The sequence below is a fragment of the Algoriphagus sp. AGSA1 genome, assembly GCF_021390545.1.
Lineage (GTDB): Bacteria > Bacteroidota > Bacteroidia > Cytophagales > Cyclobacteriaceae > Algoriphagus.
Window position 1 is genome coordinate 173015 of sequence record NZ_JAJUWR010000004.1, and the last position, 57671, is coordinate 230685.

General features: G+C 42.8%; 41 protein-coding genes and 1 tRNA gene (1 of these 42 cut by a window edge). 25 read left to right on the top strand and 17 right to left on the bottom strand.

Annotated elements, in window-relative coordinates; translation table 11 throughout:
- Window positions 1-57 precede the first annotated feature (57 nt).
- The 3 genes from LZF95_RS03985 to LZF95_RS03995 all read right to left on the bottom strand — a co-directional run bounded on the left by LZF95_RS03985 (window position 58) and on the right by LZF95_RS03995 (window position 10571).
- A complete protein-coding gene (locus LZF95_RS03985; RefSeq protein ID WP_233753693.1) occupies window positions 58-714 on the bottom strand; it encodes a Crp/Fnr family transcriptional regulator in 657 nt (218 codons plus the stop codon).
- Window positions 715-1083: 369 nt separating this feature from the next.
- Entirely contained in the window at window positions 1084-5208 is a 4125-nt protein-coding gene (locus tag LZF95_RS03990; RefSeq protein ID WP_233753694.1) for a hypothetical protein, read from the bottom strand.
- A gap of 23 nt (window positions 5209-5231) precedes the next feature.
- A complete protein-coding gene (locus tag LZF95_RS03995) occupies window positions 5232-10571 on the bottom strand; it encodes a hypothetical protein (RefSeq protein WP_233753695.1) in 5340 nt (1779 codons plus the stop codon).
- 379 nt (window positions 10572-10950) lie between these two features.
- On the opposite strand from LZF95_RS03995, the gene LZF95_RS04000 reads away from it, so the two are divergent.
- The 7 genes from LZF95_RS04000 (at window position 10951) to LZF95_RS04030 (ending at window position 18097) form a co-directional block, all read left to right on the top strand.
- Window positions 10951-11178: a FeoA family protein gene (locus LZF95_RS04000; protein WP_233753696.1), complete on the top strand. Its 228-nt coding sequence runs from the start codon at window positions 10951-10953 to the stop codon at window positions 11176-11178.
- A 5-nt stretch (window positions 11179-11183) separates the two neighbouring features.
- Entirely contained in the window at window positions 11184-13313 is a 2130-nt protein-coding gene (gene feoB, locus LZF95_RS04005) for a ferrous iron transport protein B (protein ID WP_233753697.1), read from the top strand.
- A gap of 169 nt (window positions 13314-13482) precedes the next feature.
- Entirely contained in the window at window positions 13483-14964 is a 1482-nt protein-coding gene (locus LZF95_RS04010; protein ID WP_233753698.1) for a lipopolysaccharide biosynthesis protein, read from the top strand.
- A 559-nt stretch (window positions 14965-15523) separates the two neighbouring features.
- Window positions 15524-16444, top strand: coding sequence for a universal stress protein (locus LZF95_RS04015; protein WP_233753699.1), 921 nt, complete (start codon window positions 15524-15526; stop codon window positions 16442-16444).
- Window positions 16445-16707: 263 nt separating this feature from the next.
- The gene (locus tag LZF95_RS04020) at window positions 16708-17256 is read left to right on the top strand and encodes an RNA polymerase sigma factor (RefSeq protein WP_233753700.1); all 549 of its coding nucleotides are present in this window, start codon (window positions 16708-16710) and stop codon (window positions 17254-17256) included.
- 35 nt (window positions 17257-17291) lie between these two features.
- Window positions 17292-17651: a hypothetical protein gene (locus LZF95_RS04025; RefSeq protein ID WP_233753701.1), complete on the top strand. Its 360-nt coding sequence runs from the start codon at window positions 17292-17294 to the stop codon at window positions 17649-17651.
- A gap of 5 nt (window positions 17652-17656) precedes the next feature.
- Window positions 17657-18097, top strand: coding sequence for a hypothetical protein (locus tag LZF95_RS04030; RefSeq protein WP_233753702.1), 441 nt, complete (start codon window positions 17657-17659; stop codon window positions 18095-18097).
- A 147-nt stretch (window positions 18098-18244) separates the two neighbouring features.
- Here the strand turns inward: LZF95_RS04030 and mscL are convergent, their stop codons facing one another.
- The gene (mscL, locus tag LZF95_RS04035; RefSeq protein ID WP_233753703.1) at window positions 18245-18667 is read right to left on the bottom strand and encodes a large-conductance mechanosensitive channel protein MscL; all 423 of its coding nucleotides are present in this window, start codon (window positions 18665-18667) and stop codon (window positions 18245-18247) included.
- 184 nt (window positions 18668-18851) lie between these two features.
- On the opposite strand from mscL, the gene LZF95_RS04040 reads away from it, so the two are divergent.
- The 4 genes from LZF95_RS04040 (at window position 18852) to LZF95_RS04055 (ending at window position 23346) form a co-directional block, all read left to right on the top strand.
- Window positions 18852-20894 (top strand): S9 family peptidase, encoded by a 2043-nt coding sequence (locus LZF95_RS04040; RefSeq protein WP_233753704.1) that lies wholly within the window; start codon window positions 18852-18854, stop codon window positions 20892-20894.
- 92 nt (window positions 20895-20986) lie between these two features.
- The gene (locus LZF95_RS04045) at window positions 20987-21358 is read left to right on the top strand and encodes a methylglyoxal synthase (protein ID WP_233753705.1); all 372 of its coding nucleotides are present in this window, start codon (window positions 20987-20989) and stop codon (window positions 21356-21358) included.
- Between the two features lie 3 nt (window positions 21359-21361).
- Window positions 21362-22348 carry a 6-phosphofructokinase gene (pfkA, locus tag LZF95_RS04050; RefSeq protein ID WP_233753706.1) on the top strand — a complete coding sequence of 329 codons (987 nt, stop codon included), beginning with the start codon at window positions 21362-21364 and terminating at the stop codon, window positions 22346-22348.
- A gap of 98 nt (window positions 22349-22446) precedes the next feature.
- Entirely contained in the window at window positions 22447-23346 is a 900-nt protein-coding gene (locus LZF95_RS04055; protein ID WP_233753707.1) for a hypothetical protein, read from the top strand.
- A gap of 213 nt (window positions 23347-23559) precedes the next feature.
- Here the strand turns inward: LZF95_RS04055 and fbaA are convergent, their stop codons facing one another.
- The gene (gene fbaA / locus LZF95_RS04060; protein ID WP_233753708.1) at window positions 23560-24621 is read right to left on the bottom strand and encodes a class II fructose-bisphosphate aldolase; all 1062 of its coding nucleotides are present in this window, start codon (window positions 24619-24621) and stop codon (window positions 23560-23562) included.
- Between the two features lie 550 nt (window positions 24622-25171).
- Here fbaA and LZF95_RS04065 point away from each other — a divergent pair.
- The 4 genes from LZF95_RS04065 to LZF95_RS04080 all read left to right on the top strand — a co-directional run bounded on the left by LZF95_RS04065 (window position 25172) and on the right by LZF95_RS04080 (window position 31167).
- Complete coding sequence (locus tag LZF95_RS04065; RefSeq protein ID WP_368670760.1) at window positions 25172-26218, top strand: LacI family DNA-binding transcriptional regulator; 1047 nt, start codon at window positions 25172-25174, stop codon at window positions 26216-26218.
- 225 nt (window positions 26219-26443) lie between these two features.
- On the top strand, window positions 26444-28813 hold the full coding sequence (locus LZF95_RS04070; RefSeq protein WP_233753710.1) for a glycoside hydrolase family 31 protein: 2370 nt from the start codon (window positions 26444-26446) through the stop codon (window positions 28811-28813).
- A gap of 29 nt (window positions 28814-28842) precedes the next feature.
- Window positions 28843-30162, top strand: coding sequence for an MFS transporter (locus LZF95_RS04075; RefSeq protein ID WP_233753711.1), 1320 nt, complete (start codon window positions 28843-28845; stop codon window positions 30160-30162).
- Between the two features lie 132 nt (window positions 30163-30294).
- Complete coding sequence (locus tag LZF95_RS04080; RefSeq protein WP_233753712.1) at window positions 30295-31167, top strand: ABC transporter substrate-binding protein; 873 nt, start codon at window positions 30295-30297, stop codon at window positions 31165-31167.
- Here the strand turns inward: LZF95_RS04080 and LZF95_RS04085 are convergent.
- The 5 genes from LZF95_RS04085 to dnaG all read right to left on the bottom strand — a co-directional run bounded on the left by LZF95_RS04085 (window position 31153) and on the right by dnaG (window position 37940).
- Window positions 31153-33102, bottom strand: coding sequence for a tetratricopeptide repeat protein (locus tag LZF95_RS04085; protein WP_233753713.1), 1950 nt, complete (start codon window positions 33100-33102; stop codon window positions 31153-31155). The genes LZF95_RS04080 and LZF95_RS04085 overlap by 15 nt on opposite strands.
- A gap of 79 nt (window positions 33103-33181) precedes the next feature.
- Window positions 33182-33967, bottom strand: a complete 786-nt coding sequence (surE, locus tag LZF95_RS04090) for a 5'/3'-nucleotidase SurE (RefSeq protein ID WP_233753714.1) — start codon at window positions 33965-33967, stop codon at window positions 33182-33184.
- Window positions 33968-34627, bottom strand: a complete 660-nt coding sequence (locus tag LZF95_RS04095) for a hypothetical protein (RefSeq protein ID WP_233753715.1) — start codon at window positions 34625-34627, stop codon at window positions 33968-33970.
- A gap of 77 nt (window positions 34628-34704) precedes the next feature.
- Window positions 34705-35916, bottom strand: a complete 1212-nt coding sequence (locus tag LZF95_RS04100; protein ID WP_368670759.1) for a bifunctional 3,4-dihydroxy-2-butanone-4-phosphate synthase/GTP cyclohydrolase II — start codon at window positions 35914-35916, stop codon at window positions 34705-34707.
- 86 nt (window positions 35917-36002) lie between these two features.
- On the bottom strand, window positions 36003-37940 hold the full coding sequence (gene dnaG, locus LZF95_RS04105; protein WP_233753716.1) for a DNA primase: 1938 nt from the start codon (window positions 37938-37940) through the stop codon (window positions 36003-36005).
- Window positions 37941-38092: 152 nt separating this feature from the next.
- On the opposite strand from dnaG, the gene LZF95_RS04110 reads away from it, so the two are divergent.
- From LZF95_RS04110 to LZF95_RS04135, 6 genes are all read left to right on the top strand, one after another.
- The gene (locus LZF95_RS04110; protein WP_233753717.1) at window positions 38093-39187 is read left to right on the top strand and encodes an Mrp/NBP35 family ATP-binding protein; all 1095 of its coding nucleotides are present in this window, start codon (window positions 38093-38095) and stop codon (window positions 39185-39187) included.
- A 4-nt stretch (window positions 39188-39191) separates the two neighbouring features.
- The gene (locus LZF95_RS04115; protein ID WP_233753718.1) at window positions 39192-39440 is read left to right on the top strand and encodes a NifU family protein; all 249 of its coding nucleotides are present in this window, start codon (window positions 39192-39194) and stop codon (window positions 39438-39440) included.
- Between the two features lie 11 nt (window positions 39441-39451).
- A complete protein-coding gene (locus LZF95_RS04120; RefSeq protein ID WP_233753719.1) occupies window positions 39452-42523 on the top strand; it encodes a M43 family zinc metalloprotease in 3072 nt (1023 codons plus the stop codon).
- Window positions 42524-42787: 264 nt separating this feature from the next.
- Complete coding sequence (locus LZF95_RS04125; protein ID WP_233753720.1) at window positions 42788-43528, top strand: PASTA domain-containing protein; 741 nt, start codon at window positions 42788-42790, stop codon at window positions 43526-43528.
- Window positions 43529-43533: 5 nt separating this feature from the next.
- Complete coding sequence (locus tag LZF95_RS04130) at window positions 43534-45372, top strand: T9SS type A sorting domain-containing protein (RefSeq protein WP_233753721.1); 1839 nt, start codon at window positions 43534-43536, stop codon at window positions 45370-45372.
- Window positions 45373-45376: 4 nt separating this feature from the next.
- Window positions 45377-45673, top strand: a complete 297-nt coding sequence (locus tag LZF95_RS04135) for a rhodanese-like domain-containing protein (RefSeq protein WP_233753722.1) — start codon at window positions 45377-45379, stop codon at window positions 45671-45673.
- A gap of 207 nt (window positions 45674-45880) precedes the next feature.
- Here LZF95_RS04135 and LZF95_RS04140 read toward each other — a convergent pair whose 3' ends face one another.
- Both LZF95_RS04140 and LZF95_RS04145 read right to left on the bottom strand, forming a co-directional pair.
- Window positions 45881-46990: a site-2 protease family protein gene (locus tag LZF95_RS04140; RefSeq protein WP_233753723.1), complete on the bottom strand. Its 1110-nt coding sequence runs from the start codon at window positions 46988-46990 to the stop codon at window positions 45881-45883.
- Window positions 46983-47612: an HAD family phosphatase gene (locus LZF95_RS04145; RefSeq protein WP_233753724.1), complete on the bottom strand. Its 630-nt coding sequence runs from the start codon at window positions 47610-47612 to the stop codon at window positions 46983-46985. The genes LZF95_RS04140 and LZF95_RS04145 overlap by 8 nt, the downstream gene beginning before the upstream one ends.
- A gap of 103 nt (window positions 47613-47715) precedes the next feature.
- On the opposite strand from LZF95_RS04145, the gene LZF95_RS04150 reads away from it, so the two are divergent.
- Window positions 47716-47789, top strand: a tRNA-Ile gene (locus tag LZF95_RS04150).
- 375 nt (window positions 47790-48164) lie between these two features.
- Here LZF95_RS04150 and LZF95_RS04155 read toward each other — a convergent pair.
- Both LZF95_RS04155 and LZF95_RS04160 read right to left on the bottom strand, forming a co-directional pair.
- Window positions 48165-48995 carry an AraC family transcriptional regulator gene (locus LZF95_RS04155; protein ID WP_233753725.1) on the bottom strand — a complete coding sequence of 277 codons (831 nt, stop codon included), beginning with the start codon at window positions 48993-48995 and terminating at the stop codon, window positions 48165-48167.
- A gap of 119 nt (window positions 48996-49114) precedes the next feature.
- Entirely contained in the window at window positions 49115-50032 is a 918-nt protein-coding gene (locus LZF95_RS04160) for a PHB depolymerase family esterase (protein WP_233753726.1), read from the bottom strand.
- A gap of 300 nt (window positions 50033-50332) precedes the next feature.
- On the opposite strand from LZF95_RS04160, the gene LZF95_RS04165 reads away from it, so the two are divergent.
- Window positions 50333-50725: a hypothetical protein gene (locus LZF95_RS04165; protein ID WP_233753727.1), complete on the top strand. Its 393-nt coding sequence runs from the start codon at window positions 50333-50335 to the stop codon at window positions 50723-50725.
- Window positions 50726-50738: 13 nt separating this feature from the next.
- Here the strand turns inward: LZF95_RS04165 and LZF95_RS04170 are convergent, their stop codons facing one another.
- The 3 genes from LZF95_RS04170 to LZF95_RS04180 form a co-directional block, all read right to left on the bottom strand.
- Entirely contained in the window at window positions 50739-51503 is a 765-nt protein-coding gene (locus LZF95_RS04170) for a LytTR family DNA-binding domain-containing protein (RefSeq protein ID WP_233753728.1), read from the bottom strand.
- A 126-nt stretch (window positions 51504-51629) separates the two neighbouring features.
- Window positions 51630-52562 carry a sensor histidine kinase gene (locus tag LZF95_RS04175; RefSeq protein WP_233753729.1) on the bottom strand — a complete coding sequence of 311 codons (933 nt, stop codon included), beginning with the start codon at window positions 52560-52562 and terminating at the stop codon, window positions 51630-51632.
- A 531-nt stretch (window positions 52563-53093) separates the two neighbouring features.
- Complete coding sequence (locus tag LZF95_RS04180; RefSeq protein ID WP_233753730.1) at window positions 53094-55457, bottom strand: TonB-dependent receptor; 2364 nt, start codon at window positions 55455-55457, stop codon at window positions 53094-53096.
- A 259-nt stretch (window positions 55458-55716) separates the two neighbouring features.
- On the opposite strand from LZF95_RS04180, the gene LZF95_RS04185 reads away from it, so the two are divergent.
- Both LZF95_RS04185 and LZF95_RS04190 read left to right on the top strand, forming a co-directional pair.
- Window positions 55717-56757: a sensor histidine kinase gene (locus tag LZF95_RS04185; RefSeq protein WP_233753731.1), complete on the top strand. Its 1041-nt coding sequence runs from the start codon at window positions 55717-55719 to the stop codon at window positions 56755-56757.
- Between the two features lie 236 nt (window positions 56758-56993).
- A protein-coding gene (locus tag LZF95_RS04190) for a LytTR family DNA-binding domain-containing protein (protein WP_233753732.1) crosses the window boundary here: on the top strand, window positions 56994-57671 show its 5' portion. The gene runs 36 nt beyond the window's last position; 678 of the gene's 714 nt are visible here — the first part of the coding sequence; it begins with the start codon at window positions 56994-56996; its stop codon lies off the right edge, out of view.

Consider the following 57671-nt stretch of genomic DNA (forward strand, 5'->3'; position numbering starts at 1 on the left):
AACCGCGATTTTCAAGCTAGCCTAAGCCATACCAGACCTGAGACTTTTTCGGCAAGCCTATTTACGGATCAATTCCTCGAAATCATCCCGGATATAGATTACATTTCTTCCAAGCTCTATCCATTTCTTTTTTTCCAGTTGTTTTAAAAGTCGGGATACTACCTCCCGTGAAGTGGTAAGCTCATTTGCTATTTCCTGGTGAGTAGTATGAAGCTCATTGGTTTGGAGTTGTTTCATTTTGGTCACTAGGTACCTCATGAGCCTTTCATCCATACGTTTAAAGGCCACTGCGTCAAGAACCTCCAGCATTTCTTGGAAACGGGACTGATATGTATCGGAGACAAAATCCTTCCACTGCTTATGACCATTTGATAATTCTTCAATGCATAAAATCGGAATACCGATTATAACCGTATCCTCTTCCACGACAGCTTTAATCTCACTGGGTTTCGAGGACGAACAACAAGTCAATGAAAGCGCACAAGTCTCCCCCGCATCCAGATAATATAGAAACAATTCTCTTCCTTCATCATCCAATCTGGAAATCTTTATGGATCCTTTTAACACAATGGGCACCATCTTGATAAACTGGCCAGGTTCCATCATAATTGTCCCGGCTTTCAGTAACATAACCTCTCCCTTATCCAAGATCTCCTTGAGGAGCTTGGGATCTGTAAATCTGGGCAAGGCAACTTGAAGTTCTTCTAAAGTCATTTAATTATTAGTAAACAGTAAATCTATTGGCGTAAAGATTTTCACCATGTGCTTTTTGTCACACTAACTTAAAAAAATACCTTCCAAGAAACTTGAAAGGCATTAAAAATCTACAATCAGAAATTATTGACTGGAGGGATATGCCCATGCATATCCTGGAAAAGAGAGGAGGTCAGTCCTCCGTCTTTACCTCGCCGAGCAGAATTATTTTCCTACTTAGGGCCTGCCGAAAAATGCCAGCAATAGATTAAAAGCTTTCGTTTTGAATGATTAGCCCATTTTTCATGCGAGCGGTTTTTCAGCAAGCCCTATTTGATCTGGCCAAATGAATTAAATCAAAGGGTTTTCCATCTGCCCAAGCCAATATTATCAGCACGTAGGACAACATACGAACGGAACTTTTGTGAGCGGGGAGGTTCGTAAAATCCTAAAATGTCCCAACCCTCTACTCAAAGGTTGTATTTCAGACATGAGATTTGTTTCGGCTCTTTTAGCCTTCAGTCCTTCTGCCACCTTTTCTGACACAGCATTCACCCCTGAATTTCTCATGTCCGCCATGTGATCATGTATATTGGTAATATTGCCATATACCTCTACCACCAAAACACTGAGCGGACTATCTTCCGGCAAACCAAATGACTTCAGTTTTTCAGCAATGTCCTCAGAAGTCACCACGGCTGTTCCCACAGGCTGTTCATCTTTTATGCTTGCCAACAGGTTCCCCATTTGAAGTGCTGAAGGATCCAGTTTTATACTTCCTGTGGTATATTCTCCTATAGTAGGTTTAAAATACACCTGCTGCGTCAATTCATTAATTTTCTTCAGTCGTTTTGGGTCGGTATTCACCCGTACTCCTATTTTCATTTCTATCTCGCCCAATAAAATATTGCGGTGGTCTCTACCATCAGCCTGGTGGACTTGGGCATACACCAATGTCCACAAGCTAGTCCTCGGTGGTTTGGAGGTCACATTTTTTCCATTGTGTACTGCTTTTGCATAGGGTGCGCTTACATAGAGGTGATTCTCATTTCTATTCAGCGAGCAGAGTAGAGTCGGCACGGGGTGTTGGATACCAGTTACTCTTAATGGCCTGCCAAATCTTCCCTGGGCTGTGGACCAGAGATTATCCTTTCTATCAGACCAGTGCCCATGACCTACTCTAAATTCATAGGTGAAAAACCCAAACATTTCCGCGCTTTCCGCATGCAATCCCGGAGGTATGGGCATAATGTAATGCCTGTCACTGTCTGTGGCTTGGGTCATGGGAAGCATGGCTCCCATTCCTGCTTTATCATCACTTTGTCCCGGGGTTATTTGCCTGGTAAGTTCGGGGTCCAGGTTTATCGGCGATTCTTCAGGTGGAAGCAATTGTTCGTTGGAATTACTTGCAATTAATTGATCGGGGGCATTACCAAGAACCCTACAGAAATAAGTATCATCCGGATTCTCTATAGGCTGGTCAAACTCAACCCACAAATACCGCTTTCTTGCATCTGAAGAACTATAGTCATCAGTTCTCTCATATGGTGAAAAAGCAATTCCAACACTGACAAGTTTGGGAATCTGTACAGGAGGAAGAACCGTGGGCAATGTCAATTGCCCAGTCTGAACTGCCTCCGAGTCAGGGTGGCCATCCTTGGTTTTAGGATTAATTATATACTCAGCCCAAAGTTCATCCGGAAACCTTAGATCTCCGTTATTTTGCTTCAATTCATTTTTTGGATCCAGGGCGTCTATATAGATAATCCGGGTAAAATTCCGGCTGACCCGCTCAAAGCGATCGGGCTGAAGTGCTTCAAAGGATACGGTATGCTTTAATTCTATATCTCCTACATACTTATTTACCCTACTTTCATTGACTTTATCTTTTCTAAACTTATATTTTCTTTCAATTACAAAAGCCACGTCTTCCAGACAATCCCAAGCCCAATCTCTATTGATTTTATAGCTAAGCGCTGTAATCCAATGATTATAGAGGTCCGCCTTTGTTGCAAATGTGATGGAACTTCCGTCAGGCGCCAGCGTATGCCGTATTCTGGAATTACATCCTATTGCAATCCGCTCTCCTTTAGGAGCTACTAGGGTTAATCCTTTGGCCTCCAACCCCAAAGCATTGGCAAGCCGTTCCACTACCCCCGCCTGTTGTTCCCCGGAATCTCTTCTGAGAAGGGAAGAAAAGATGTTTTTTTTGATGACCGGTACGCTGTCGGGTTTTAGAAACAAAGCCTGGACAGGCGGTACAGTTTCATAAGGCTGCAACAAATCAAGCTCCCCAACGGGTGCTTTGTAAAGCATAAACCGCTGAACTTTTCCAAATCTGCTGTCTTTGTCCTCATCATCATCTATAAACCCAAAATAACTCTCAGGTGCCTCATCTGTACTCGCTACTGCCCGGAAAGATATCCGTATATGCCTTCCTGCCGGCACTATGAGCTTTTCCATCCCATGGATATCTTCTAGCAATAACCCATCATCCAGAAAAGGATTGGCTTGTTCGCCCAGGTTTAAGACAGGGACATCAATAAAATCTATCGGAACATTCAAAACACCATCAAAATCAGCGGGGAATGCCCTAGTGGTCTCGTATAGTGTAATAAAGCTATCCCTTCCATTTTGGCTCAACTGCGTATCCATCCTGAGAGATTTGACTTCAACCCTAACTTTAACCTGCTGTACATCAGGATCTGACAAAGCAGGTTTTAGCATATCATCCTGAAACACCAATCCTTTCAATAGGCTGACTGGATCCTGTCCTATACTTTGGTATTTATTGGTAAAAACAACCGCAGGGTATTCTAATAAAGGTCGTTGGATAGTAAAAGAAGGATTTGAGTCAAACTCTGTCTCCTCATCATTAGTAGCATTGAAATAAGTTCGAAGGTTATTTTTTATTTCAATTGGCTTCTCGATTCTAAGCATCCCCGGATTTACGTATCTTTTAAAAGAAACGCTGGTTTCAGGACTTGGTGCTGAATTGAGCGGGACATCTGTCAAATCAGGACCTCCACCTGATATATCCGTCATTCGGATTCTAAATTCGTATGAATTTCCATACCTAAGCTGGGTTTGGAGTGGCACAGGTATCAACGCTTGATTTTGATTGACTTTTCTATCCTGCAGTTCATTCAGCTGCCCCCCATTATCTTCATGATTCCTATAGATTTCCAGCGCATCCTTATCCTCAGTCACCAGGCTTTTGCCTATCCAGTGGGCATAATACATTGGCAGCCAATAATGATCGCTGTTAGGACCTGAGATCTTATTGGGATATACCTGGTATGGAAGTTCGGTAGAATCATCACCCAGTTGTCCTGAAAACATATTTTCAGCTTCATTGATCTGGATCCTGTTAAGACTTTCCCATGGGTTTCCAGGAGCTTTCTGTCTCACATCGATATGGTATCCCATAACCCCTAGGGGAGCATCAATTCTGCTCATAGATCCCGGTGCAGAAGGATTTTCAATCATTTGACGTAAATACCAAACCAGGATTTGCTCATCATCCCATCCTAGCCGGATTCCCGAATCTGATTGAGGTGGCAGTTCATCCTGTGTTTCCTCCAGCAAATTCCCACTTACCGGCTGGTTGGCGTGTACTATTTTAGCAAACCCATCATTGTAAGCTTGGGCTTCCATAAAAAGCTCATCCCACGGGCCTAAGGGCACAGGTTCATTTGCATCAGAAGCTTTCTTATACAAAACCGGAAACAGTACCGGAGCAAAAACAGGCCTTGCTGCCCCTTTAGTCAACTTTGGAATCTTGGCGGCGTATCTTTTAATCAAAGGCCCATCCGATTCTTCCAAAAGGGAAGTATGAGCTGCCGCATACGGCTCGTTGGTGATATCTGCATACAGGTATCCTCCCTCTTCAAACCATCCAGCCTCTACTTCCAGCTGGACTTCATATATCATTCCGCAGGCTTTTGCCAAAAGCGGTTGACGCAGGATATTCGCAAATACTTTGCCCCAGCTGAGACTGTTTTTCGGTTTATAATCTATAATAGGGGGTATTTTGTCCCGTACGGCACAGTGATACCCATCGTCAGTCACTGCATTGGGGTGTCTGGGTTGGGTGAAATTAAAGCTTTCCCGATAAGATTGAGGCAAATATTTTTTAATGCTTTTCTCTACGGGTACGGGATCCGGTAACTTGTCAGAAGAGTCTGTCACCGGAAGAGGCATTGCGTCTGCCACTTTTTGGATAATGCCGGCCTTTTCCGTTGCAGGGACAGCATTCACTGATCTTACAATGGGAACTCTACTTTCATCTGTCGCATTGCTCAAAGGAAAATCATCCGTTCCCTTTACTATTGAAAAACTGAATTCAGGCTGTAAATGAGCGAATCCCGGCACATTCACAGGATTAGGCAAGCCAGTTGCCCAATCGGAAAAGGGGTCGGCATTTCTGGGAACGACCACGATGTTAACAGAAAGTGTATTTCCATCAAAACGTTGAGGAAAAGTCATTAAGGAAATTAATCTTCTAGGTTCCATAATTTTGTTTTTGAGGTAAAAAATCAGGCTATCTGACGGCTTTCTTGCCAGGTCTCTTCAAAACTGATATTGATTACAAAGCAAATACTGATATCCAAACCAAAGGTCACGGAAGCGGTACAATCTGTCCTTTCCGGACTGGAGATACGCTTCACAGAACCGCTCGCTTCTATATAAATTGTCACACTGACAATACCTCCCAATAGATTTGCATGTCCCTTGAAAAGCATAAATGCCGTGATCTCAATAACATTGGCATCCGCATACATTTCACAGCCTACCATATAGGTCACACTGACATTTCCTACCACCGGAAGCCCCACGGAAATGTTAGCCCCAAATCCAAATTTCATCATAAGACTTGGGCCAATTTTGGTATCGCAAGCGATCTTGACCTCTACTGATCCTACCGCATAAATAGTAGCTGCCCCTACGGTCACACACATAACCTCCAAGCCACCGTTGAATTGTACAAAACCTCCGGCAGTTGGCAGCAATTGTTTAGGATCATTTGTCACTTTCAATGCTGCGTTGAAATAAACCCCCAAAGAGAGGCCTGCTTCTAATCTTAATGGGCATTGGGGGGAGTTGTACACGGAGTCTTCTGGCGGAAACCTGATAAGGGGGATTTCCTTGGTGGCCTCAAATTTATATTCCCATATCTCACCCGCATTGCTCATTGCTATCTGGAGCCCCTTTCTCATCACCGCACCATAATCTCCTGTACTCAAGGCAGCAAGCATCTGCAACAACTCAATTACGGGCTGTAGGGCATCGCTGAATTCTACTTCAGGAAGTGGTATCCCATCCAGTGGCCCCGGATTGTCCTTATCACCTGCATAGCCGGATTCTTTCCCCTTTCCTGCATCAAAATTCCCCTTGATAGTCATCAGTCGCTCAAAAGAGCCCAGATCCACAACCATAGCCACGTTATTCACTTTGCTTTTCCAGGTATCAGCCAGGTCATTTGCAAAGGAATCCACATCAAAGTTGAGTTTGGAATCCACGTATTCCTTAGACCCGTTTTTATTTTGCTCAGCTTTGTATTCGATATAGATTTTCAAAGCATCCATATTGACCAGATATAGTGGATCTAGACTTGGGATATCAAATGCCATAGCTTTGTTGAGAACACCATTCGCTTCGCCTGAAAGTAGTTTAAACCCTTTATCCACAATCTTTCCGGCCTCTTCTTTGGCAGTGATCTCCATCAGTTCCAATACCTTCCTTCCACCATCTGTTGCAGTATTTTCTATAAAGGCCGCCACTTTATTGCCATCTCCATCTACACCATCCAATAGTGCAATGGCCTTCCCAAAATTAGAATAGGCATCTCCCACATTTGGAAATATGCTACTGCCATTCATCAATTTGTAAGCATCTGAAAATATAGGAGGTGTCTTGCTTAACAGCTTTGATATTCCTTTCTTATAACTTGGGGTAAGGAACAGTGCCTTCTGGGTAGCGGTGCTTTGTAGATACCCATAATTTATGGTGGCCGCCACGGGATTTCTGAGAATCTCCGTAGGATGCGCCAGCCTAACTAGATTACTGTTCACATCAGACTGGCTCACCACAGTTTCCTTCACCCATTTACCAATGCGGATCAAAGGAATAGGCACATGGGGTGGAAGTGGGGTTATTTCCCCTGAACCTGTATCGTGCTGGACCATGCTCCAACTGCCATCTTTGGGCAGAAGAACTGATCCCCGGGAAGCTGCCACAAAAATGGGGATATTAGCAGGGTTACCCGGTCTTACTGAAGGGGAAATATCGAAGCGGTTGATCTGCATCAGTTGTCCAGATTGCCCCACATCCATTACACAGTTAATGTCTCCTCCCATTAGCCCTCCCTGACTATCCAACAATAATTTGAGCTGGGCGGGTGTCAATGGGATACCGGGAGGGGACAATTGCACATAGCCAAGAATCTTTTTAGCGGGAGTTTTTCCGTTTTTATGCCCTTGGACCAGATTCTCAATCGCCACATCCGCATCAAAATATACGGCAGTACACCTTACTTCTTGTTCTAAAAAACTTTTACCTGGTGTAGTTTCATTATTGACTATTACATCTCCGCTTTCATTGATGTATTTTTTACCAATGGCAATTTGATTTGTGGTGACAAAATCAGCTATTGTACCATCTTCTTTGATGTTAGTGATATTGAACAAGCCTCTTAAAGTACCAGGGTGAAGTTCATAGCGCTGCTCTTCGACCAGATTTCCCGGCGTGCTCTCATCTACGAATTTTGCCCTAAAGTCAAAAATCCCGTCTGATTCCGGCTGCCATCCGCTATCGGTCCTGTAGATAAAGCCCGAACTTGTCCTAAAAATGGTAATTGTCCGCACTACACGGATTCCCCAAGGGTAGATCAAACTTTTCACCTGGATGACTTCATGCGCTGTCCTTCCTAACATGATGTCAAATCTGGCCTGGCTTGTTTGGGCGATTGCAGCAGATGGGCTAAGCCAATTACTGAAACTACTAGCTCCATAACCGGTAAAGTCAATCTTACTGACCGGCACTCCTCTTTCATTAATTTGTGTTGGATTGGCCTGATCTACAAAAAACTCCCCATTGAATATGCGGGTCACACTATCCCCCAATGTACTGGCACCTGTAGCAACACCGTTCATTCCCAACACGTTGGCAAGCTGAACCGTGAATCCAGCAAACATCGGAAGATCATTTTTCTTAGGTTCATCAGGATCTTTTTTACCGTAATTGCCGGCAGTGGCCCTAATCTGTATGCCTCCCTGCAGATCATTTGGAAAATTAGGTCTGACCTGATCAAGCTGAGGTTTGACAGTCTCTTTCGGGTTGGTATGGGACAACTCTGCCATCGCTCTAAGTCCGAATGGAAGCGTAAACAAGGCCGCTACTTGCGTTTGCTTCTTCTGATACTTTTCCAGAATAAAATCAACAAGGGGCTTCGGTGAGATCGCAATTCTTTCCGGATGGTTGTTCACAAATCTTGTTGGTCCACCATCGTTAGGGTAATAATTGAAGAGTACAGGTGGGTCACCCGGCTTATTGGTACCAGGAGGTGACAAATTAAATATAGGTTCCCAAGCCACCTGAGGCAACATAAACAGTCTGGTCATTGCTCCTTGGGCGATGACTTCCATCCCTTCTACTGAAATCAGCTGATTGTCGCTTTGGGAAACAGTGGCCTCTGAGCCGCTCACCGAGCTGACAACCCCAGTAGTCACCCGCTGCCCTCTGGACAACCCCAAACTTACTCCCAGTTGGTTGGCATTTGAACTTACATCAAGCAGTGCGAAAAAATCCGTCTCAAAAGGTCTGGTAAAGTTTTGAAGTTGGTCTTCATAAGGAGGTAAGGAATTAGCTACAGATGAAGACCTTATTGATGCCAATGACTTCAGCGTCTCCTTCCGTATATCAGAGGATTTCAGTTGATTCACAGCTATAAGGGCAGGCGAGGACATTTCGACTGAGGCAGCCCCTGGAGTGGCCGCAGAATTGTTCGCCGGGCCAAAATGAAACCCCACCTCAACCTTATCTGTTTTTTCATCTATGGGTTCTTGGGATACCTGACAAATCAACCAGTTTTGAATGCTATCCAATGAACTGCCTCTATTGCCAAATTGACGGTTTAAAACACCCAAATTAGCGACATATGGATCCGGCAACGTGGGCATGTAACTGATCATCCCGAAAACCAAAAATGTCTGGCTTTTAGTAATCCTACTCCAATCCGTGTCACACTCCCCGAACAACAAAGCTCCATTAACTGGAGACAGGGTGAAAAGTGCGTTTTCCAAGGCTATGGCAATACTTTTAAACGATGGCACTCTATCAAAAGGCAACTTATTGTCCCATAGTATATTATCATCCAGAATATAAACCAAATTCTTGTCATCCGAGCCTGCCATTAATAAAGCGGAGTTTTTGGTTTTGACCGCTACTGGAAGTCCGTTGACCTGCAAAGGTCTATCTACTTTAAGTTGGGCATTAGCCAAGGCAATCAACATTTCTGTACCCTCCGCAAGAGAGTTGTACATAAAGATGGCTGACTTATTCAGCGCTAAAAAAACAGAAGTCCCATAAGGATTCAACTCATCTTGCCAGTGCTCTAATTCCTGGAAAGCACCATCTCCGTCGGACTGGGGATCAGTCATCCCTATTCTACCGTTTTCTACAAGAATCTGTGGTTTTTCAAGTTTAAGGTTTTTACCTGTGAGCCCCTTCCATCTAAACTTCAGCCCCGGCTTTAACTCCTGCAGCATGCCCCCGGAACCTGCTACTTCTAAGGGGGCGTTTATATCCAGTTCCGCAGCTGGAATTGCCCACCAGGAATGACTGACGGGGGCATCCCCCTGGATCTCAACCATCGGGCTTTTTTGCTTTTTGGGAGCAAATTCAGCTGAGGAACAGCTATAAGGAATCAATAGCCTGGACAATTGAGTACTGTAAATAGGCACTTTATTGAGTCGGCTAAAAGACGCCGCCTGACCATACACAGCCCATTGGGCCTTCCCGCTATCAGCTATTTGGGCTTTTGAAGCACCTGAGAATGAAAACTTCAAAGTGTCAGGGGTTTGGACTTTAGCCTCAAAAGCATCTTTTCCGTGTTTCTTCTTCGAATCTATGGCATCCGGTGTCTGATCCAGTTCCAGTGACACCTGAACATTGGTACTAGCCGCTAAGACTAGTTTTTGTCCCTGTAAGACCGGATTTGCACTCAACTGTATTTTACCGTCTTTGACTTTCAGCCCTGCATAACGGGTGTTTGGGGCATTTGTGGCAAGCATGTCTGCGCGTACATAAAAACTCCCAGCTACAACATCATAGTTTTTTGACACCTCAACCGGCGGGGAATTAACTGGCCTAACCGCAAGATTTTGGAATGACGCCTTAAACAAGATCACTGGTAAACTACTGTTTTGCTGATAAATAGCTATCAGCTTGGTAACCCTATAAAAATCAATGGCGATAACCCGTCCATCAGCTTTTGTCAGAGGGCCAATTGTTTTTTCCACCTTGGCACCGGCAGCCCATGCCGGAACGCTGGCCTTTATCTGTGTACTCCTGACAGGAACCTCACGTACAAAAGCCTTTAATTCTGGTTCTTCGTTTTTTGTCGCCTTTGTTTCAGTGGCTTTTTCAGCCTCTTTGCGTATCATCTCAATTTTTTTCTTCGGGATTCTATCCTGGAAAAAAAGCTCCGAACGTTCAAAACTGAATGGTTCAGCTTTAATTTCAGAACTATCCTGAATCAGAAGTGATTTGGCTAAGAGAGGCAATCCCTCCTCCCATAGTTTTTTGTCATTGGAGTTATCTGCACTCAGATGGCCGAATATTTCCGCTAACAGGGCTTGAATTTGATCTTTTTCCATGGTAAAAAGTTGTTTAAAATGGGAGCTTTTCCTTACAAAAACTGAAAAATCCGGTTTTAACTAAAAATCCAACGCAAACCAATTCTTGTTCAAAAAAGCTTTGTGAATATAAAAATAAACACCCAATCAAACAACCCGTAACACACTGAAAACCTAATAATTATGATTTTTATTTTAGTATTTTTCGCAAATAAACCTAACTAAAATCCCCAATCCATTCTAGACATTTTGAACCTCAGGTTTGAAAAACCCCGTTTACGAATTCAACTCCTCAAAACCTTGCCCATTGGAAACCTGACAAAAATCTTATCCGTATTTCTTTAGATTCATTCCAAATAGTTCTATTTTTGCCATCAGTCAACAGGCACTCTCTAATTCTATGTTCATTACCGCCGATACTATACCGGTCTCCCGGGCTGCGATCATCCAGGAAATCCTGGACTCCCCGTTGAAAATCAACTTGATGGAACTTGGATTTCTTCCTGGCAAAACGATCACTCTGAATCACTCTGCCCCCTTAGGAGGCCCTATGGCTTTCAAACTTGAAGAGTCCATTTTAGCCTTAAGAAAATCCGAAGCTTCTCTGATAGAAGTACAATTGCTCTGAAATACATGCCTGAGTCCACAATTCCTCCCCAAGTAAAAGCCCCTAAAGTCGCAATAATCGGTAATCCGAATGTGGGCAAATCCACAATTTTCAACCAACTCACAGGATTAAGCCAAAAAATCGGCAATTATCCCGGCGTAACGGTGGATAAAAAGACCGGGTGGATGAATTTTCGCGGAGGCAACTATGAGATCATAGACCTGCCCGGCACCTATAGTCTTTATCCCAATTCTGAAGACGAAATCATTGCCCATCGGGTATTGAATGAATTGCGAGATGAAGAAAGGCCTGAGTTTGTCCTGATGATCATCGACTCCTGCCAGGTTTCTCGGGGTCTGTTTCTAGCCACACAATTATTGGACCTGGGGCTGAATTTGGCCTTGGTCTTCAATATGGCAGATATCGCGGCACGGAAGAACATTGCCATTAAAAGCTTTGAGATATTCAAAGCACTTGGAGTGCCTATACTAAGTACAGATGCAAGGGGAGATAAAGGCTTGGATCAAATCCGGGAATTGATCCATGAACAGAATTTCAGTAAAAAATCCTCATTCGTAGAAATAGAAGAAATAGTACCGGCTTCTTTGCTTAATGAAGTCAAATCTAAATTCGGATTATCAAATTCTTATCAGGCCTATCAGATGCTCAGGTTTGGGGAGAAAGACAAGGCATACTCCCATGAAAACAGAAGTTGGATAAAAGCAAAACTTAGCGAAAGCGGAATAGATCTGGAAAAAGCCCAACTCGAGGAAACTAAGGTAAGGTACAAACAGATCACCGAGATAGTGGATAAAGCAGTGGTATTATCTCCTGAAACTAATAAGGAATCAGGGATTGACAAGATCTTGCTTCATCCGGTCTTCGGCTACTTGATTTTTGGAGCGATCCTGCTTCTGATATTCCAGGCCATCTTTGCCTGGGCTTCGGTGCCCATGGACATGATTGACGGCTTTTTTGCTGAACTTTCGGGTTGGGTGTCCAGCCTACTCCCTGAAGGCCCTCTATCCAGTCTGATTACAGAGGGAATCATTCCGGGGATCGGAGGAGTAGTGATATTTATCCCCCAGATCGCCATGCTGTTTGGCTTCCTGGCAATTCTGGAAGATACAGGCTACATGTCCCGGGTGGTTTTCCTTATGGACAGGTGGATGCGCCCTTTTGGCCTGCATGGAAAAAGCATAGTACCTTTGGTCTCTGGAGTAGCCTGCGCAATCCCCGGGGTCATGGCTGCGAGGAATATTGGCAATTGGAAAGAGAAAATCATCACCATCATGGTGACTCCGCTAATGAGTTGTTCTGCAAGACTCCCGGTTTACATTATCCTGATCGGACTGGTAGTGCCTGACGAGGTCATCTTTGGAATCTTCAACCTACAGGCAATGGCCTTGTTGGGAATGTATTTATTAGGGGTTTTGGGAGTTTTATTCACTGCATTACTCCTGAAATACATCCTAAAGACTGAGGAGAAAAGTTTTCTGATGGTAGAGCTTCCCACCTACCGCGCTCCTAGGTGGCTGGATGTATTGCTTACCATGTACAACAAATCAAAGACATTTGTCCTGGAAGCAGGTAAGGTTATTCTAGCGATTTCTATTGTTCTTTGGGTACTGGCCTCCTATGGCCCACCAGAACGTATGGATTCAATCCGAACTGAGGCCGAAGCCAAAATTGCCCAATCTTCTCCTGATGAAATTGCTGAAATAGAAAATGAAACCGCCTCACTCCTACTGGAGAACTCCTTTATTGGAATAATGGGAAGAACCATAGAACCGGTAATCAGACCATTGGGATATGACTGGAAAATCGGCATCGCACTCATCACTTCCTTTGCAGCCAGAGAGGTGTTTGTATCCACGATTGCTACCATATATAGTATAGGGAGCGATACAGAAGATGAGCTTACAATCAGGGAAAAGCTCAATCAACAGGTCAATTCCGAAACCGGAGAGAAAGTTTACAATACCGCCACTGCTTTTTCACTTATGGTTTTCTATGCTTTTGCGATGCAGTGTATGAGTACTCTTGCGATTGTATATAGGGAAACCAAAGGCTGGAAATGGCCGTTGATACAGACAGTATATATGACCGCATTAGCGTATTTATCTTCTCTTTTGGTGTATCAGATTTTATCATAGCATGTGGCAGGAAATTCTCGTCGGTATTATAGTATTGGGGGCGATAGGCTATTTGGTGAAAAAATATTTTTTCAAATCCAAGACTGCGCCGGGATGTGATAAATGCGCCAAGCCTTGAATTATACCGGGATCGATCTCTTAATGCCAGTTTTTTGATACTTTTAAGCCCATGGGCAAAGTAGCCAAGCAGAGTATTCAGACCACCATTTTTTCTTACCTGGGCGTAGTCATAGGATATATCAATGTCCTGTGGCTCTATCCCTATGCCTTGGATGCCTCTCAACTGGGGATATTCAGGACTATTCAGGATTTAGGGCTGCTTTTTGTACCCTTTGCCCAGCTTGGTGTAGGACATGGAATCACTAGGTTTTTCCCCAAACTTAAATCCCACCACTCCGCCTTTCTGAGTTACGGATTGGTTTTTTCCTTAGTGGGTTTTGCGTTGGTAAGCATAATTTTCTTAGGCTTCAAAGACAGTATAGTAGAACTATTTGCGGTGAATTCTCCGGAAGTGATTGACTTTTTCGGCATAGTACTTCTGATCACTTTATTTGCGCTACTAGCCAGCATAATGGATGCATATAGCCGTTCCTACGTAAAAGTGGCAGTCCCTACATTGATCAGGGAAGTTTTTCTGAGACTGCTGACTGGCATACTTGTCGGGATGTATCTGCTGGAATGGATCGCGTTTTCAGATGTTATGGTGGGTTTGGTAATGGTATATGGCCTTGCTTTTCTAGGGGTATTGGTTTATCTGCTGTGGCTAAAAGTCCTGGTATTGGATTTTCGCTGGAACACTTTTCCTAAAGGATTCCGAACCTCTTTTATGCAATTCAGCTTGGTGACTTTTCTTGCTACTGCCGCTTCCACCTTGATCATGAAGATCGATAGCATCATGGTGAGCTCCATGATAAGTCTGGAGGCTAACGCTATTTACACGATTGCTTTCAGTATGGCGCTAGTAATAGAGCTTCCCAGAAGAGCTATTTCCCAGGTAGTGATGCCTGTGATAGCCGATCATTTTGCCAAGGGCAACATCACCGAAATAAACAAGCTTTACAAGCAGGTGTCCAACCGTCAGCTTTTTGTATGTCTCTTGCTTTTCATTGGACTCTGGGCAAATCTTGACTCCTTGTATCATTTTATTCCAAATCGGGAAATCTATGAGGCGGGAAAATATGTGGTGATCTTGATAGGATTAGGAAAGCTGATGGATGTGGTATTTTCTGTAAACGGTGAGATATTGGTTTTTTCAAAACACTACCATTTCAATCTGGTTGCCACCATAGGCATGAGTATTTTCATCATCGTTTTGAATTATCTGATGATCCCCCTTTATGGAATCGAGGGCGCGGCAATGGCTTCAGCAGCGGTGATGTTGCTGTTTAACTTGGTGAAATATATTTTCCTGAAAGCAAAATTTGGTTTTGAACCGTTTTCGAAGGAAACCGCTAAGATCATCAGTGTAGGGATATTGACTTCTATTCCTGTTTATCTTATAGTATTGCCACTTGCCCCACTTCCAAGTATTGTGGTGACCAGTTTGGCTATTCTGATTTTATACCTTCTGATATCCAGGTTATTCAACGTGGGCAGCGAAGAATGGGAATGGATAAAAAACAGAATAAAAAATCAAGAATCCCAAAACTGAAATGAAGATTGAATTTCTGTAGTATGCAATCTATGGTGATCTGCGTCCTTTTCAGCGATAACCTGCCTTCCCTAGTTAGGTCAGCGGGGCTATATAAGAAATCAAAAAGTCCGGGTCTTAGAGTGTTGCAAACCTCCTACTTGACAAGATTTGAGCTGCCTGTAAACCGCAAGTTTCCACTGTTATCCTGATTCTTTCGAATCGAGGCCCCGATATAATCGAGGTGAGGCCTGCTTTTGGGAAGGGCTTCACTCGGTAAATTTGTAATTTGTGAAGTTTGAACATGTCGGCGACCCGGACAGCACAAATATACGATTTATTATAGCGTAGGTTGGCAAAATTGGAATATGATTGCGATAATGCAGTATAACCTGACATGAGCAAACCAGTACTTAATTCTCTAAATCAGTATAATATTTCAAGTAATCCTCAAACCCGAAATAAGAAAAGCCTCTATTTACCCCAAGCATCTTAAAACCCGAATTTTATTTCAACTAACCCGTAAAGTTTTACTTTTATTAACATTAAATTTGCAATTCCTTAAAACCTATAGCGCTCTATGTATTTGATTAAAAAAATGGTCGTTTGCCTTGATCAGACATCATTGGATCAGACTCTCATTCATCATGCTGCTTTTATAGCTCAGGTCAATCAAACAAAAAAAATCTACTTTGTAAATGTGATCAAAAACCTCAGTATTCCTAAAGAGGTACTGGAGGAATTCCCAAATCTGGTGGAGAATATGGTCAACGAAAGGCAGGAAGCTATGGAGGCTATGGTGAAGGAACATTTCACTGGCCCAAAGGGCATATCATTAAACTACATAGTAAAAGAGGGCTCATTATCCAAGAAAATATTGAAGCTTGCAGAGGAAAAGTCTGCTGACATGATCCTTATAGGCAGAAAAGTCACCTTACCCGGCACAGGTGTAGCTTCTTCGAGGCTGGCCAGAAGGGCTAGTTGTTCACTTCTGATCGTACCGGAAGGATCAGTATCTAAAGTGCAAAAACTGCTGGTTCCTAGTGATTTCTCCGATTATTCCAAAGATGCCTTGGAAGAGGCGATATTGATTGCTGAAAAACACGGGAATGTAGAGATAGTATGCCAAAATGTGTTCACAGTGCCATCAGGATACCATTATACTGGCAAAAGCTATGAGGAATTCACCCAGATCATGCGCATGCACGCGGAGATAAACTTCAAAAAATTTATCAGGAAGATAGACACTAAGGGAAGGAAGATCACTCCTGTCTATACCCAGGATATTAACGATGACCCTGTGGAAGAAATCGTGGCCAAGGCTAAGGAGATAGAGGCCGATGGTATAATCATAGGCGCAAAGGGACGTACCGCGGCCACCGCCTTATTTTTGGGAAGTATGGCTGAGCGCCTGATCCAGTACAACGACAGTATTCCACTGCTGGTGACCAGACCCAAAGGCAAAAACGCAGGTATATTGGAATACATTCTCGAAATATAAATGAAAAGTATCCGCAATGATTCCAGTGGCAGGTCTTCTGGGAATATGCGGTGTGTAGGATCGTGGCCTTAAGTCTGCAGTTGTCGTGAGTCAGGCTTAAGTTGCCCTGATGTCACTATTCCTAATCATACGTTGCCCATATCGCTTTATCCTGCCCGGAAACTGGACTGGTCAAAATATTTTTATCACTGATTATCAATACCCAAGAAAACATTCTTTATTTCGCAATAAACCATTTTCAATAAATTGGGTCTAAAAGGCGAATGAAGAAAAACGGTGATCAGGAAATCCTAGAACTCATCCAAAATCCCCTCACCCGGGAGATGGGGTTTAGGCAGCTTATCCTGACTTACCAGAAGCGTGTTTATCATGTGATCCGTAGGATGGTATTGATTCATGAAGATGCGGATGATATCACCCAAAACACCTTTGTCAAAGCGCATCATCACATCCACAAGTTTCAGGAACAATCCAGCCTTTTCACCTGGTTATACAGAATAGCCGTGAACGAGTCCCTGAGTTTCCTCGAAAAGAAAAAAAAGCGCTTCTTCTTTTCACTAGAAGATCATCAGGAAAAAATGGAATCGTTCATCGATCAGACAGGCTCAATCGACGGGGATGAGATTCAGCGCCTGCTCCAAAAAGCATTACTCCGCTTGCCTGACAAACAACGGCTGGTTTTTCATCTTAAGTATCAGGATGAGCTGACCTACGAAGAAATGTCGGAGATAACCGGGACTAGCATAGGTGCATTAAAGGCCAGTTACCACCATGCCGTAAAAAAAATCGAACAATACCTCATGATAGAATAAACTATTGCCCCACAACCCAGTCTAAACTTATACATATGAACAACTTACCTGATATTAAAGATTTTAAAGCACCAGATGGGTATTTCGAGAGTCTGCCTGACCGGATAATCCGCAGGATCCCGCGGCAGCAACCCGTAAATTGGTTCAGATATGCCGCGGCCATAGCAGTTCTGTTAGTGTCTTGGGGAGTTTGGCAGATCAATACTTCCAAAACGGATAGGGAATTGCTGACTCTGGAGGACGAGGTCAATCTCTACATAGAGAGCCAGTACTGGACTGCAGAAGACGTCCTTAGTATGGTGGATAACCCAGAAGAAATTCTTGATCAGATCATTGCGGAAGAAATGATCTATGAAGTGGATTTTGCAGATGATAACATAGAAAACTGGTATTAAGAATTATGAAGAAATATTCATGGATCATCTTTGTGTTTTTCCTGACTATAGGAACAGTCCTTGCCCAACAACCCGAAGGAAGATATGACCGTGAGAAGCTGGATGCGGCCAGAGTGGCTTTTATCACTACCCGGCTAAATCTCACACCAAGCCAAGCTGAGAAATTTTGGCCTGTTTATAATGTATTCGAGGAGTCAAGGGACAAAAACCTGAGAGAAATGATAGCTTTAGGAAAGTCCAAGGATACAGATTTAAGCGAATCAGAGGCCAAATCAAGGATATCGAAAAAATTTGATATACAGCGCAAACTGGTTGAAGATGAAGAAAAATTTGTCGAAAACTTATCAGGCATCCTGACCTACAACCAAATTCTACAGCTGAATGGACTGTCCAGGGAATTTGCCAGGCATATCTATCAAAGACGGAAAGAAGAGCAGAAAAAGTAGAGGCTGTCTCATAACTAATAATTATTGTCACATTGAGCGCCCATCTCCTGGTGGGCAGGAAGTAGAAACGGGCTTAATTAGCTTATAAAAGGCTTAGCCCCCACTCAGCCTGACAAGAAAACCTACTTTTGAGACAGCCTCTTTTTGTTATGGATTGTTTTTTTTCAACAAGTCCCTTATTTCTTCAAGCAGCACCTCGGATTTTGGAGGTGCGGGCGGAGCTGCAGGTGCGGCCTTTTCTTTTTTCTTCATGCTGTTGATTCCTTTTACGGCAAGGAAAATCACCATCGCAATGATCAAGAAATCGACAACATTCTGTATAAATATACCATAGGTCAAAAGCACAGGGCCTAACTCTTCCCCTGCGGGGCCGACACTGCTTTCCTTTAATACCAGTGCCAGATCAGTAAATTCCATTCCTCCAAGCAGAACCCCGATAGGAGGCATCACAACATCTTTCACAAAGGATGACACGATCTTGCCGAACGCTCCGCCTATGATCACGGCTACTGCCAGATCAACTACATTGCCCTTCACGGCAAATTCTTTAAACTCTTTAAGAAATCCCATATAAATTTGGTTAATGGTTAATTATATATTGAATATTTTAAAAATTATCGTTCAATCCAAGAACTTATTTATTTAACAAATAATTTAAATCACCAAAAAAAGCAGTTCCAGATAGAATTTCGCAACTAAAATAGAACCCAACGCATTTTTTTTTCATTAACATTGCACCTTAAAACCCACAAAAATGCAGGCACCCAAAGCCAAGAAAATAGCCCAACTCTTAGAAATACATGGCCATCAGCGTACTGACAATTATTATTGGATGCGTGACCGTGATAACCCAGAAGTCATTGAGTACCTCAATGCAGAGAATGAATACCTCAAAAACAGCCTAAAGGCTACCGAAAAATTCCAGGAAAAATTGTTTCAGGAAATGAAAGGTAGGATCAAAGAGGATGATGAAAGCGTCCCCTACTTCAAATCAGGATACTATTGGTATGTAAAATATGAAACAGGAGGAGAATACCCTCTGTATTGTCGCAAGAAAGGGAGTCTGGACGCTGATGAAGAGGTGTTTCTGGATGTCAACAAACTGGCCGAGGGCAAATCCTACTATCAAGTAGGAAGCACAGCCGCTACTTCTGATCTGAAAACCCTGGCCTTTGCCACAGACACAGTAGGAAGAAGAATCTATGGGATTTCTTTCAAAGATTTTGAAACCGGCGAGATCCTTCCAGACCATATACCCTCCACTACGGGAAATATTGCCTGGGCAGAAGACCACCAGACTCTATTTTATACCAAGCAGGATCCGGAAACCCTACGGTCATTTCAGGTGTATTCGCACCAGTTAGGCACTTCTACAGACACAGATCGGTTGGTATATGAGGAGAAGGACGAGGAGTTTTCATGTGTTGTCCATAAGACCAAATCAGAGAAATTTATCCTCATTCATTCCGAAAGCACGATTTCTTCGGAGATCAGATTTCTGGATGCTGCCAATCCGTACGGCACATTTCAACTATTGCAATCCAGAATTCCCCATCTGGAATATGCCGCGGACCATTACGAGAACCATTTTTGGATCAGAACCAATCATGAAGCCCAAAACTTTAAGCTGGTAAAGGCTCCTATTTCAAGCCCTGCCCTGGAATCCTGGGAAGATGTGATTCCACATAGAGAATCGGTACTACTGGAGGATTTTGATATTTTCTCCGGCTTCTTGGTAACACAGGAGAGATCAAACGGTCTCTGCACAATAAACATCAAACCATGGGATGGCACAGCCGAACACTCACTTGAATTTGATGATGAGACTTACACTGCCTGGATCAGTACCAATCCCGAATTCAACACTCCTATTCTTCGGTTTGGATACAATTCACTTGTAACGCCCGCAAGTACTTTTGATTATCATATGATCACTAAGGAGAAAACCCTGTTGAAGCAACAAGAAATCCTTGGTGGATATGAGGCCACAGAATATACTTCGGCACGGATTTGGGCCCAGGCAACTGACGGCGTGATGATCCCCGTTTCCCTGGTATATAAGATAGATAAATTCACTCCGGACGGATCCAATCCCCTCCTACTCTATTCTTATGGTTCTTATGGCTTCAGCATGGATGCGTACTTCTCCAGCAGCAGGTTGAGTTTACTGGATAGAGGGTTTGTATTTGCGATAGCACATATACGGGGAGGGGAAGACCTGGGAAGGGCATGGTATGAAGATGGCAAGCTGCTCAAAAAAAGAAACACCTTCACCGATTATATCGCCTGTGCAGAACATCTGATCAATGAAAAGTACACTTCATCAGCGCATCTGTACGCGATGGGTGGAAGTGCCGGTGGGCTGCTTATGGGCGCTGTAATGAATATGCGTCCCGATCTATTCAATGGCATCATCGCTGCAGTTCCATTTGTCGATGTGGTGACCACCATGCTGGACGAAAACATTCCTTTGACCACTGGTGAATTTCAGGAGTGGGGAAATCCAAAAAACAAAGAATTCTATGAATACATGCTTTCTTATTCGCCATATGACAATGTAGAAGCCAAAGACTACCCTCACCTGCTAATCACATCCGGTTTGCATGACAGTCAGGTGCAGTATTGGGAACCTACCAAATGGGTGGCCAAGTTAAGAGAAATGAAAACTGGCTCCAAGCTGCTTTTCCTTTATACTAATATGGAAGCAGGTCATGGAGGAGCCTCTGGAAGGTTCAATTCACTTAAAGAATTGGCTTTGGAATACACGTTCTTGCTTTATTTGGAAAAATTAATCTAAACTATCGACTTGATAGCCTTTTTATAACATTAGCCAAGGGTACAGGGAAATAAAATTTCCTAACTTTGGCACAAACCTATTCTCCTATTCAAATGAAAATTGCTCTAATAGCCCATGATGGTAAAAAAGCCGACATGGTTCATTTTTTAAGCGGATTCAGAGAGAGACTGCATCAGGCCGATGTGCAGCTGGTAGCTACAGGCACCACCGGTTCCCATATAGAAAAAGCAGGCTTTGAAGTCCAAAAACTACTTTCCGGCCCTATCGGTGGTGACGCCCAGATAGCGGCCATGGCTGCCCAGAAAGAACTTGCAATGGTCGTTTTTTTCAGAGATCCGCTTGACAAACATCCTCATGAACCGGATGTGCAGATGCTGATGAGGATCTGCGATGTACACAATATTCCCTTGGCAACCAATCCGGCTTCAGCCCAATTAATGTTTAAAGCTTTCACCCAAACCTAGAAAATGGAACTTAAACCCATTAAAAAAATTGGCGTTCTTACCTCCGGAGGTGACTCCCCGGGTATGAATGCAGCTATCCGTGCGGTAGTACGCACTGGATTGTACTATGACCTGGAAATGTATGGAATCTACCGTGGCTATGAAGGTATGATCCAAAACGATATCAAAAAACTGGAATCTAAGCATATTACCCATGTGCTGGAACGCGGCGGCACCTTTCTCAAATCTGCCAGGAGTGCCGAATTCCGTACTCCTGAAGGGAGACAGATTGCTTATAATAATTTAAAAAGTCATGGAATCGATGCTCTAGTTGTAATCGGTGGAGATGGGTCTCTTACTGGTGCGCATTTGTTTTATAAAGAATTCGGGGTACCAGCTATAGGACTTCCGGGCACCATAGATAATGATCTTTCAGGAACAGATTCCACTATAGGATTTGATACTGCGTGCAACACGGCCATTGAGGCTATAGATAAAATCCGTGATACAGCTACCTCCCATGACAGACTTTTCTTCGTGGAAGTGATGGGAAGAGATGCTGGATTTATAGCGATCAATGCCGGGATAGGCAGTGCCGCCGCGGCTATCCTGATCCCTGAAAAGAAAATGCCCATTGAGCACCTGGTGGACAAACTAAAGATTAGAACCAAAGCTAAAAAATCCTCAAACATTGTCATTGTGGCTGAAGGGGGTAAAAGCGGCGGGGCAAATGAAATCGCCTCCATGGTAAAAAAGCATCTTCCATATTATGACATAAAAGTCACCATCCTTGGCCATTTACAGCGGGGGGGATCTCCTAGCTCCTATGACCGTCTCCTTGCTTCCAAACTGGGCGTAGCTGCTGTAGAAGGGCTACTACAAGGCAAATACGATGTCATGGCCGGGCTCATCAACAATAAGGTTGTCTATACTCCTATCAAAAAAGCAATTGTAGATGATAAGTCTGTAGATGAGGATGATTTCCGAGTAGCAAAGATCCTTTCAACTTAACCGACTAAAAAGATTAGAAAACAAAAGTCCAAGTTAATAAGCTTGGACTTTTTGCATTATTTTCGGTTTTTGTTCATTTTCTTTCTTACTTAAGCATCATGAAGAACTATTTTCCATTCATTCTATTGTTGACTGTTCCCTCCTTGCTATGGGCGCAAACTCCAAAGACATACATCAATGCTGCCGGAGACAAACATCTCGCAGGGGAATTTGAGCTGAATTTTCTTAGATCAGACGCCTCTTTCCAGGGATGGTATGAAGAAAATGAACGTTTGTTTGAACTTTCCGGAAAAAACACTGACTGGAAAAACACCTTTCAAAATTCTGAAGTTGAAATATATCTGGGCACATGGTGTGGGGACAGTAAGCGCTGGGTCCCTCAGTTTGTCAAACTTTGGACAGGTATCGGACTGCAGGAAAGCCAGCTAAAGTTCATTGCCCTATATGATGGAGAGGAACTCTACAAACAAGGGCCGAACGGCGAGGAAAAGGGTAAGTCAATTCACCGCGTGCCGACGTTTATCTTTAAAAATGAGGGCAAGGAGTATTCCAGAATTGTAGAGTATCCGGTCAACGACCTGGAAACTGATTTAGCGCAGATCGCACTAGGACATGCTTCTAAGCCCAATTACCGGGCTGCTACCTACCTGCTTGAATTATTTGAATCAGAACCACTTGATTCCATTTATAAAAATGTGCAGACTCATTTTTATAAGATTTACTCCCTAGTGGGGAGAGAAAAAGAGTTGAACACTTTAGGTTATGTGTTTAAACATTCTGACCGCCTCCCTGAGGCATTACTGACCTTTGAGATCAATTCTGCTATATTTCCTTACTCTCCCAATGTGCTGCATAGCTATGGTGAGGCCTTGATGGCCAACAAGCAGAATGATCGGGCTATACAACTGTTTACACGGGTTCTTGAATTGGAACCAGGGAATGAAATTGCAGCCAGGCAATTACGGGAATTGCAAGGGGAAGCTACGGGAGGCGATTAATTGTATGCGGGTATCCTAAAGCATGTCGATATGTATTATGGCTAGAAGACCGCAGACCGGAAACGGAATTCCAAGTGTGGAAGGCAAATCGAAGGTGAAATCATACGTACTTTGAGTTTTCTCACAGCTACTATCAGATCGCATCGTAAATTATAGATAATCAAAAAAAGTCACCGTTTCGGGTGACTTTTTTGGTTATGAACTTAACAGAAATTAGTTTCTATTCACTGCATTCAGCATGTCAAACGCCAACTCAAGCCTTTTCACGAAGTTTTCTTCTCCCTTACGCAACCAGTTTCTCGGATCGTAATATTTCTTGTTAGGACTATCAGCACCATCCGGGTTGCCGAGTTGAGTCTGTAGGTAAGCCTCATTTTTCTTATAATTGTTCAAGATGCCTTCCCAAAATGCCCATTGCATATCTGTATCTATGTTCATCTTGATAGAACCATAGCTGTTTGCCTCACGGATCTCTTCTACAGTAGATCCAGACCCTCCATGGAATACAAAATTCAATGGCTTGCCAGACGTTCCGTATTTCTCATTGATATAATCCTGTGAATTCTTCAGGATAATAGGCTTCAAGCTCACGTTTCCTGGCTTATATACCCCGTGAACGTTTCCAAATGCCGCGGCAATAGTAAATAGATCACCGATTTCTTTCAGATGTTCGTATGCATAAGCTACTTCTTCCGGTTGAGTGTAAAGTTTAGATGAATCAATATCTGTATTGTCAACTCCATCTTCTTCTCCACCGGTCACGCCCAACTCGATTTCGATGGCCATTTCCAGCTTTTTGAACTCCTTGAAATAGTTGCAGGAGATTTCCACGTTTTCTTCCAAAGGCTCTTCAGAAAGATCCAGCATATGCGAGCTATACAAAGGTCTCTTGTGAGTGGCATAGTAAGACTTGCCAGCATCCAGTAGGCCGTCTATCCAAGGAAGCAATTTCTTAGCAGCATGGTCGGTGTGCAAAATCACCGGCACACCATAAGCCTCAGCCATAAGATGAACGTGATGAGCTCCTGAGATCCCACCTACTATACTGGCTTGTTGTTTGTCATTTGCCAGAGACTTTCCCGCAAAAAATTGTGCCCCCCCATTGGAGAACTGGATAATTACCGGTGAGTTCAGCTTCTTTGCAGTTTCCAATACCGCATTCACCGAGTTGGTGTTGATTACATTGACAGCAGGCATTGCAAACTCATTCTCTTTAGCGTATGCATAAAGGTCTTTAAGCTCCTCACCGTATTTTACTCCAGGTTTGAATTTCATAGGTAAATAAGATTTGAATAATTCATGATAAAGCGTTTTCGAGGCGCCCTTTTATTATCGGATGCTTCAAAGATATAAATCCCATTCTTAAAAAACCTTACAACTAAATCTAAAATATATACCTCTGTCCCTAACTTTCCTTAGAAACCGTGTTGGATGACAGGAGATGGAAGACCGAACACTGAATCGTAGATGATAAAATTTTCAATATGCAATTTTCAATGATCAAGGCGGGAATTTGGGAACACAGAGCCAAGAGCTGAGAAATAAAAGACAGAAGAACTGACAAAAAACCATGTTTGTAAAAAAACTTAAATCCAGTTGTAAAGTTCTGATAGAGAAAGTTCGAAAACTTCTTATATATATCCCGGGGAAAATAGGCTACTTTAGAATTATATTCTTAATAGGAAACAGCCTATGGGGGACATAGCTACCTGCTCGGGCAATTCGCAGGAGAGATCATTATGTCTGTCTAAATCCAGTTAATTAGACCCCATATCGTCTGAAAGCCAGTTCAGGCAAGGTTATATTAAACGCTGAAAGACAACTAATCATGAAACTAGAACAAGCTACAATAAAGGATATTGCCAAAGAACTCAACATCTCTGTTTCTACAGTCTCCCGTGCATTGAAAGATTACCATGGAATCAATGCCGAAACAAAAAGAAAAGTCAAAGAAGTAGCGGAAAAGTTAAACTATCGTCCCAATGCCATTGCCCTATCGCTTAGAAAAAGTAGATCCTTTACCATAGGAGTGATTATTCCTGAGGTAGTTCATTTCTTTTTCTCTTCTGTTATCAGCGGAATAGAGGAGGTAGCTTTCGCCAGAGGATATAATGTGATCCTTGCGCAAACAAATGAAAAGCTGGCCAGGGAAATGTCCAGCATCCAAACCATGCTTTCCAATCAGATAGATGGAATTATGATTAGTTTCTCGAAAGAAACCACTGACTTCGAACATTTCTCCAAATTGCTGTCTCAAAATTATCCCATTGTGTTTTTTGATAGAACACCTGATTTGCTTGGGGCTATCAACGTCATGATAGATGATTATCAGGGAGCCTACAACGCTACCAGTCATTTAATCGAGCAGGGATACCAACGGATAGTTCATCTGGCGGGGCCAAAAAATCTAAAGATATGTATGGAAAGAGAACGTGGATATCGTGATGCGTTGCTGGCTCATCAAATGCCTATTTTGGAAGAATTTATAATAGAATGTTTTCACGGTACAGCAGAGGAAAGCAAAATGCTTACAAAAACGTTGCTTTCCAATAGCCAGCTTAGACCAGATGCTATTTTTGCAAACAATGACACGGTGGCAATAGGCGCAATGATGGCTGGCAAGGAAACAGGATTAAGAATTCCTGAAGATCTTGGTATTATCGGTTTTAGTGACTGGCAACTGTGTACCATGGTGGATCCTACACTTTCCTCCGTTTCCCAGCCTGGATTTGACATAGGTGCAAAGTCCACCGAACTATTATTAGACTTAATAGAAAAGAAAGTAATGGCAGATCAAATCACCTCTCCCATGATCTTGCCTACAGAGCTGGCTCTAAGAAATTCCTCAAATAGGCTCAAAGGTGAAAAATAATCCCATTTTTTCCAGTTTTTATTGCAAACGTTTGAATATGCCTTCATTTTTCAAACAAAGGGATTTAGTGTCTTTTGCACAACACAACTGCGGTTTTAGAGACATCAAGTGAATTTTTTGTAAGGATATTCATACCTACTTTAGCAGGAATCCGACTCCTATTTATTGAGTAATTGCATGATTGAAAGCTATACATCCTCAAACAATTCCGCTCGCTTCTGCCCTATGGGAAAGGTCATCTCCTGGGATAAAAATCCAACTGGTTTTTCAGGGAAAACGGCCCAGGGAAATTTTCAGGTAACGGTATATCGATCAGGTGTTCTGAGAATCCAAGTCAATCAGGCTTCTCATTTCGACCCTAACCCCTATTCGGTCATCTCTGCACCATGTTCATCTGACTTTAGCATAGTTGAGGAAGATGAATTCATCCTCTTGGCAACAGAAAAGATTCGTTTAAAACTAAATCGGATAAATTCCACTTTTTCCTTTTATGACCTATCCGGCAAGCTGATCAATGCAGATGACTCCTTAGGCACAGCCTGGATAGGCACTGAAGTCACTTGCTATAAGCAGGTACAGGTGAATGAGAAATTTATTGGATTAGGTGAAAAAACAGGTAATCTCAACAGGTTTGGAAAAGCTTTTGTCAATTGGAATACCGATTACTTTGGCTATGGCATAGAAGATGACCCTTTGTACATGAGTATTCCTTTTTATATTGGAATACATGGCCAGGGGGCTTATGGGATTTATTTTGACAATACACATAAATCAGTTTTCAACTTTGGAGCCTCCACAGATAGGTTTGTCTCTTTCGGCGCTGAGGATGGTGATATGGACTATTACTTTATCCATGAACCTTCTGTTTCGGAAATTATCAGCACCTATACCTCCCTTACAGGGAAAATGCAAATGCCTCCCAAGTGGTCACTTGGTTTCCAGCAATGCAGATATTCCTACTATCCGGATAAGGAAGTCACCACTTTGGCCCAGACTTTCAGAGATAAAGCCATCCCTGCGGATGTGATTTATCTGGACATCCATCATATGGAGGAGTATAAGGTATTCACATTTGATGGTATCAAATTTCCTGATCCTAAAGCCATGATCAGGCATCTTAAAAGCCTTGGCTTCCGGGTGGTGGTGATTATGGATCCGGGCATCAAAAAGCAGGAAGGTTATCTGCCATATGATGAGGGAAGCGAAAATGGGTTATTTATTAAGTACCCTGATGGGCAGGATTACATTGCCCAGGTCTGGCCAGGATGGTGTGCATTTCCTGATTTCACCAAACCCGATACCAGATCATGGTGGGCAGACAAAATGGAATTCTATACCAAAGCTGGTGTGGATGGATTTTGGGCTGATATGAACGAGCCTGCATCCTGGGGGCAATTCACACCAAATCTGATAGAATTTGATATGGATGGAAATCCTGCCTCCCACAGGAAGTCCAGAAATCTCTACGGTATGTTAATGGCCAAGTCATCAAATGAAGGTTCTTTGCTCCATAATCCAGCTGAAAGACCCTTTATCTTGACCAGATCCGGTTTTGCAGGAATCCAACGGTATGCAGCCGCATGGACGGGGGATAATCAGGCAACTGATGAGCATATGCTTCTGGGAGTCCGTTTGGTAAATAGTCTGGGACTGAGTGGGGTGTCATTTTCAGGATATGATGTCGGAGGATTTGCCGGAGAATCAAGGCAAAATCTTTATGCCCGCTGGATGAGCATCGGGGCATTTTCCCCATTTTTCCGGGCCCATACGATGATCAATTCCAAGGATGCCGAACCTTGGGCATATGGGGAAGAGGTAGAGGAAATCTCCAGAAATTATATCAGGTTACGATATCAGCTCTTGCCGACGATTTACAGTAAAATAATGGAATCTACGATTCATGGGCTCCCTATATCTTCCAGTCTGGCTATAGACTATGGCCAAGATGAAATAATTTATCAGGGGGCTTTTCAGAATCAGTATCTTTTCTGCAATACATTTCTTGTGATACCTGTGGAGAGCTATAAGGAAATCACAAAAGCTTACCTGCCTGAAGGAAATTGGTATTACCTCTACTCTGATGAGAAGTACACGGGGCAGCAACTGATATATCAAGATTGTCCATTGAGCTATCTTCCTGTGTTTGTGAAAGCTGGCAGTATATTTACCATGCAATCACCCGTAATGCACACCGGAGAAAAACATGACGGAATATTGAGAATACATGTATATGAAGGCGCCGATGGAAGATTTACGCATTATGAGGATGACGGGATCAGCTGGGACTATCAGGATAGTGTGTACCATAAAAGAACCATGGAATACAATGCAGCTTCAGGAAAGTTGATCCTTCAGAAAGCCAGTGGATCATACCCAAGTGAGTTTTCCAAGATACAGGTATATTTTCACGGATTCCAGTTCACATCAGTTAGTCTAAACGGGGAAGAGATGCCATTATCATCTAGAAATTACCCATTTTTGGATCAACTGACTGAATTTGACCCACTCCCTGATTCAGCACGTCCTTATATAGCGATAGGTTCCCTTCCCCACATTGAGTTTGATTACTCTGATGATCAACTTGTTATCAGCTAATCAAAATAGACATCTTACCCAACGCCCAAATGACCCCAATTAAAAAGGAATTAAGCTTCTGGCAAATCTGGAATATGAGTTTTGGATTTCTGGGGATACAGTTTGGCTTTGCCCTCCAAGGTGGATTTATGTCCAGAATATTCCAAACCCTGGGAGCCGATAAAGATGCCATTCCTTTTCTCTGGATAGCAGCACCACTTACCGGCTTACTTGTACAGCCCATAGTTGGGTACCTAAGTGACCATACTTGGTCTCCAAGATTTGGGAGAAGAAAACCTTTCTTTTTTATAGGAGCCCTGTTCAGTACTATTGCGCTTTTCTTTGCCCCCTATTCATCTGCTTTATGGATGGCGGCGGGAGCACTCTGGATCCTGGATGCATCGATCAACATAAGCATGGAACCTTTCCGAGCTTTGGTGGCGGATAAGGTACCCGAATCCCAGAGATCCTATGGCTTCGTAATCCAGACACTGATCATAGGAATAGGTACCTGGGTGGCCTCCAATCTTCCCTGGTTTATGACTAAAATTGGGGTACCCAATACTGCGGCACCAGGTGTGGTTCCTGATTCGGTGAAATATGCCTTTGCCGTGGGTGCTTTGGTCTTGTTTACCTCCATTCTTTACACTATTCTTACCACCGAGGAATACCCACCAGATGACTTAGAGACATTCAGAAGGGAGAAAAAGAGGGGGTTTTTACGGGGATCCAAGGACATTTTAGATAACATTTCAGGCATGCCTACAGTCATGAAACAACTGGGGTTAGTGCAGTTTTTCTCTTGGTTTGCTTTTTTCACCATGTGGAGCTTCGCCACTCCGGCCATTACCGAGCATGTATTCGGGGTGGTGGACACCAGTTCCGAAGCCTATAACAATGCCGCGGACAGCGTCGGCAACTACCTGGGAACGTATGGCTTGGTTTCCATGATTTATGCCTTGATTTTGGCTTTTGTAGCGAGTAAGTATAAAATCAACAGAAGGCTATGCCACCTACTAAGCTTATTGGCTGGTGGGTGTGGCTTCATCTCCATTTACTTTGTCACAGCTCCCTGGATGCTACACCTGAGTTTTATGCTGGTGGGCATGTCCTGGGCCAGCATTCTTTCTATGCCTTACGCTATGCTTTCCAGTTCGGTGGAGCCACGGAAAATGGGGGTATTTATGGGGATTTTCAACATGTTTATCGTCATCCCACAGATAGTAGCTGCTCTGGGCGGGGTGAATTTTCTGTATAAGTTGATTTTTGGAGAGGCTGTTATCAATACAATGTTATTAGCCGGGGTACTTTTGATTTTGGCTGCCTTAAGCACTCTTTTGATCACGGACAAAAGAGTGACCCATGATTAGATGCAGCAAGATTTGAAGATCTTTTGAATAAAAGCGATATAAAACGCATGCTATAATTTAAAAATCCACTATGCCTGCTCAATAAAAAGGGGAGCTTTTCTACATTTGCCAGAGCAAAAGATTCCGACAAAGATGAAAACTATTCGAATTACCGGTGTACCTGAACATTTTAATTTTCCATGGAAAAAAGTGGTCAAGACACAGCCTTTCTTAAAGCAGGGAATTCAACTGGATTGGACTGATGAATCTAGGGGCTCGGGACAGATGAACAAAGCTTTGCGGAACAATGAGACAGATATAGCTCTTGTACTCACCGAAAGCTTCCTTCAGGATTTCGAAAATGGAAATCCTTCGAAGATCATAGGATATCATGTGCTTTCCCCCTTGATTTGGGGCATACATACACATGGAAATAGCCCAGTAACCCAACTCTCGGAAATAAAAGAACCCAATTTCCTAATCAGTAGAATAGGGTCTGGTTCCCATCTGATGACGTTTGTACTGGCAAAAAAAGAAAATTGGAAGAAAGAAAACATGAATTTCAAAGTCATAGGCAATCTTCCAGGTGCCTTGGAATCCATGGATCCCCAACTGCATGAACTGTTCCTCTGGGAGAAATACACCACTAAGCCATGGGTAGATTCAGGAGAGATGAAGCGGATCGGCGAAGTGCCCAGCCCTTGGCCATGTTTTGTGATGGTTGCTTCAGACAAAGCCATCACTGAATTTGGTGAAACAATTTTTAATTTGAGAGACTTGGTCTATGATGAGTCTAACAAGCTACAGCATGGTGAATCGTCTGTAGAAGATATCTCAAGAAATTATGATTTAAACTTGCAAGACGTCCGCGAATGGCATAATCAGACAGTATGGGCGACCAAACCAGATATTTCACGGGTTCAGCTTATGCGCTCCATGCAAACCATGAAGGAACTGGGAATACTGAAAGAAAAGCTTCAACCTGAGAAGTTTTTATCCCTTGACAACCTGTCAATTACAAACTAAAACCTGAGAAGCTTTTAATTTGATACACACGGTAGTACCTTCACCTTTCACGCTGTTTATCTGAAGATCACCTCCATTCATACGTATAAACTCCTTACAAATCTGGATTCCCAAGCCTGATCCTTTTTCCGCACTAGTACCCAATGTGGAATTGGTAAATACATACTCCTTGGAGAGCAATTGGTTGATTTGTTCCTGATCCATGCCTATTCCCTGATCCTTTACACAGCAAACCATCAAATCTTCTTCCTTTTTTACGGAAAGGTGAATGGTATCCCCATGGTTTGAGAATTTCACCGCATTATTCAGAATATTTCGGATTACAATATCTATTAAATCACGGTCAGCATACACCTGGACTCCAGAATTATTTCCAGTACAGGTTATATTTAAAGACTTTTCCTTCAATATAGGGGATATTAGTTTTATGTTCGCTGTGATCAGCTCTTCCAACGTAAAGTTTACCTTATATATTCTGAACCCTTCCATTTGGGTCATTGACCACTTCAGCGTATTATTTAAGGTAAAATAGACCGTATCCACATCCATTTTTAGGTGCTCGATCAGTTGATTAAAATCCTCCTGCGTCAAGTGCCCCGAGCCAAGTAAATCTACGATGGACTTCACCTGCCCTACGGGTCCCCTCAGGTCATGCCCTATTATGGAAAAAAGTTTGTTTTTGGTCTGATTGATTTCCTGTAACTCCCTTGATTTGATTTCCAGGTCAATATTATGCCTGTGGATCTGCTGCTTTTGTAGAATAAGACTCGCGTTATATTTTCTGATTTTCCGATTCAGGAAGTAAAGCCGGATTAGTAATCCTAAAATCAAAGCCAAACCTATCCCCACCAGTAGCATGATCTTTTTGTTCATAGTCAATCGGGTAGCCTGGATTTCATTCTGCGCCAACAACAATTCGTATTCGGATCGCTCTATATCATCCCGGAACATTCCCTGCATCAGCGCAAGCCTATCTCTGCTCGATTTATTGGTGATAGAGTCGCTTATCTTCACAAATTTGGACTGGTGGCTGAAAGCCTGTTCATAATCACTCTTTTGACGGTAATATTCCGCCAGGTAACTATGACATTTAGCAAGTTCATCCAGTAACCCATTCTCACTGGATACTTCCAAGCCTTCCATCAACACTCCCTTGGCTTTTTCAGGTTTATCATTCAACAAATATGTGTTTCCAAGCCTGTGGAGAACACTCGCTAGAAATGAATTTAAGTTCTTGGCTTTTGCTTGCACCAATGCTATTTCATAGGTCTTTTCGGCAGATTCCAATTGATCTCTCTTAAAATAAATATCGCCTACTACACGATTGGAAAAAGACAGCATATAAGGTGATCCTTGCTCTTTATTTACTTCAATTGCCTCTGAAACATAGAACATTGCTGAATCGAGTTCATCTAATTGTATATAATTGAAGGCTATGTTATTAAGACTTCTGATCATTGTCCCAAGATCACCGACTTTTTCACTGATAGTGAACGCTTTCCTGAACTGCTCTATTGCCAACAAATAGCTGTGTTGCTCATAGTAGAGCGCACCCATACTATTAAGCACCCGTGCAGCCTGTCCCTGGTTATTATCTTCCATCGAGAGATCATAGGCAGTCTTGGAATAATCAAAGGCCTTTTGCCAATGTCCCCTTCGGTAATAAATCCATCCAATGTTTTCTTTGGCTATAGCTTCGCCTGACTTACTATCAATAGAAATGGCAAGTTCCTCAGCTTCCAGCGCATAGTCCAAGGCAATTTGTTGTTCCACTTCGCGGAGGTGAGTGGCCAGTTCATTTAATATAGATAGCCTTTCCCTACCTTCAGCAACGGGAAGGATACTTTTCAGGCTATCTATATTTGGAATCTGGGCATACACTCCAGATGGAGCCAAGAAAATAAAAACAAGAAAAATATATGATTTTGGATTCAAACGGCATACAGTAAGTAAGGATGGTAAAAATAACTAAAATCAATCAAAATCAACACATTAACTTCAATACCGTCGTAACCTATCGTTTAAATTCTTCCCAATCCCAATCCTTGTTTATTTGGTTAATGGCATGATGTGCCGTCAAATCATACTGGCAGGGTACTATGGACACATAATTATTGGCGATAGCCCACTCATCGTTATCCTCTCCCTTATCAAAATTGACAAAATTACCGGCCAGCCAGAAATACCTTCTGCCGTTAGGATCCCTTCTCTCATCAAATTCCTCCTGCCATTTAGCCTCTGCTTGTCGGCAGATCTTCACTCCCCTTATCTGCTCATTTTGTTTGGGTGGGAAATTCACATTGAGCGCTACCCCTTTAGGCATACCGTTGTCAAGTACCTGTTTGGTTATTTTCTCCACCCATTCTTCTACATGAGAGAAGTCTGCTTTTGAAGAATAATCGCATAAGCTGAACCCTATGGAAGGATAGCCTTCCATAGCACCCTCGATAGCTGCGGACATTGTCCCGGAATAGAGCACGGAAATAGAAGTGTTTGATCCATGGTTGATCCCACTTACGATCAAGTCCGGCCCTCTATCCTTCATGACGTAATGCTTGGCAAGTTTCACGCAGTCTGCAGGTGTTCCACTGGATTTATAGGCTTTGACATCTTCAAAAATATATTCCTCCTCCAATCTCAGTGTTTCGCCAATCGTGATCGCATGTCCCATACCAGACTGTGGGCTGTCCGGGGCCACCACGACTACATCTCCAAGCTTTTTCATTACAGACACAAGTACTCTTATCCCTATGGACGTGATCCCGTCATCATTGGAGACGAGAATTAATGGTTTGGGCATTTAGTTTTTATTCAGTTCGTTGTAATAAGCGGTTATTCTGAGAAGGTCCCCTCTTTTGTCATAATCCAGGCGGTTTTTCCGCATAAAAAGTGAAATTTCCTCGTCATGTCCTGGAAGCATGTCGAACAGGTCTTTCTTTTTCATGCTGTATTGTTCAATTCTGCCGTCTTTTAAAAAGTAAAATTTGAAAGCTAACCTCTGTCCCATCATGGCTGGAGGGCCATAAAAGGGATTCATCCCATATCCACCCATCATACCATAGCCCCCCATACCGCGGGAATCGGTAGCCACATATTCTCTGCACAACAGTGCGATATTCTCACCTTCAGTCAATACTTCAAAAAAGATAGGGGTGGCATAATCACTTTCCTGGGCATAAGGTAAACTGAAAAATTTTCTGATGCCACCGTAAACCTCATCAAATATTTCAAAGTAAGTAACATTAGTTGAAGTGAAGGTATTTACAGTCTGACCTTGAAGCTGAACTACATTAGCATCTAAGTCATACTTGATCTGCCCTCCATAGGCCTGCCCGTCTGTTGTATAGATATTGCCTTTATGCCACATCTGGGAAGGGAATTGGCTCTGGCCCACACTTGAAGCCACTCCTAGCACCAGCATACAAAGAGAGAGAAATATTTTATTCAGGGTTTGCGTCATGACTGTATGTACGAAATAAAGGATTTCGGGTTGAAATCATATGCAATTATTGACAAATACAAGATATGAAGGATGCGTTACTTTAGGATATTATGCCCCATTTTATCACGCTTAGTCTGCAGATACTTTGCGTTGTGGGCATTGGGTGCTATTTCAATCGGTATTTGCTCCACGATCTCCAAGCCATAACCAAGCAACCCTACCCTCTTTTGAGGATTATTCGATATAAGTCTCAATTTGCTCACCTCCAGGTCTCTCAGGATCTGGGCTCCTACCCCATAGTCCCTGCTATCAGAAGGCAATCCTAAGGCAAGGTTAGCCTGTACGGTATCCATGCCTTCTTCCTGTAGCTTATATGCTTTTAGTTTATTGATCAGCCCTATTCCTCTACCCTCTTGGTTCATATATAGGATGATTCCTTTGCCTTCCTCCTGCACCATCCGCATAGCACTATGAAGTTGTGGGCCACAGTCGCATCTGCAGGAGCCAAAGATATCCCCTGTCATGCAGGAGGAATGTACCCTTACCATCACCGGTTCATCTTTATCCCATTTTCCTTTGATCAAGGCCAGGTGAAGTTCTTGGGTGTTGGTTTGCCTAAAAGCGATCAGTTCAAAATCCCCAAAATCAGTAGGGAGATCCACCCCTATCTCACGCTGGATCAGTGACTCATGCTTCAGGCGATAAGCGATCAGATCTTTGATGGAAATCAACTTTAGATTAAATCTTTTGGCTACTTCCACCAAATCGGGGAGTCTGGCCATGGTCCCATCTTCATTCATGATCTCCACCAATACTCCGGCGGGGGAATAGCCAGACAAACGGGCCAGGTCTATAGCAGCTTCTGTGTGCCCAGCTCTCCTCAACACCCCTCCTCTTTTCGCTTTGAGCGGAAAGATATGCCCTGGTTTACCTAGTTCATTGGGATCAATGGAATCGTCCACTAGGGCCTTTATAGTCTTGGCCCGATCAGATGCGGAAATCCCCGTGGTACATCCATGTCCGATCAAATCCACAGAAACTGTGAAGGGGGTTTCGAAAGCTGCTGTATTATTCCCTACCATCAGCTCAAGACCGAGTTTTTCGCATCTGTCCTCTATCAAAGGAGCGCAGATCAAACCGCGACCATGGGTAGCCATAAAATTAATGATTTCAGGTGTCACGGTCTCCGCCGCACATACGAAATCACCTTCATTTTCCCTATCCTCGTCATCTACGACGATGATTACCTCTCCATTTTTGATTGCTTCAATCGCATCTTCAATTGGATCAAGAATATATTTTTCCACGAAATTTCTATTTGGATTAGTATTTAGAAAGGCAAATTTACACGCTTTCATATCTTAAACAGGTTACAGCCAAATAAAGTTTGGTTTTAGCCTATGACAATCCCAAGCTCTTTATCTATTTCCAGCTGTACTTTTTTAAGTTCAAAATAGATGACCTGAAACTCATGGACCTGCTCATCGCCAAGCTGCTCTGACTCAGCATTTTTTATTTTATCCTTCGCCTCTTCCATGAGTTTTTGCACCATTTTCCGTTTCAGTCTCAAGATGGATTTAAATCCGGTCATGGTGAGATCATCTGATTCAGTAGTGATGACAATTTGGTGAGTGTCCGTCCAATGACGGGACACCTCATGCCGTAGGGTGATCAGATCTATCACTTCTTTCTGCACTTCCTGATCGCCTAGTCCGATAAAATATTCAGCTGTCGGGATTTCACCCTGCAATAAATTGGAGCGGTAAAGGGTAAGTATCCTGTTATAGATAGGCGTAGTAAACTCCAACTCCTCTGTTTCAGACAACAGATATTGGCAAAGGTGCATTTCTTCATCACTCAGTTTCTGCCAGCCGTAATTCACTAAAATCCTGACCATCTCACGTTCCTGGATCTTCAGGATTTCTGAAAAGGAAGTAGCTGTTTCGTCAGGGATAAGCTCATCCATTGCCTGCTCTGCAAAAAGCTCATCTTGCTGCCTTGAAGAATGCTCCTTTTGCCCTTTCAGCAAAATCTTGTTCAGCTCCGCATGGACGACATCTTCTTCAATCCTCAATAGTCCCGATGCTTCTTTGGCATACACAGAGCGTATGATGGGATCGGGGATTTTCCCTATACTCTGTACTACCTCCCGGATTACCTCTGCTTTTCGGATGGGGTTCTTGGAGAATTCCTCCTTGTATAGGCTGATTTTAAAGCCAATGAAATCCCGGCTGTTGCTTTCCAGGTAATCCTGAAATGCCTGAGAACCCACTTTTCTGGAGTAGCTATCGGGATCTTCCCCATTCGGAAAAACCACAGCTTTCACATTTAGCCCTCCCTCAAGCAAAAGATCTATACCCCGTAGCGACGCCTTGATCCCTGCCGCGTCTCCGTCATAGAGCACAGTCACTTGATCTGTGAAGCGCTTGATAAGCTTGATTTGCCCCTCCGTAAGAGATGTACCTGAGGAAGCCACCACATTTTCGATTCCGGAGAGATGCAGGCTCACCACATCCGTATAGCCTTCTACCAGATAGCAGTTATCCTTTTCGCGGATAGCCTTCTTCGCCTGGTACATCCCATAGAGCACATCACTCTTGTGATAAACCGGAGTCTCCGGGGAGTTGATGTATTTGGGTTGGTTCTTCTCCTTGGTAAGTATTCTGGCACCAAATCCGAGTGGTTTCCCCCCTATGTTGTGGATAGTGAAAACCACCCGGTTTCTGAACCGGTCATAGACACGGGATGCATCACCTTCTTTTTGCAGAATCAGGCCTGCCTTGAGCAAGATCTCCTCCTTGAAACCTGCCTCGTGTGCAGCTTTAAGCAGATTGTCCCATCCATCCAATGCATATCCCAGATCAAATTTCTCAATGATCGCAGGGGTAAATCCACGTTCTTTGAAATAACTAAGCCCTATGGATTTGCCTTCTTCGGATTGCAGGTTCTTCACAAAAAAGTCTCGGGCGAAACTCAAGGCGATCAATAAACTTTCCCGTTCATTTTGCGCCTCGTCCTGCTCCGGTGTGCGGGAAACATCCTCTTCCACTTCAATGCCGTACCTACCTGCTATGTGCCTGATAGCCTCTTGGAAGCCGATGCCCTCTATATCCATCACAAACTGTATGGGATCGCCGGCTTTGCCACAGCCAAAACACTTATAGATCTGTTTTGCAGGGGAAATCGAGAAAGAGGGGGTTTTTTCACCATGGAACGGACAGTTGGCCCAGAGATTTTGGCCTTTCTTTTTCATGGGCAAATAATCGCCGATCACCTCTTCGATGTCCATGCGTTCTTTGACCTTGTCCGTAGTAAGTTTGCTGATGCCCATAGGTAAATGAATGGGACAAAGTTAATCGCTGAATCTGTAAAATGAGAACTTTCTGGTGATTCTGCCAGTTCACAAGAACAAGACATTTCACTTCGTTCTTTATTTAGAAGGCTTTATGCTCTAAATTGCGCCCAAATTACAACATTTACCCCATGCAGTTATCCAAGGAGAACCTCCTGAAAACACTTTCCCGAGTACAAGATCCCGATCTAAAGAAAGATCTGGTGACTCTGGGAATGATACAAAAAATCGAAATCAACGGAAACAAAGTCAGTTTCAACGTAGTCTTGACTACTCCTGCGTGTCCTCTCAAAGAGGTGATTAAAAACAATTGTCTAGAAGTACTGGAAGAAGACTTTGGAAGCGATTACGATTGGGATCTGTTCATGACATCCCAGGTCACTACTATACGCGATTCCGCCCCTATTTTGCCTCAGGTGAAAAACATCATCGCCATAGCATCCGGCAAAGGTGGTGTAGGCAAGTCCACCACAGCGGTAAACCTGGCCGTATCCCTAGCCAAAACAGGTGCAAAAGTGGGGTTGATAGATGCTGATATTTCAGGGCCTTCTATCCCTACCATGTTCAATGTAGAAGCTGAGCAGCCTACCGTAAAAAAAGTGGGGGAGAAAAATATAATCGTGCCCATAGAGCAGTATGGGGTAAAGCTGATGTCAATAGGTTTTCTTACACCTGTGGACAGTGCTGTGGTCTGGAGAGGACCTATGGCAAGTTCAGCGCTGAAGCAGTTTATTTCTGACGTGGAATGGGGAGCGTTGGACTATTTGCTGATCGACTTGCCTCCGGGGACATCGGACATCCATCTTACTATGGTGCAGACGGTGCCAGTGACAGGCGCGGTGATCGTGACCACCCCTCAGAAGGTAGCCCTAGCTGATGCCAATAAGGGATTATCTATGTTCAGACAGCCCCAAATTAATGTGCCAATTTTAGGTGTTATTGAAAATATGGCTTATTTTACACCCGAAGAACTGCCTGAAAACAAGTATTACCTATTCGGCAAAGAAGGAGGGAAAAGATTGGCGGCAAAATACGACGTGCCATTTCTGGGAGAGATCCCTATCGTACAGAGTATAAGGGAAAGCGGGGATTCCGGCTACCCTGCTGTATTGAAAAACGGAATCACCCAAGAGTCTTATATGAATCTTGCAGAAGCTATCGCCAGACAAATCGCCATTAGAAACGCCTCACAAAACAAAACCGAAGTGGTGGAAATTAAAGCTTAACATTATGCAACCAGAACTTAGAGAACAAATAGAATTTGCCTTGGATACAATCCGACCTTATCTGGAAGCAGATGGTGGAAATGTGAGGATCGTGGAACTTACTGACGATATGGTACTCAGGTTGGAATTGCTGGGATCCTGTGGTTCATGCCCTATGTCCACTATGACACTTAAAGCCGGGGTAGAAGAAGCAATCAAACGTGCCATACCAGAAATCATAAAAGTAGAAGCCGTCAACCTAACTGTAGCCTAATTCCGATCTGAATGAAAAGAAGGTCACGGTTTTTTGGCAAAGCCAGTATGCTCCTTTTTGGAGCCTTTTTTGTTTTTACCATTGGCTTTGCACAACAAACCAAAACCTTCGGTCTGACAAGTAAGCAAACCGCACATCATATCCATGAGGAAAAATGCGGGCATGGAATAATGGAACAAAAGCTTGAAAAAGAGCTGGGGTTCTTCGGTTCCAAATCTTTTTTTGAAACCTGGATCGACGGCAAAATAGAACATAGGGCCAGCCAGCCTCAGATACTTTCCAGAACAGCAGAAGAGCCGGTCCTCATTCCAGTAGTGGTGCATGTGATCCATAACGGGGATCCAGTAGGTCAAGGTGCCAATGTGCCCTTTTCCCAAATCGAAGAGCAGATAAGGATACTCAATGAGGATTTCCAACGTATGAACGATGATGCCGTGAATACACCTGCGGAATTTCTTCCTGTTGCGGGTCAACTGAACATTGAATTCGTATTGGCCAAACAGGATATGTCCGGATTGCCGACAAATGGGGTTACTCGAACCCTAGGCCCCCAAAACTCCTATGACCCCAATACCGATGCGACATTAATAGCACAACAAGTCCAGTGGGATCCTGAGGAATACATGAACCTCTACGTCACAAGTCTTACCAGTCCCTACATTGGATATTCTTCTTTCCCTGTTTCTGACTTGCCCGGTCTCTCGGGAGCGACCAACTCGGCTCTAACAGATGGGGTAGTAATCGATTACCGGTATTTCGGTACCGGGGGTACTGCCCTAGCGGCATCCAGGGGAAGAACAGCCACACATGAAGTAGGCCATTTCTTCGGATTGAGACATATATGGGGAGACGGTGGCTGTGGAGTGGATGATTTTGTAGCCGACACTCCTCTCCAAGACAACTCCAACAACTCTTGTAGCAGTAATCCCTCAAGATTCAGCTGCGACTCAAACGATATGATCCAAAATTACATGGATTATACTCCCGATGCATGCATGAACCTGTTTACCCAAGGCCAGGTAGAGCGTATGGATGTAGTGCTTGCCAATAGTCCCCGAAGAGTCACTCTAATCAATAACAGGGCGACCCGTGAACCTGTTCTTGCTGACAATGACCTCGCGATAGCACGGGTACTCGAACCGGGAAATTTCGAATGCGACGCAGTGATCAACCCAAGTATAGAAGTACTGAACGCAGGAAAAAACACACTTACTTCAGGCAGAGTGGAGCTGAGACGCAACGGCACCCTGCTGGAATCCAAGAGAGTCACGTTCAACCTGGCAACGGGGGAAAGTTTTATTGTGAATTTCAATCAATTCTCATTGCTACCGACGACCAATACGGTGGAGTTTAGGATCACAGAGACCAATGATGTACCTGACAATGTCAGCGCAAACAATATCCAGACGATCACGCCTATCCTAGAACAGCCTATCAGTTTGCCTTATAGCGAATCCCTTAACACCTTCCCTTCACCTTGGTCCATAACCAATCCTGATGAGGCGTTTACCTGGGAAAAGAGAAGTCTTACGATTTCAGGAAACTCTCAGGATCTGATCTATCTACGCAATTATGAATATGAAGCTCCTGGGCAATTGGACTACTTAATTTCTCCAATCATCAATCTGGCCCAATACCCAAGTGCCCAACTCGTGTTCGAAATGGCCTATGCTCAATATGACCAGTCAGGGTTTTCGGATAAATTGATTGTGGCGATTTCACAGGACTGCGGAAACACTTTTGATTTCATCAATGCGCCTTATCAGAAAAGTGAGCAACAGTTGGAAACCAGCCCCGCCACTTTGGATGAGTTTATCCCTACTGACGAAAGCCAGTTCAGGACAGAATTGGTCAACCTTGCGGACTATGCTGATTTAGGGTCGATCCGCCTGGCTTTTATAGCGGAAAATGCTTATGGCAACAATATTTATATCAAAAACATCCGGATACTTCCAGATGAGGAGTTCAGCTATGGGGTCTCTTTGGACTCACTAGTGTCTCCATCCCCTATTTTTGATGGAACCAATGAAGAGAATATCGTCAGACTGACCAACACAGGCAATCTTCCTTTCTCTACATTTGTTTATTCCACGAGTGTGAACGATGCACCGGGACAGACATACATTGCAAGTGGAAACACCGTGCAGCCTGGAGAAAGCTTTGATATAAGCACTCCCAACAATACCAGTTCAGGAAAAAACACCCTTAATTTTGAGGCTTCGGCACCAAATTTCGATCAAAACCAAGAGATACCAAACCAACTCACGAGGCATGTGATCGAGGATGCCTCCACTATCTCTGTGCCTTGGAGGCAAAACTTCAATAACTCCGGCACATTGATACCATGGCAGACCATAAATCCAGAATCAGATGATTCGGCATGGTCACTTTCTTCAGTTTCCATAGGAGAAGCCCCCGACAATGTAGTCACCCTCAGCAGCCAATCCATCGGTCAGACCTATTGGTTGGGCACACCTGTCTTCGATCTTTCCGTCCGAAGCCAGGCCAGCTTGTTCTTTGATTTGGCTGCGGGCCAGCTTAGTCCTACCACTAGCCTGAAAGTGATGGCAAGTACCAATGGTGGCACTGACTATGCCGAAGTATGGAAAGCTACTGGATCCTCGCTCTCCACGGTGGCTACAGGGGAAGCAAACCCTAACAGTCCGGGAGATTATGTGAGACGCTATGTAAACCTGAGTGATTTTGCAGGGGCAGGAAATGAACGGGGAAGAGTAGCATTTGTAGTAGAAAACGGCAGTAATACTGACACCCCTATTTATCTGGACAACATAGAGTTATTCCTCAGTGCCAATGAGGAGCCGGTGATCCCTACCGAGGGAATGGCCGTCCTCTACCCCAATCCGGCCAGGGAGGTATTTAATATCGCCTTCAATCTTCCGGACTTCGAAGATGTAAGCATCCAGATCATTTCAAGTACAGGTGCCTTGGTACAGGAAATAGAATATCCTGGCACATTGAACCAGACTTATAGCTTTAGCACCCGGTTATTTTCCAAGGGAGTGTTTATTGTGAAAATCAACAGCAACAGCATCAGGGAAACCAGAAGACTCATCATTCATTGATTTTCTGGGGCCAACCCCTGAGCAATTAAGGGAATAAGCCACTGTAGGTTCTCTATGAAGTGGAGCCTAGCTGTCTGTTCGTCCAGCGTACTATTTCTTTGTAAGCTTTAGATTAATTGCATAAAAAAGGTCATGAATTACTCTTCGGCTTATTTTTTGCCGAAGGGATTTATGGTAATAGGATAAGCCTTCGTTGTAAGGATTGATTTTCCCGCTTATCTTTAACTATTCAAAATTTCTTAGGCATTACATCCAACCCTCCTTTTGAAAAAGATATTAATCAACCTCCTAGTGATCATTGGAATGTCAGTTTTTCTGGGCTTCCTTTTCTTGAAAGTTTATCTGCCCATGTACACCAACCATGGAGAATCGGTCTCAGTGCCAGATTTATCTGGATACACCTACGATGAGGGTGTGGAAATCATGGAACGCGCGGGCCTGAAATATGAGGTATCCCTGGACTCCGGATTCAATACGGATCTAAAGACCTACGCTATATTAAAACAAATTCCGCAAGCCAATGCGCAGGTAAAAACCGGTAAAACCATTTACATCACCTTAAATGCCAAGAATCCCCCAATGTTAAAAATGCCAAACTTGGTCAATACGCATTTGAAAAATGTGCAGGAGATATTGGCAAACATGGGACTAGAGAGAGGTGATATCGTATATGTGCCCGATATCGCTTCCAATGTAGTGCTGGAGCAAAAGTACCGGGGAGTAAAAATTACTGAAGGATTTGAGGTTCCTAAAGGTGCCCGGATAGATCTTGTAGTAGGTGATGGCATGGGAAACCAGATTCTAGAAGTTCCTAATCTAAAAGGAATGGAGGAAGTGGATGCGGAATTCCTTATTTTGGGATCTAGTCTGAGAGTAGGGAGCAAACACTATGTGGATACAGATTCTGTGGGTGCAGGAAAAATACTGAGACAGTCCCCTTCAGCGAACACAAAAGTGAAAACAGGTGAGATAGTTGATATTTGGATCGCAAAGGATAATTTTTAAACTTGATGTTAAAACCTCTCCATATATTTCAGGTGATTGGGCTATTACTGGCCTTAATCATCCCGACTGTGGCTGAGTGTCAACTTGTGGAGCTAGCTCCCATCCAACATCATAAAATCAAGAAGAACGATCTTTCCCCTGGAGAAAATTCAAGAATATCCCAGTACAATGAGCTTCCATTCTGGGATGATTTTTCCCAAGGGATAGACACCCTAAGATGGAGCATCAATGGAGCCTCCTATACTGAAACAATAGGGCTGAATGCCCCATCTCTAGGGATGCTACTTCTCGATGGAGTGGATACCAATGGCAATCCGTATTCCCTCACCCAAACCAACCAAGGCGAGACAGACTTTGTGACATCCAAGCCATTTGACCTGAGTGGCTTGACAGCTGCAGACAGCTCAAGCTTGTTTCTCAGTTTTTTCTGGCAAGCTGGAGGTCGGGCTGAGCTTCCTGATGAAAATGATCAGTTGACATTGCAGATACTGGATGCCGAGGGCAGCTGGATCACCATTTGGAGACAGCTCGGTGGTGTCAGTCTGGACACAGAAGTATTTACCCAGGAAATAGTAAAGATCCTACCAGCTTGGCAGCATGCGGATTTCCAGTTTCGCTTTTTTGCCGAAGGCAGACAATCCGGGCCATTCGATAGCTGGTTGATCGACTATATCTACCTCAATACCGGAAGATCCGGGACTGATCTATCCTATCTTGACAGAAGCCTGACCAGAACAAATGAGTTGAGAATCGGAGATTATGGAGCCTATCCCTTTGCACTGCTGGAAGCCGATCAGGAAGGGCTATGGGGCAGGATCAAGAATGAATTCAACAACCTGGAAAACCGGTTCAGGGCAATGGAATATTCCATAGTCATCAGGGATTCTTCCACAATGAGCTCTATTCCTATCAACCTCAACACCCCTTTCAACCCAGTTCCGAATGCTTTGGAACGAAGAACGTTTGAAAGCAGGGAATTTGAAGAAATCCCCGTGCCCCTGGGCGAAACCCATCTGGAAATCATCTCATCTATCACCTCGGGGGATGGACTGCTATACAATATCGTGGCAGGGGACACTGTCTTTTATCCTAGTGTAAATTACGAGCTCAATGATACGGTACGGACTTCATTTCCGCTTATGGATTATTTTGCTTATGACAACGGTTCCGCAGATTATGCTGCCGGGATCAATCAGCGATCCGGTCAGTTGGCAGTGAAGTATTCCGCTCCTTCGGCAGTATATATCAAGGGGATTTCGATCAATTTCACCAATCCTAAGCAAGCCAATCAAGCTATAGATATCCATGTATGGAAAGACCTGGATCAGGAACCTGTCTTCACCAGTGAGGAACTGATTCCAGTAAAGGAAGCGGGTCAGGAATTCCTCTATTATTCACTGGATACCAACATCCAGGTGGAAGGGGATTTTTTCATAGGCTTTACCCAATTTACCAATGATTTTCTGCACGTGGGACTGGATAAGGTAAATGATAGCGGAGATAAGCTTTTCTACAACGTAGTAGGTGCCTGGGCTCAAAATGAAGAGGTAAAGGGTTCTCTGATGATCAGGCCCCACATCAGCCTGGAGGCACCTTTTGAAGAGATCTCCGTCCCTGAGGAAGAAATAAGGATTTACCCAAATCCGGTAGAGACCCAGCTCAACTTAGAGGGGGCTTTCAATGAAGTCAGGGTCTTTGATACGTTCGGTAGAGAGATTTTTCTTGAGCGTCAACGCTCTTCCAAAGGAGAAATCATTAATTTTAGTGGGCAACGTCCGGGCATATATGTGTTAAACATGACCACCGAAGAAGGTGTACAATCGTATAGAGTACTAGTTAAATAATAATATGGAAGACATAACCGTAGAAGACCTGAAATCCAGATTGGATAAGAATGAGAAATTCGTGTTTCTAGATGTTCGTGAAGAATGGGAATACGAAGACGACAACCTGGGAGCTAAGAATATCCCTTTGGCAGACTTGCCATCAAGACTGGGAGAACTGGAAAGCTATAAAGACAGTGAAATCGTAGTACACTGCCGCTCCGGTGCCAGAAGTATGAATGCGAAGAAGTTTTTGGAATCCAAAGGCTTTACCAAAGTCCGTAATACAACAGGCGGAATCTTAGCTTACAGGAATTTGTAAAAAAGAGTCCTGGATTTTCATATCATCCCGCGCCGACAGGCTGAATGTACGAGGCTTTGGGCTTTCAGAAAGGGGCAGGAATTGGGCAAAACCGAATTCCTGCCCCTATTGCATATCAATTGACAATCCCGGGAGGTTTAGCAAGTGGAGACCATTTCCACCCGCTTACTGACCTATCTTTTTTGGTTGGTTTTTAGAGCTGCTTCTTTACTTGAAAACAAAAGGTTCTGGGGAAAAGCAAACGATAAACAATAGGATAGCCAATATCCCCAATGCTTTGCGTTTCCCATCCAACGGCCTGGTACCTGTCACTTCTGGATGTCTCAGTCCCATTATCCTTCCTAGCAAAAAACCGTAAAACAACCAACCATGGTAACCTTCCACTCCTGGAAACAGGAATGCCAAGGCATATTGTACCGCGGCTATGCTCAACGCAAGGGTGATCCTACTCTGGACACCTAAACCGGACTTGGTAAAGCAGACAAACAGAAAGCCCAAATATAGCGGAATATAAATCATCAAATCTTCAACAGGCGCATAAGGGCTGACCAGTCCCAGTCCACCAAATCCCATAAACAGGACATAGGCAACAAGGGAGATCTCTCTATGAATCTTCGGGAAAAGTCCGAAAATCACATGTCCTCCATCCAGCTGACCGATAGGCAACAGGTTCAGGGCAGTGAAAAACAGAGCTAAAAACCCTGCAAAAAGATATGGGTAATGGATCAATTCAGACATGGCAGGCATGCGCTCAGGATCCGCAAAGATTTGCCCCAGCCCCCAGAAGAGCAAGTTGTTTCCCAGCTCAAACTCAAAAGCTCCTTCTTCAAACCCTTGGAAATCGGGGTCAGCATACTCTGGATGTACCGTATAAATATAATCTGCCTCGGGGAGTGTGGTAAAACCATAGATGAGGACAACAAGCGCGATCACAAAACCAGCCAGCGGCCCGGCCACCCCTATATCAAAGAATTTCTTGCGGCTATTGACAAAGCCTTTCATTTGGATGACAGCACCGAAAGTCCCTATAGAAGGCATTCCGAGAAAGCCTAGCCATCCTGGAATGAAATAGGGCAGGCTGCATTTTACCTTATGGTGTAAGGCAGTGAAGAAATGCCCCAACTCATGGATTAAGAGAATTCCTATAAAGGGAAGCGAAAATGCCAGGCTCTTCAGAAAATACTCGATGTCAAGCATGTTGTCCCCCTCACCTAAAACTGACTTGCTATATACCCACTCCCCTCCCGCCAGCGTGGTGGCAATCAGTGTAATAAGAAACAGGAGTGAATGACGGAGGTATTCTTTCTTGCTATACATTCCCGAAAAAGTCGAAAATAACTTCAGGGCCAGTCACGTGTACTGCCCGAATACCTACTGCTTTAGCCCCTTCCACATTTGCCAATAAATCATCAAAGAATATCACCCTATCCCCTGAGGTCCCTAATTCCAGCAACATTTTTTCATAGATCTCCGGATGGGGTTTTGCCAGCCCCATTTCGTGGCTGAAAAACACCCAGTCAAAGATTGGGTCCAAGCTTTCCAATCCATGATCATCATGTAGGATTTGATTTACCGCCTGAATGTGTATCGCATTCGTATTGCTGAGCACCCCAACTTGAAATTTTTTTCTTAGTTCTGAAATTAATTTCAGTCTTTTTTCGGGGATTTTCAGGAGTAAATTATTCCAGAGCAGATCTACTTTTTCATCACTCCAGTCCTGCTGAAAGTAGTCTCTCACCTCTTGTCTGAAGGTAGGTGAATCTATTTTCCCCACTTCATATTCCTTGTGAAAATCAGTGAGATAAAAGCTATTTACCCGCTCGTGGTAACCAGGTGAGAGTTCCCGGGTGATAAGTTGCATGGCTCTTTGATAGTCGATATCGATGATGACATTTCCCAGGTCAAAAATCAAAAAGTCTGCATCAGATGCATTCTTCATTCGGAATAGTTGTTGTGAATTTGAATTCAAATATGTAACATTGCACTCCCAAAACCAAGGTTTACGGCACTATAGAGGCCAAAAACCAGTGTTTTTCTCTTTAGGGCCTATAGCTCAGTTGGTTAGAGCACCTGACTCATAATCAGGTGGTCCCTGGTTCGAGCCCAGGTGGGCCCACTACTCCGGGCAAAGTCATTTTCGAATGGTTTTGCCCATTTTTTTTGCTTTTTAACCCGTTAATGATCAGTCAGATGAAAAGGGCTCAGTCCAAAAAGTCAGGGATTCATCCGATAGCGTGCTGTAGAAACCTGTATGAAGCAGTTTTTGATTTCCCCAATACCCTGTTTCATTTCCCCAAGATGAAGAACCTTTTTTTGTGCAAGGTGATTTTGCTCCTTGTTTAGCCTATGCAAGTTTTGTTGGGTTGATCGACAAATACCTTTACACTACTGATCGTGCCGTTGGCACTCTGAAAAACATATAAACCATAAAATAGAACAGTAAGTACCTAACGATTAAGATTGACTTATAGGTAAACCTAACTATAACCGTTTATACAGGGGCATTTATCAAAGAAACCGGTATGCCAAGTTCATCAAATTGCGGGGAATGGTACCTACTCAGCTTTTTGGGGTTAAGGCCTGAAAAAAAACGGATCTCCTTGATGAAATGGGACTGATCTGTATAGTTTAATGAATACGCTATATCGGAGAATTTCTCATATTTTCCGGATTTGATTAATCCGATAGCCTTTTTAAATTTCAAGACCCGTAGATAAAGGCCTGGACTAACCCCGATAAAATGATTGAATTTTCTTTCCAACTGTCTGGTAGATATACCTAATAAATCCTTTAGTTCAGTCACTGAAAAAAGCTCAGGTTGATGTTGTATATGGCTAATTACTCTTGAAAAAGTTTGTTCTAAAACCAAATTGTTATCGATCCGTGATCTTAAAAAAGATTGTATGCAAGCCAATCTTTCTAAAGTTGGTAAGGCCCTGAATAAATCAAATCGGGAGATCTCATTATTTATAATTTTTAAGGAAATAATTCTGTTGGTAGCATGGACTGCTGGGATTTTGAAGAGGTTATTTAACCCTTGCGGCTTAAAAACAACCCCTACAAGTGAAGTCTGTGCTTGAACCACGTATTTTGCTGGACGTGTTTGCAGCCCATATATAAAAGTTTTCGGTAACACTTTCCCTTTTCCATTAGCTATTCCATTACCTTGGAATTTGGCTTGTTGCGAAATAATTCCAGATGTAATGTCTGCTGCAGAAATCAACTCATACGTCGTTGACTCCTTATTATTTATTTCAAGCGTCCAAAAATTTTGGACTAAGGAACTTAACCGATCCTCTGGCATTATAACTTGATATTTCATGAATGTACTGGGCTGATATTAGAGTGCTGACCATGGGATCTATTCATAGATTACGGCATGTGTATCCCTTAATTCATTGAAAAAGGACATAAACCCGATGATAGAGGACGAAGGCGGGTTTAATGCCTTCGAAAAAAAAACCAGATCAATTCAGTCGCGTCAATAGCTGTGGAAGGTGGATCTGCCCCAGGTCTTGCAATTTTTCCACCGGGCCAGGAATGGCCTCCATCCTCGGTTGTGTAAAGCTCCATGGCTAATCCGGAAGATTTTTCCCAGAAAGTATAGGTGAAATCTCCCAAGTTGCGTTTTTCTGTGTACTCGGAAATACCATGAATTGAACTCCAAACACCCATCGTGGAATCAATGGATGCAAAATGATATCCACCTAAACCAAGCCCCCCATAAAATGGCACGATTTTGTCCAATACAGAATGAATATGAAGAATAGGTAGCGGTTTTGAAGGCTCACAATTTCTTGCCATCAAGGTTCCGCTAACAGGGGCAACCGCTGAAATTTTTTCAGGTATTTCACATGCTAATCGATAGGCGAGCATTGCTCCATTGGACATTCCGGTTACATATATTTTCTCGGGATCACCATGAAACTGTCCAATCATTTCGTCAATTAACACGGAAACAAACCCTACATCATCCACTTGATTTCCCAATGCATAATCACAGCATTTACCGGCATTCCAGGTTCTAATACCCAATGGCCCCGGTCTTGGAACACCTTCAGGATAGACGATGATATATTCAGATTCGGCCGCTTTGGCAGTAAGTCCATAATCCCGTTCAGCTTGTCCAGCATTTCCTCCGGTACCGTGAAGGGCTACTACTACCGGAAATTTTTGACTTCCAGCTTTTTGATAGAAATTTGGTGGAAGGTTAATGAGGTAGGATCTTTGTATTCCGTCAAAATTCAAGTCCCGGTAAAATCTGAATTCATCGGGTGCTTCTTCTTGGACACAAGAAACCAGAATGATCAGAATCAAGCCTAAAACTTTGAGAAATGGCCAGTTCATAGATACTTTCATTTTTTGGATTTTTGGTTCTGAGAAAAGTGTCCCAATTCCGGATGCAGTACTTAGCATCTCAACCAGACAGTTTTCCTCTTAAAATGATTTTTAATTGAGGCAAACTTCGAGGTGTTGGAAATATTCTTTCTTGAAAAAATATCTGAAGCTGAAAAAAATGAACCTGAGCTTAACCAGGCGCAAGAAATAGCTTCAACTGGGATATGGTCAGTTTGAGATCGAAAATAGACCATTTGGCATAAATGGATCGGAATGAAATCATCCAATACACCCAATTTTGGATACAAAAAAATCAATCCCATGAAAACACATGTAAGCAAAAAATTATTAATCGGTCTGTTTCTGATCTTATTGGCCCATGCTACAGAAAGTAGGGCCCAAACAAAACTGAGTGAAGAGGACAAACAGCAAATGTTTGAGAAATTTGAAACGTATAAGGAGCAGATGAATTTAACTGACAGCCAAAAGAAGGAAACGACTGCTATTCTGGAAGGATATTGGAAAAAGTTGGGTACCCTGTCTCAATCAAACATGGGAAAATTGCAAAAGTACAAGACTTGGAAATCACTTAAAGAGGGTCGGGATCAGGCAATGAAATCGGTATTGGATACCAGACAATTTGCATTGTTTGAGCAATTCCAAAAGGAAATTCAGGAGGAAATAAAGAAAAGGAGAAAGGATACCTATCCTTAATGGAGCAAAATTGCTATCTATTTTCAAACCATTGTCTGAATTCTGTAACTCTGGCTTTGCTGATTAAGATCAGTTCTATGGATTCGGGTTCTACTTGCAGGGAGAGCCTTCCGTTGAAGTAATATTCCGCACTTCGGATTGCCTTTCTATTTACCAAAAACTGCCGGTTAGCCCTGAAAAACGTCCCAGGATCCAATTCATCCTGCAATTCATCGAGTCGGAGATCCAAGGGGTAAGACAGATTTTTAAAAGTCCGGGCATGAACTACCGTATTCTCAATAAAAAAGAATGCCACTTCACCGGATGGTAATGGAATAAGCTTGTCCCTAAAATGCACCAAAAATGTTCTTGGGATTGAATGTTTGGACTTTTGCATCAACTCCTGAATCAAAGTCTCATTCAAGGTAGGTTTTCGAAGCTGTTCGAACTTCCGAATACTGAATGCCAGTTGTTTTTCATTGATGGGCTTGAGAAGATAATCGATACTATTGACCTTAAAGGCTTCTATGGCATATTGATCAAAGGCAGTAGTAAATATAACTGGAAAACCCACTGTCGTTTTGGTGAATATTTCAAAAGAAAGGCCATCTTCTAATTGTATATCGAAGAATCCCAGATCAGGATCATTTCCCTTTCCCCGAAGCCATTCCACGGCCTCTTCCACACTTGGAAGTATAGCAAGCAGGCGAAAATCAGGAACCACATTGGAGAGCAAGGACTTTAGGTTAGCTGCTGCTCCCGGCTCATCTTCTACCAAAAGTATATTCAGAGGCTTCATCTGTTAATTCTTTCATTTATTATCAAGTCGGATTTTTATACTTAACCAACCCTATGGATACTTTATTTTTTAAAATCCATTGCTCTCGGACTATAGGTCGGTAAAATTTTCCATTTTTATTATCCCTCATATCAACAGAATGCTTACACAAAACGAATTTTTCTCAATGGTTATCCTAACACTATCATAACCCAGCAGTTTATAGCGTTTTTTTAGGTTAGCCAGCCCAATTCCATACCCCCCTCCTATTTTCTCCTTTTTTTGAAGAACATTTGAAACAATGATTTCATTTTTATTTTGAAAAACCCTGATTTTCAATGGTTTTTTTACAGAAATCACATTGTGCTTCAGGGCATTTTCCACTAATAACTGAATTGCGAATTGGGGGAGTTTCTTGCAAAGATCACTTGGTTGGACATCCACTTCCACAGAAAGACCGGATCCGAATCTAATTTGCATCACATACAAATAAGCCTTTAAAAATTCCAACTCCTCATTGAGTTCAACCAATACAGAATTTCTGTTTTCCAGGGTATATCTAAAACAGTCTGACAGCATTCCCACAAACCGGATTGCCTCTCCAGAGTCATTTCTGATCAATCCCGAGAGTGAATTTAATGTATTAAATAGGAAATGGGGATCAAGCTGGCTCTTTAAAACCGCAAGTTCTGTATGGGTTTTTTCATGAGCCAATTCATCCAGTTTCCGTTGGTCTAGCTTAGCCCGTTCCGATGCCTCATAAGCATATACCACCAAGAGACAAACGATCAGGATACCCAAATGGCGAAAAAGAAAAACCAAAAAGAATGCTCTGGAATATTCCAGATCAAATATAATTCGAAGAATACCCGAAAGTAGAATGGAAAGTAAGACGATCAACAGAAAATTCAATAATCCCAATTTAGCCCTCCTGTAGATACCGGGCGGAATAAGATGTTTTTTCCAGAAAAAATTAAACTGAAATAATACAAATGAGCCTACAAAAGTCGAAAAAAACAGATACCCCATTCTAGGATTTACCTGGGCTCGCGGAAAAGTCCGATTAAGTATTTCCGCCATTTCAAAAAGTGATACCCATGGCAATAAAAAAAATACTGACAGGGCCAAGGAAATACTGAGGGAAATTTTCGTTTTGGGATCCATCTTTGAAATATCAAAGAAATTAATTTTCAAGCAATTCAAGCTAAAATTCAGACCCAAAATCTCCAGCTTCACTGGAAAAATAAGAAGGTTCAAGAATCAGATCAATGAATTAAATAAATAGGTATAATAAAGTTCTCCAAAGCCCTGGTAAACTTCGGATACCGGAAACGGCTTGCTTATAAGCACTTTTTAAAAGTAAACTTATAGTCTAAACTATTTGATCAATGTCGCAATTTTACAATTTACATATGCTTTGCTAAGGGACAGAGCCATTGAACCTCTCGATTTATACGCTCTTATTATTTATGCAGTCGGATATTGTTCGTAATGTTATGCTTATTTGTATCCCAGTTTTCCAATTAGGTGTGCATTTTAAGTTCAAATCATTCGCAGCAGCCTTTTTTACAGTTCATTTTCCATTATTGGCGCCTAGATTGGTATGCCAAATTATAGTCTTCGCTGTTCATCCCCTGAACCGGATCTGCTCCCAAGCTTCCGGACTGATCTACTTCCCAATGGAACCGAAAGATTGAACCGGAACACAGTTCCCTCTGCATCAAAAAGCCAATCATAAACCAAATCATTGGTAGGAAAATCAGCGGTCATTGGCCACTGGCTGCCTGTGTTTAATACATCATTCACATTAAATGAAATACCAATTCCTGATGAAAAGGTTTTCCTGATTCCCAAATCCAGCATAAACCGTTCTTTCATATACATTATTCCCGATCGATAGTCCGAAAAGTATGCGGCATTCAGTTCAGCATCAAACCAGTCGGAAACATGGAAAATCTGAGTGGTGGAAACTTCAAAATTTGCCGAAGCGTATTTAACCGGAAGCGAGTTTACAATGGGGTACTGGGTTTGTATAGTTCCACGGATATCATACTGACTTGTCCAGCCTGTGGTGATTTCCACTGGATAGGATATCAAAAGTGTCCCGCTTTGGCTTTCAATTCCTTGCAGTGGCCTTACTACCAAGAGTTTGTTTTCAAAATCCATGTCAGGTTGACCATCAAATACCGGTTGGGATTCTTTTGTCAGCTGAAGGGTGGTGCTCAGCTTTGAACCCTGATATGCCAGCTGAATTTGATGGGTTAATGATGGTACCAATTCAGGGTTTCCGGTAAATAGAGTATGTTCATCAAAGAAATAAAAATAAGGTGCCAGCATGGAGAAACTTGGGCGCTGGATCCGGTTTACAAATGAGAGTGAAAGCTCGTTGTTTTCATCAAAAGAAAAACTCCCGTGCAGGTTTGGAAACAAATTATTCATTTTCCGATCATTTACTTTTCCCTGATCAGACGATTCGAGAATGAGTTCATAGTTTTCATATCTCAGCCCGGCAATCATCCTGAATTTATCCGTGATCTGCCAATTGGAAGACAGGTAAACCGCATACAAAGATTCATCCAACTGATAAGAATCAGTAAATCCAGGAATATCTACCCAAACACCTTCCGGGTTTTTTCCGGCCACCCTGACCTGATTGTTAAAGGTTGAATGCGTCCCTTTCAAACCAAGATCAAAACTTAAATTCTCAGCATAATCATTGTGCACATCGATTTTCCCTACCTGGATATCCAGCGGTGTCTTAGCTCTGGATAAAAAACTTGAATTTTGCTCGTCATCTTGGTTCACAGTTTCTTTAACTTGGTATACAGTTGGGTTATCCCTTTCAAACCTGATATAATCATAGTCTATTTCAACCCTGGTTTTGTCCGAAAAAGAATGGGAAAGATTAAGGTTCAGAATGGCCTGGGAAAGCAGGTTTTCCTCATAACTGTCAGTTTGGGATGAAGTGATTTCTTCTTCCTCTCTTGATTTCGTTAGAGCAGTAGCATCCATTTTCCAATTGGATTGCAATAAGGACAGCCCTATTCCTACTCCCGTTTGCGGGGAAATTTTCCACTCCAACCCCGACTCGGCGGTATACATAGCAGTCGCGGGCTTTCGCTCCACATCCAATCTTGAAATAATGGGACTATTCCCAAAATTCAGCTCGGATTCTATTTCAACCAATTCAAGGTCTCTGGCTAATGAGTAAGCTCCATTGAAATAATAAGTCAGTTTTTTCCCTGTTCCATTCAGTGAAAGATTTATTCCGTATTTCGGGCGTTTTCCGTATGCAAAATTACCTGAGAACTGTCCGCCTATTTTTCCTTCACCCCGAAGGGTGTTGATATTGATAATCCCTGCCCCACCCTGTGCATCATAACTTGCCGGAGGGGCTGTGATCAGTTCAATGGATTCAACGAGATCCGTATTCAGGTTTTCCAAATACCTGATCAGATCAGCAGATTCCATTCTGAGCTGCTTGTTATCCACCATGACAATTACGCCTTCCTTACCCATCATACTGATCTGGTTGATCCCCCGGTTTACCCTAACTGCCGGTGATCTACCCAAAACACCAAGAACAGAGCTACCTAGGTTAGTTACCCTATCCTGTACGTGAATGACAGTCCGATCTATCCGTTGTTCGAAAAGCGGACGGTAGGAATTTACCGTAACCTCATCTAGTTCTGTGGAAGAAAGCGTCAATAGTATATTTTCAAAATCCTTGTTGCCTGAGAAAAAAAAAGGAGCACTCCGAAAATCCGTAAATCCTATGGCCTGAATCTGAATTAGATAAGATCTATCAGAACTGGAATACGGAATTTCAAATTTCCCCAAAGAATCAGTCACCGTTCCCTGAATGAACAATGAATCCTGAAACAACAAGACATGGGCATATTCAAGCGGAATATTTTGCGGATCAACAACTTTACCTGTAATTGAATTTTGTGCAGATACCCAGAAATTCAGCATCAAACAGCTAAATAAGGAACAAAGGAATACGGATTGTCGAAGCATGCGTTTTTACCATTAATTTTCGACGCATGTTATACAGAAAACACACTGCCCACCGGAAAACAGGACTGATTGGAGTAGAATGGGGACAAAAACAGCCTTCGGATTAACAGATTGGCTTTGTATGGACAAATCGTTCTTTTATACTATCAGAGTACTGTTTGGTATTTATTTTACTGCTTTTGTCAGATAAGCAGCTAAATTTCATCAAAAAAGTATGATTGAATTGGACAAAAACTACAATAAATGGACCCTGGAGCGTATCGCCAGACATGTAGTTTATTGGGGTTTCTGGCTGACTTTTTACGGCATAGTAAACGGTTCATTTTACGAGGGCAACTACGCTGACTGGTTTTTTTATGAGATACTTTTCATGACGGTTAAGATCCCATACAGTTATTTTTTGGCATACAAGCTTTTTCCCCGATATCTTCCTCGTTCCCAATACATCAAATTAGCCCTGCTCGTGGCTTTTTATGCCTTTGTTGGAATGGTTATTCTATATTTTCTGGATCAGCTTTTTCCCATGGAAAAGTCAGGGAAGACTCAGGAGTTTCTTTCATCAAGAACCCTTTACATGTTTATTGATCTGATTTATATAGCATCACCCGTAGTGGCAATTAAGTTGATACAACAGAATATTTTTCAGACTCGTGCAAATGAACGGCTAAAATCAGAAAAAGTACAGGCAGAACTTCAAAATCTAAAAAATCAACTTCAACCTCACTTTTTATTCAATACGCTTAACAATATTTATTCTATGGTAATATCGGGGGATCGATCAGCCCCGGGATCTATTTTGAAACTTTCAGAAATACTCAGCTATATCCTTTATGAATGCAACGTTGAAAAAGTCCTGTTAAGCAAAGAAGTCAGTTTGATAAAAAACTACATTGATTTGGAAAAAGTACGGTATGGTGAACGTTTAGATTTGTATTTTGATATCCAGGGAAGTGTAGGGGGAGTATGTATGCCCCCACTTTTGCTGATGCCTTTTGTGGAAAATGCATTTAAGCATGGCCCTTCGAAAGACATAAGTAATTCATGGGTCAGGATCTATCTATTTGCAAATGAAGAAGAATTGGTATTTATGGTTGAAAATAAGATTACACCAGATGAAACCCATAATTCTCCGGTTAAAAGCGGAATAGGCCTACAGAACGTTAGGAAAAGACTTTCTTTGCTTTACCCGGATAGCCACGAATTAATTATCAAGATAAAGGATAGTTTTTTGGTCAGGCTAAAAATTGTTCTCTAAATCAAAAAACCGAATCAAAACCAAAACTTGAAAATTATCAACCGCTGCAGAATATCACTTCCAATAAAACTCGAAAGCTAAACAGATAAAGATAAAATAGACATTGCCATGACAGTATCCATTCGAGGGATATCAGACATTATGTACCTATCTACAGAAATCCAATGTATTGATCCTGTCCAATTAAAATTTGTTCGAGACAATTATACCACAAATATTAACCAGATAGTAAGTCAATGAAATGCATGATAATTGAGGATGAGATTCCAGCAGTAAAAATTCTTCAGAATCATATTTCCCATTTCCCGGATCTTGAAATCACCCATATCTTCCATAATGCTGTAGAGGGAATGGTGCAGTTACAGCGCTCACCGGTTGATGTTTTGTTTTTGGATATTCAATTGCCCAAAATGTCCGGAATAGAATTGCTTCATACACTGGAATCAAGACCGTCCATTATTCTTACCACTGCATTTCGGGAATATGCACTGGAAGGATATGAACTGGAAATTACTGATTACCTTCTCAAACCAATTTCTTTTGAGCGGTTTGTCCGCGCAGTACGCAGAATATATGGAAGCCGAAAACATCCTTTCCAATCCCCTTTAAATGTGCCTATAGAAACCGAATATGCTGAACCATTTATCTATATCAAACATGATAGGGAATTCATTAAAGTCAATCTGAAAGAAATCCTTTATGTGGAAAGTGTGAAGAACCATATCAAATTGGTCACCCCTTCAAAGGCGTTGTTTACCTTGATTGGTATCGGAGAAATGGAGCAAAAATTACCCAGTCACTTCATTCGGACTCATCGTTCTTATATTGTCAATACCCGTCAGATTGAACGATTTAGTCAAACTAATGTAACCATCGGAGGGAAAATTTTCCCTCTGGGGAACCTATATAAGCAG

Excerpts from the sequence above, each read along its gene's own strand:
- LZF95_RS03985 (WP_233753693.1), bottom strand. The coding sequence starts at position 714 with ATGACTTTAGAAGAACTTCAAGTTGCCTTGCCCAGATTTACAGATCCC.
- LZF95_RS03990 (WP_233753694.1), bottom strand. The coding sequence starts at position 5,208 with ATGGAACCTAGAAGATTAATTTCCTTAATGACTTTTCCTCAACGTTTT.
- LZF95_RS03995 (WP_233753695.1), bottom strand. The coding sequence starts at position 10,571 with ATGGAAAAAGATCAAATTCAAGCCCTGTTAGCGGAAATATTCGGCCAT.
- LZF95_RS04000 (WP_233753696.1), top strand. The coding sequence starts at position 10,951 with ATGTTCATTACCGCCGATACTATACCGGTCTCCCGGGCTGCGATCATC.
- feoB (WP_233753697.1), top strand. The coding sequence starts at position 11,184 with ATGCCTGAGTCCACAATTCCTCCCCAAGTAAAAGCCCCTAAAGTCGCA.
- LZF95_RS04010 (WP_233753698.1), top strand. The coding sequence starts at position 13,483 with ATGGGCAAAGTAGCCAAGCAGAGTATTCAGACCACCATTTTTTCTTAC.
- LZF95_RS04015 (WP_233753699.1), top strand. The coding sequence starts at position 15,524 with ATGTATTTGATTAAAAAAATGGTCGTTTGCCTTGATCAGACATCATTG.
- LZF95_RS04020 (WP_233753700.1), top strand. The coding sequence starts at position 16,708 with ATGAAGAAAAACGGTGATCAGGAAATCCTAGAACTCATCCAAAATCCC.
- LZF95_RS04025 (WP_233753701.1), top strand. The coding sequence starts at position 17,292 with ATGAACAACTTACCTGATATTAAAGATTTTAAAGCACCAGATGGGTAT.
- LZF95_RS04030 (WP_233753702.1), top strand. The coding sequence starts at position 17,657 with ATGAAGAAATATTCATGGATCATCTTTGTGTTTTTCCTGACTATAGGA.
- mscL (WP_233753703.1), bottom strand. The coding sequence starts at position 18,667 with ATGGGATTTCTTAAAGAGTTTAAAGAATTTGCCGTGAAGGGCAATGTA.
- LZF95_RS04040 (WP_233753704.1), top strand. The coding sequence starts at position 18,852 with ATGCAGGCACCCAAAGCCAAGAAAATAGCCCAACTCTTAGAAATACAT.
- LZF95_RS04045 (WP_233753705.1), top strand. The coding sequence starts at position 20,987 with ATGAAAATTGCTCTAATAGCCCATGATGGTAAAAAAGCCGACATGGTT.
- pfkA (WP_233753706.1), top strand. The coding sequence starts at position 21,362 with ATGGAACTTAAACCCATTAAAAAAATTGGCGTTCTTACCTCCGGAGGT.
- LZF95_RS04055 (WP_233753707.1), top strand. The coding sequence starts at position 22,447 with ATGAAGAACTATTTTCCATTCATTCTATTGTTGACTGTTCCCTCCTTG.
- fbaA (WP_233753708.1), bottom strand. The coding sequence starts at position 24,621 with ATGAAATTCAAACCTGGAGTAAAATACGGTGAGGAGCTTAAAGACCTT.
- LZF95_RS04070 (WP_233753710.1), top strand. The coding sequence starts at position 26,444 with ATGGGAAAGGTCATCTCCTGGGATAAAAATCCAACTGGTTTTTCAGGG.
- LZF95_RS04075 (WP_233753711.1), top strand. The coding sequence starts at position 28,843 with ATGACCCCAATTAAAAAGGAATTAAGCTTCTGGCAAATCTGGAATATG.
- LZF95_RS04080 (WP_233753712.1), top strand. The coding sequence starts at position 30,295 with ATGAAAACTATTCGAATTACCGGTGTACCTGAACATTTTAATTTTCCA.
- surE (WP_233753714.1), bottom strand. The coding sequence starts at position 33,967 with ATGCCCAAACCATTAATTCTCGTCTCCAATGATGACGGGATCACGTCC.
- LZF95_RS04095 (WP_233753715.1), bottom strand. The coding sequence starts at position 34,627 with ATGACGCAAACCCTGAATAAAATATTTCTCTCTCTTTGTATGCTGGTG.
- dnaG (WP_233753716.1), bottom strand. The coding sequence starts at position 37,940 with ATGGGCATCAGCAAACTTACTACGGACAAGGTCAAAGAACGCATGGAC.
- LZF95_RS04110 (WP_233753717.1), top strand. The coding sequence starts at position 38,093 with ATGCAGTTATCCAAGGAGAACCTCCTGAAAACACTTTCCCGAGTACAA.
- LZF95_RS04115 (WP_233753718.1), top strand. The coding sequence starts at position 39,192 with ATGCAACCAGAACTTAGAGAACAAATAGAATTTGCCTTGGATACAATC.
- LZF95_RS04120 (WP_233753719.1), top strand. The coding sequence starts at position 39,452 with ATGAAAAGAAGGTCACGGTTTTTTGGCAAAGCCAGTATGCTCCTTTTT.
- LZF95_RS04130 (WP_233753721.1), top strand. The coding sequence starts at position 43,534 with ATGTTAAAACCTCTCCATATATTTCAGGTGATTGGGCTATTACTGGCC.
- LZF95_RS04135 (WP_233753722.1), top strand. The coding sequence starts at position 45,377 with ATGGAAGACATAACCGTAGAAGACCTGAAATCCAGATTGGATAAGAAT.
- LZF95_RS04140 (WP_233753723.1), bottom strand. The coding sequence starts at position 46,990 with ATGTATAGCAAGAAAGAATACCTCCGTCATTCACTCCTGTTTCTTATT.
- LZF95_RS04145 (WP_233753724.1), bottom strand. The coding sequence starts at position 47,612 with ATGAAGAATGCATCTGATGCAGACTTTTTGATTTTTGACCTGGGAAAT.
- LZF95_RS04155 (WP_233753725.1), bottom strand. The coding sequence starts at position 48,995 with ATGAAATATCAAGTTATAATGCCAGAGGATCGGTTAAGTTCCTTAGTC.
- LZF95_RS04160 (WP_233753726.1), bottom strand. The coding sequence starts at position 50,032 with ATGAAAGTATCTATGAACTGGCCATTTCTCAAAGTTTTAGGCTTGATT.
- LZF95_RS04165 (WP_233753727.1), top strand. The coding sequence starts at position 50,333 with ATGAAAACACATGTAAGCAAAAAATTATTAATCGGTCTGTTTCTGATC.
- LZF95_RS04170 (WP_233753728.1), bottom strand. The coding sequence starts at position 51,503 with ATGAAGCCTCTGAATATACTTTTGGTAGAAGATGAGCCGGGAGCAGCA.
- LZF95_RS04175 (WP_233753729.1), bottom strand. The coding sequence starts at position 52,562 with ATGGCGGAAATACTTAATCGGACTTTTCCGCGAGCCCAGGTAAATCCT.
- LZF95_RS04180 (WP_233753730.1), bottom strand. The coding sequence starts at position 55,457 with ATGCTGAATTTCTGGGTATCTGCACAAAATTCAATTACAGGTAAAGTT.
- LZF95_RS04185 (WP_233753731.1), top strand. The coding sequence starts at position 55,717 with ATGATTGAATTGGACAAAAACTACAATAAATGGACCCTGGAGCGTATC.